Here is a 46506-nt window from a genome sequence, read left to right on the forward strand (position 1 = left end):
GAGGAAATCCCTAGCCAGGTTGAATTGCGTCGCTTTTTGTCAACTCGGCTACCTGTATACATGGTGCCTACTTTTTTTGTATTTTTGGACACCCTACCATTAAATCCCAATGGTAAAATAGACCGTCGCGCCTTGCCTGCACCGGATACATTTCCTCTTGAGATGTCAACTAACTTTGTTCCACCTCAGAATTCGACAGAAGAAGTCTTAGCTAGCATCTGGGCGAAAGTTTTGCGTCTAGAACAAGTAGGCATCCACGACAATTTTTTTGAATTGGGAGGTCATTCACTGCTGGCCACTCAAGTGATGTCTAGGGTTCGCCAAGTCTTTCGGATAGAAATACCGTTGCAACTTTTATTTGAGAATCCCACGATCGCTAGTTTAGCTGAAGCGATGCCTACGGCAACCCGTTCGCCTAGCGTCTCCGACACGAGAAGCGGGAACGCCCAAAACCAGACTCCAGAAGATGATCCCCAAAATCAGACTATTCCCCAAATAGCCAACCGGGAGTCAGCCCCTTTATCCTTTGCCCAACAGCGAGTCTGGTTTTTGGAGCAGTTGGAACCCAACAGCCCAGCATATATCCTCTCGAATGCCCAGCGCTTAACGGGCAAGTTAAACGTGGGCATATTGCAACAGTCATTAGATGCGATCGTTGTCCATCACGAGGCACTGCGAACAAACTTTATCACATCACTTGATGGTAGCCCCATACAAGTAATTGGCACGCCTCGTCCCGTGGAACTCAGAATGATTAAGGTAAGACAGGAGCAAGTGGAATGTCTCCTAAATCAAGAGGCGCAACGCCCCTTCAACTTAGAATCTGACTTGATGCTGCGAGCTACTTTGCTCCAGGTAGACGAACAGGAGCATATACTCCTGTTGGTCATGCATCACATCGCCTCAGATGGCTGGTCAGTAGGCATTCTCTGGCAGCAGTTAGCAGCCGTTTATCAAGCCTTTTTTAGCGGTAAACCTTCCCCCCTGCCAAAATTGCCCATTCAGTATGCGGATTTTGCTGTGTGGCAGCAGCAATGGCTATCGGGTGAGGTACTTTCTAGCCAAATCAACTACTGGAAAACCCAGTTAGCAGGTGCTAATACTGTATTAGAATTACCAACGGACCGACCACGGCCACCAGTCCAAACTTACCAGGGAGCAGTGCAATCCCTGATGCTACCGCAGACTTTGAGTGCATCGCTAAAAGAACTCTCGTATCAGAAGGGTGTCACCCTATTCATGACATTGCTGGCGGCTTTTGGGACAATACTGCACCGCTACACTGGGCAAGAAGATATTCTCATCGGTTCTCCGATTGCTGGCCGTAACCGTTCTGAGATTGAAGGGTTAATCGGATTTTTTATTAACACCGTTGTTTTACGGACTGATTTTGTCGGCAACCCCAGTTTTAGTTCAGTGCTAAGTCGAGTTCGCCAGATGGCATTAGATGCTTATGCTCATCAAGATATGCCCTTCGAGAAACTGGTAGAAGAACTGCACCCAGAGCGAGATACCAGTCGCAACCCACTGTTTCAAGTGTGGTTTAATATGCTCAACTTAAGGGACATCCAACTGGAACTACCTGGAGTGGCTATAGAACCAGTCTTGATGCTAGAAACAGCTTCCAAGTTCGACTTAACCCTGTACGTTACGGAAGAAAACCAAGGAATCAAACTTGATTTAGTCTACAACACCGATCTGTTTACTTCAGAGCGGATGATGGAAATGCTTGATCAATTCCATCACTTGCTGTATCAAATTGTTGCTGCTCCAGAGAGCCAGATTAGTTTATATTCTCTGATAACACCAGAAGCGCAACATTTGCTGCCAGAGCCAAGGGCGGTTTTGCCAGAACCACGGTATGAATTGGCGACAACAATGTTTACCTCTTGGGTAAATCGCACCCCAGAACATTCGTCACTCCGTCAAGGATTTCGCACTTGGAATTATGGGGAATTGGGCAAAATAGCTCAAACCTTAGCACAGGTTTTATTATCTGGCGGAGTGGAGCGGGGAGATGTCGTAGCCGTGTTTGGGACACGAAGCTTTGGGCTGATTGCCAGTATGGTTGGCGTACTCTTAAGTGGCGGTGTGCTACTCACCCTCGATCCGAAACTTCCTAGCGATCGCCAGCGCCTCATGCTACAGGAAGCTAAAGCCAAATACATATTATATATTGATGGTCAGCGTCCAGAAGATGAAAAGATATGGGAGTCTTTAACTATCATCTGTGTAAACCCAGACACAGGAGAAACCATAAATTCATTCAAAAACAGCATTCAAGCAGTAAACCTGCCTGAAATCGCTGGTGACGATCCAGCTTATATTTTCTTTACTTCCGGCACTACTGGTGTACCTAAAGGAGTGCTGGGGTGTCACAAAGGGATGGCACATTTTCTTAACTGGCAACGGCAGACCTTTGAAATTAATCAGCAAGACCGCGTTGCCCAATTAACTGGTCTTTCCTTTGATGTCGTCCTCAGAGATATCTTCTTACCTTTGACTAGTGGTGCAACCCTATGTTTGCCAGAAGAAGGGGATAACCTAGAACCAACTAAAATTCTGCGTTACTTGGAAAATGAGCAAATTTCTGTACTTCACACAGTTCCTTCGCTGGCGCAATTATGGTTAGCCAATGTGCCGTCAGGAGTCTCATTACGTAACTTACGCTGGTTGTTCTTGGCTGGAGAACCTCTGAAGGAAACACTTGTGCTTCGGTGGCGGGATGCTTTTCCAGAATCAGGTGAAATTGTTAATCTCTATGGTCCGACAGAGACAACTTTGGCTAAGTGTTATTACCAAGTACCTATTGAGTGTACACCAGGGGTACAGCCAGTAGGATTGCCGCTTCCTCAAACCCAAGCACTAGTTTTAACACCGAATCAGCAACCGTGCGGCATCGGTGAACCGGGCGAGATTGTGATCCGAACTCCATTCCGCAGTTTGGGCTACATCAATGCCCAACAAGAAAACCGTTCTCGATTTGTCAAGAACCCTTTTCGGAATGATCCACAGGATTGGCTTTATTATACAGGCGATCGCGGCTGCTATCGTCCAGATGGCTCTCTAGAAATTCTCGGTCGCCGAGATCATCAAGTCAAGATCCGGGGGATACGCATTGAGCTAGGGGAAATTGAAACGGTGTTAGCCCAACACCCAGACGTACTCCAGACTGTAGTCATTGCCCGTGAAGATGTTTCCGGTGATCAACGTTTGATCGCTTACATTATACTGAATCAGGACTCAGCAACCCCGATTAGTGAAATCCGGCGCTTTCTCTCGAAAAAATTGCCACAGTACATGCTACCTTCGGCTTTTGTCTTGCTGGATACCATGCCCTTAACCCCCAACGGCAAAGTAGACCGGCGTGCCCTACCTGCACCAGACTTATCGAAGCTAGAGCTAGAAGCCACCTTTGTTGCTCCCCGCAATGAAGTTGAGCGCCAGCTAATACAGATTTGGGAACAAATTTTAGGTGTCCAGCCCATTGGTGTCAGAGACAACTTCTTTGAGCTAGGAGGACACTCGATATTAGCGGTAAAACTGTTTTGGCAAATTGAGAAGACATTTAGTAAAAATCTGCCTCTTGCGATTCTGTTCCAGTCAGGGACTGTAGAGGCTCTAGCCAAAATAATCTGCCAAGAAAAAGATATAGCAAGAAACTTGGCTTTAGTAAATAGCTTAGACCAATCAAAATCTAGCTGGTCATCCTTGGTAGAAATTCAACCCAACGGTTCCAAGCCACCTTTTTTCTGTATTCACGGACTAGGTGGAGAAGTGTTGTGTTTCCGTGAATTGGCACTGCATCTGGGTTCAGAGCAACCCTTCTATGGATTACAGCCACAAGGGCTAGATGGAAAACACCCTTTCCATACACGGGTTGAAGACATGGCAACTCACTACATTCAAGAAATTCAGACGCTTCAGCCCAATGGACCTTATTTTCTGGGAGGTTATTCTTTTGGAGGTGTAGTTGCTTTCGAGATGGCTCGGCAACTCCAAGAGCAAGGTGAACAAGTTGGTATTCTAGTTATGCTTGATAGTTGTCGTCGAGGTTATAGCTGGCGGGCGCCATTTCTCAAGCGAATTTTTTTGCATTTAAATAATATTGTTCAACAAGGCCCTAGCTACCTTTGGCAAAGGGCTATGAAATGGAGCTATTGGCGGAAGCAGCATCTCGAAAATAGATATAACCGTTACGTGGGAGAGGTACTTGATTTAACTGTAGCTGACAAGCACTTAAAAATTATAGATGCTAACACTGAAGCCACCAGTAAATATATCTTTTCACCTTATCTTGGTCAACTTATCCTCTTGCGGACAGAGGATCAAAATCGGGACGAAGCTATAGGTACACAATACGATCCTCAATTCGGCTGGGGCGACGTAGTGCCTGAAGGATTAGATATCCATTACCTTCCCGGCTCTCATCTTGACATACTTAAGGAACCTAACGTACAGGTGTTAGCCGAAACATTGAGAAATTGCTTAACTCAGGCGCAGTCTCCAAAAAATTAACGGTACGAGCTTCATCCGAAGGGCATCAACTCAGCACTGCTGGGGTTTTTTGCCATTTATTAGTACAGCATTTCCGAAATTCGTAGCTTTTTTCAACGCAGAGGAACGCTGAGGGAAGCGCAGAGGGGCGCTGAGTTTTGAATTCCGCCTTGCGGTACTGGTGTCACAGATTGAACAGAGGTAATTATTGTGGCACTGAAAGCTCGAACGACTGTCGTTTTTAGATTTTAAGTTAGTAAGCAATCCCCAATCTACTGATGCTATATAGACGATTTGGACGCACAGAATTACAGATGCCAGTGTTTTCCTGCGGTGGCATGAGATATCAGTTCAAATGGGAGGATGTTCCCAATAATGAAATTCCTGCTGATAACCAGGCGAATCTAGAAGCCACTATTAGAAGGGCGGTGGAAGTTGGGATTAATCATATTGAAACTGCTCGTGGTTATGGCACTTCCGAAATGCAATTGGGGAGAATATTGCCCAAGTTTGCCCGCGAAAAATTGATTGTTCAGACTAAAATCAACCCACAGGTAGATGCTAAAGAATTTCGGGAGACATTTGAACAATCATTAAAAAATCTCCAACTAGATTATGTTGACTTATTAGGGTTGCATGGCATCAATCATGTTGAGTCATTAGACTACAGCATCCGTCCTGGTGGCTGTTTAGAAGTAGCCCAGCAGTTGCAAGCTGAGGGAAAAGTTAGATTTATTGGCTTTTCTACACACGGATCAACAGATATAATTGTGCAGACAATTAATACCAATCAATTTGATTATGTGAATCTGCACTGGTACTACATTAATCAATGGAATTGGGCGGCAATTGAAGCAGCTAAATGCCACGATATGGGGGTGTTTATCATTAGCCCATCTGATAAAGGAGGTTTGTTATATAAACCACCACAAAAGTTAGTAAATCTTTGCGCCCCTTTGAGTCCAATGGTGTTTAATGATTTGTTTTGTTTGAGTCATCAAGAGGTGCATACCCTGAGTTTGGGAGCAGCAAAACCAGAAGATTTTGATGAACACCTGAAGACTTTAGAATTAGTAGATCATGCATCGTCAATTTTGCCACCAATTTTAGCAAGGTTGGAATCAGAAGCGATCGCTTCTTTAGGAGAAGATTGGGTAAAATCCTGGGAGACAAATCTACCAACCTTTGAGAAAACCCCAGGCGAGGTAAATATTCGGGTGATTTTGTGGCTGCGGAATCTAGCGATCGCCTACGATCTGGTAGACTACGCTAAAATGCGCTACAACTTGCTTGGCAATGGCAACCACTGGTTCCCTGGCAATAAAGCTGATCGACTAGATGAATTAGACTTGCGGCAATGTCTCGCCCGCAATCCCCACGCTGATAAAATCCCCCAACTCCTGGAACAAGCCCATCAGTTGTTGGCGGGTGCAGAGGTGAAACGATTGTCTCAGAGTTGAAGATTAGAAACTTAGTATATTTGATGATATACTAAGTGACTACATATCAATAGTTAGTTAATCAATTTGGCTAACAGAAATGAAATCTCTATTTTCGCAAAATTCAAAACAAATAGAATTACCTCTACAGTTAGTAACTTATCAAAATAAATTCGCTTTCATCGATCTATTTGCCGGTATTGGTGGATTTAGAATTGCTTTACAAAAACTAGGTGGTCAATGCTTGGGCTATTCTGAAATAGACAAACAAGCTATAAAAGTTTATCAACAAAATTTTATCAGCTACTTAAACAAAGATGAAATTGAATTAGGAGATATCACAAAAATTACTGAACTTCCCTCTCATCTTGACATAGTGGTTGGTGGTGTTCGGTGTCAACCTTGGTCAGTCGCAGGTCGTTTAAAGGGATTTGAAGATCCTAGAGGAAAGTTATGGTTTGATGTAATTAGACTAGTCAATAAAAATAAACCTAAAGGCTTTATATTTGAAAATGTCAGTGGATTAGCAAGCCCGAAAAATATAGATAATCTGGAACTAAAACTTTGAATATCACGAAAAAGATGATGTTGCCATAAAACAGTTTGGTAATGCTGTTCCTGTACCTGTTGTTGAGTATGTAGCTAAAGAATTGATAAGCATTCTTGATATTTAAACTAATTTTGGTAAAAAATATCATTAAATTCTGTGGCAAAGTTTTCTTGTCCTAGCTCAACGATTCAAAACCTCACCCCCAACCCCTCTCCTTAGTAAGTAGAGAGGAGATAAAGCTTATTCCTTATTGGCGTGAGGTTAAGCTGTACCTCAGTTGCTTAAGAAACGCTATATAAATCCGATATGAATATATTTAGCTAGCAGGGTGCATTACGGTTTTAACATAACGCACCAAGTTAGATTGAACACAGAGCATGTGAAATAATAAACAATAATCATCAATGCCCAATGCCCAATACTAGTCAGATTCTTTCGTATCTGCTGATTTACTTGGCTTCGGTATGACTAGCACCTTATCAACGCGGTTCCCATCCATATCCATTACTTCAATTCGCATACTTTGCCATTCAAAATAATCTGCTGCGGCAGGAATACGACCTAGATGGGTGATCACAAAACCGCCTAAAGTTTGATAACTGCCGCGTTCCTCAGATTGCCACTCTTCCATACCGAAAAGTTCCAAAAACTCCTCTACGGGCAACATCCCATCCAAAAGCCAGGAACCATCTTCGCGTTGCACAGCTTGGGGTTGATCTTGCCCATCTGTGGAAGGAACATCACCCACGATTTCGCTCATGATGTCGTTGAGAGTGACTAATCCTTGAATCACGCCGTATTCATCGACTACCAGCGCCATGTGAGTGATAGTTTGCTTGAACAATTCCAAAACTTTCAAGCCACGGGTGCTTTCTGGCACAAATACGGGCTGTCGCAATCCTATGGTCAAGTCTAGCGGTTCTCCTCGGAAACTCCTGGCTAATAAGTCGGTGACAGGGATAACACCCAGCACATTGTCAAGTCCCCCCTGACAAATTGGATACCGAGAATAGGCACTATCAACCATTTTTTGGCGATTTTCTTCGGCAGAGTCGTCTAAGTCTAGCCAGACGATATCGGGGCGGGGTGTCATTAAGTAGCTGACAGGGCGATCGCCTAAACGAAAGACTCGCTCCACCATATCCTGTTCAGCTTCCTCAAAGGTTCCCGCCTCGGTGCCTTGCTCAATTAAGATTTTAATTTCTTCTTCGGTGACTTGCGGCTCGGTAGAAGCTGTAATTCCCAGCACTCGCAAGATCAAATCTGTAGAAGCGCTTAAGAGAAAGACTACTGGAGAACCGATCGCTGCCAATGCTTGCATCGGAATAGCTACAATTGATGCAATCCTTTCTGGGTTGTTTAATGCCAGACGCTTCGGTACCAATTCACCAACAATGAGTGAAAAATAGGTAATCAGCAAAACCACTATTCCGAAGGAGAGCGGGTCACTATAAGGTGCTAACAAGGGGACGCGTTTTACATAGATTGCCAACCGACTGGCAATTGTTGCTCCTCCAAAAGCACCAGTCAGGATACCGATCAGCGAAATACCCACTTGAACGGTTGACAGGAAATGATTTGGAGACTCAGCTAGTTTCAGTGCTACTTTTGCCTTGGCATCTCCTTGATTGGCAAGCTGTTGTAGCCTAACTTTCCGGGCTGAGACAATCGCCATCTCAGACATAGAAAACACACCGTTGGCAATAATTAGCACCAAAATGATTAAAATTTCAAAAGTGATGGAGGACATGTTTAAAATTGCCGCTTATCAGAGCGAACGTAGCTCAATCCCTAGTATCTAGTATTAAAGGTGCTTCGATAAATGCTTTGACTGTACACAAAGTAATAGTTATAGTTCTTAGGTCTATTAGTCGCTGGACATTATTTTTCCACCGGAGGAATAAGAAGACTGTTAACACTTTTAAAATGGTTGACATAAACTGCCTCAAGATTTTCTGACCCACAAAGACTCCCATCGCTAGTAGTACTTATGTCATTTTCTTCTATTGTGCGTGCCTTGGCGCGATCGCCGCTCACCACTGAATTTATTTCTAAGCTAAACCGACAACAAGAATTACGGTTAAATGGCATTCCCCGGCTGCCCAAGGCTCTGGTGGCTTCGGCTTTAGCGCGGGCTACTGGCAAGGATTTGTTCGTGATTTGCGCCACTCTGGAAGAAGCTGGACGCGTTTACGCACAACTGGAGGCAATGGGATGGCAAACAGTACATTTTTACCCCACCTCCGAGGCTTCTCCCTACGAACCTTTTGACCCGGAAACTGAGATGAGTTGGGGGCAAATGCAGGTATTGGCAGATTTGATCAAGATTCAAGAGTCAAGAGTCATTAGTCATTTGTCATTAGAAACAGACCAAGGACAAAGGACAAATGACATAGACGCTTCTGCGGCTTCCCGCAGGGTAGGACAAATAACAAATTTAGCAATTGTGGCTACTCAAGGGGCGCTGCAACCTCACTTGCCACCACCAGCAGCTTTTCAGGAATTCTGTCTTACCTTGAAGCGGGGGATGGAATTAGACTTGAATGCTTTCAGTGAGAAAATAACTATTCTGGGATACGAACGGGTGCCTCTGGTGGAAACGGAAGGACAGTGGAGCCGACGGGGGGATATTGTTGATGTGTTCCCGGTTTCATCTGAGTTTCCAGTCCGGCTAGAATGGTTTGGGGATGAAATCGAGCAAATGCGGGAATTTGACCCAGCAACCCAACGTTCCGCCCTCGATAAAGTTGACCAGTTAATTCTTACCCCCACTAGCTTTGCTCCCGTGGTGATAGCGGCACTGAAGAATAGTTCTGAGTTAGGAGTTAGGAGTTATGAGTTAAATTCTGACTCGGAACTCAGCACTGAGAATTCATCACTTTTGGAGGGTAGTCGTCGGTTTTTGGGCTTGGCTTTCGAGCAACCAGCATCTCTGCTAGACTACTTATCAGAAAATACCCTGATTGCGATTGATGAGCCAGAACAGTGTCATGCTCATAGCGATCGCTGGGTAGAAAATGCGGAAGAACAATGGAGAATGGGGCATGGGGAAGAATCTACTCCCCTAACATTACCTAAGATTCATCGGTCGTTTGATGAGTGTTTGACTGATATTGCCAAATTTAAAACACTATATTTATCGGAACTGTCAGAGGAAAATAGTGGGATCAATCTGGCCAGCCGACCTGTTCCAGTCATGCCACACCAGTTTGGTAAACTAGCTGAGACTATACGCCAAGAACGCGATCGCAATTTCTCGATCTGGCTGCTTTCTGCTCAACCTTCGCGTTCCGTCTCGCTTTTACAAGAACATGATTGTCCGGCTCAATTTATCCCGAATCCCCGCGACTACCTAGCGATCGATAAGCTGCAAATCAACCATATTCCCATAGCCTTAAAATATTCTGGTCTTGCAGAACTAGAAGGTTTTATCCTGCCTACGTACCGTTTGGTAATCGTTACAGATCGAGAATTTTTTGGGCAACATTCCTTGGCGACTCCCGGCTATATCCGCAAGCGCCACAAAGCTACTTCTAAACAAGTTGATCCCAATAAGCTGCGTCCAGGCGATTATGTAGTTCACAGAAATCATGGTGTTGGCAAATTTGTCAAGCTGGAAAGCTTGACGATTAATCACGAAACCCGTGATTATTTAGCGGTGCAGTATGGTGACGGGTTACTAAGAGTCGCAGCCGATCAAGTCGGTGCTTTATCTCGGTTTCGCGCCGGAGGTGATAAAGCGCCGGAACTCAACCGGATGACTGGGAAAGCTTGGGAAAATACGAAGAATAAAGTCCGCAAAGCGATCAGAAAATTGGCGGTGGACTTGTTGAAACTGTATGCAGCGCGATCGCAACAACAAGGTTTTAGCTTTCCAGGTGATATGCCTTGGCAGGAGGAATTAGAAGATTCTTTTCCTTATCAACCCACAACGGATCAGCTCAAAGCTGTTCAAGATGTGAAACGAGACATGGAAAGCGATCGCCCAATGGATCGTTTAATTTGTGGCGATGTCGGTTTCGGGAAAACGGAAGTGGCGATTCGTGCTATTTTCAAAGCAGTCATCGCCGGGAAACAAGTGGCACTCCTTGCGCCAACGACTATTTTAACACAGCAGCATTACCATACACTCAAAGAACGTTTTGCACCTTACCCCGTAAATGTCGGTTTACTCAACCGTTTTCGTTCGGCTGAAGAACGCCGCGATATTCAAAAGCGATTAGCAACTGGTGAATTAGATGTAGTAATTGGTACACACCAACTTTTAGGTAAAGGTGTGACATTCCGGGATTTAGGACTGTTGGTGGTGGATGAAGAACAAAGATTTGGAGTAAACCAGAAAGAGAAAATTAAAAGCCTGAAAACTCAGGTGGACGTGCTTACTCTCTCCGCCACTCCCATTCCCCGGACTTTGTATATGTCCTTGTCGGGAATTCGGGAAATGAGTTTGATTACCACGCCACCTCCAACCAGACGTCCAATTAAAACCCATCTATCACCGATAAATTCTGAAAGTATCCGCAGTGCAATTCGTCAAGAATTAGACAGAGGTGGACAAGTATTTTATGTAGTTCCACGAGTGGATGGAATTGAAGAGACAACAGCAAATTTACGAGAAGTGATTCCGGGGGCTAGGTTTGCGATCGCTCACGGTCAAATGGATGAAAGCGAGTTAGAATCAACTATGCTCACCTTTAATAATGGCGACGCAGACATCCTCGTTTGTACGACAATTATTGAATCTGGCTTAGATATTCCGCGAGTAAATACCATTTTGATTGAAGATGCTCATCGCTTTGGATTGGCACAACTGTATCAATTACGCGGTCGTGTGGGACGTGCAGGTATCCAAGCTCATGCTTGGTTATTTTATCCGAAGCAACGGATGTTATCTGATGCGGCACGGCAACGTTTACGAGCAATTCAGGAATTTACTCAGCTCGGTTCTGGGTATCAGCTAGCGATGCGCGATATGGAAATCAGAGGCGTGGGTAACTTGCTAGGTGCAGAACAATCCGGTCAAATGGATGCCATCGGTTTTGATTTATATATGGAAATGCTGGAAGAAGCAATTCGGGAAATCCGAGGACAAGAAATTCCGCAAGTGGAGGATACCCAGATTGATCTCAACCTCACGGCATTTATCCCAGCAGATTACATTACCGATTTGGATCAAAAAATGAGTGCATACCGGGCGGTGGCGACAGCGAAATCTAAATCAGAATTAAAGCAGATTGCAGCCGAGTGGAGCGATCGCTATGGTAATTTACCGGTGCCTGCAAATCAACTTTTGCGAGTCATGGAACTCAAACAGCTAGCCAAAAAAATCGGATTTAGCCGGATTAAACCAGAACAAAAGCAGCACATCGTTTTAGAAACGCCGATGGAGGAACCAGCTTGGAATTTATTGGCGGCGAATTTACCAGAAAATCTCAAGGCGCGCTTTGTGTATTCTCCTGGGAAAGTTACGGTGCGCGGGTTAGGAGTTTTTAAGGCAGATCAACAATTGCAGAGTTTGATTGATGCTTTTGGGAGAATGCAGGGAGCGATTCCAGAGGCGGCCGTTGTTTGATCGGTAGAAAAAGATTAGTCATCAAGTGAAAATCTATGTCAGAATTACTTAGAAGAATTACAGTTAATCCCAAACAATGTGGTGGTCGTCCATGCATTCGAGGCATGAGAATTCGGGTATCAGATGTACTGGACTTGTTTGCATCTGGACTTAGTGCTGAACAAATCTTGGAAGAAATGCCCGATCTTGAGTCCGATGATCTCAAAGCATCGCTTTTATACGCCTCGCGTAAGCTTAATCATCCAGTGTTAGTAGCATGATGATCTGGGTAGATGCAAATTTATCACCTATGATCGCAACTTGGATTACTAGCACTTTTGGGATAACAGCATTATCTTTACGCGATGTTGGGCTGAGAGATGCTGAAGACCTTGAGATTTTTGAAGTAGCCAAAGCTAGAGGAGTTATCTTTATAACCAAGGATAGTGACTTTGTTGACTTGGTTGATCGTCTTGGATCACCACCACAAATTATCTGGTTGACGTGCGGGAATACATCAAATACTCGGTTGCAAGAGATATTGAGTGCTACTTTGCTAGAAGCATTAGAGCTTTTGCGAACAGGTGAAGCGTTAGTCGAAATCACCGGTAACTAGGAATTTTACTGAGTCAATGTAGTTTTACTTACCTACTCTTTTTGCTCAAGTTTCTATCAATTTAGAACCAAACCTACACAGGATAACCAGAGTGAATATTAATCTTGATTTGCCACCAGAGCTAGAAAACGAGCTTTTTACTGAAGCTTCTGAGTTAAACCTTCCTGTTTCTGAATACATTCTTCGGATTCTTTCTGTGAGACAGGTTTTAGCAAATCCTCCCAAGACAGGAGCCGAACTTGTTGCTTATTGGCAGAGTGAAGGCGTGATAAACTCACCACCTGATATTACAGATAGTCAAGCATACGCTCGCAAGTTACGCCATGAAGTTGAAACTCGTGAGCAAACAAGTATGGTTGTTAGCATATTCTCACAAACTAGCTCAACAGGTTTATGAAAATCAGAGCAATCATTCATCCAGCAGAAGAAGGCGGCTATTGGGCAGAAGTTCCCGCGCTTCCCGGTTGTATTACCGAAGGAGACACCATAGAAGAGGTGATGGCTAATTTAAAGGACGCTATTGAAGGTTGGCTTGAAGTTGCCAACAGTCGTAATGCAATTGAGTCAACAGATCAAGTTGTCGAAATTGCTGTATGAAATCGATTTCTGGCAAACAACTTTGTAAGATTGTGGAACAAAAAGGTTGGGTTTTGCAAAGAATTACTGGCAGCCATCATATTTATGAAAACCCTGAAGTACAAAAAATCCTGTCAATTCTTGTTCACCGCAATCAAGATTTGAAAGTTGGAACCTTGAAAGCCTTGATGAAAATAGCCCAGCTATCTGAAGAAGATTTACTTTAATTTCAAATTACTGCTCGGATTCATCTAGTAACTTGCTTGGTTCACCGGGGTAGAAATCATAGTCCACAATCTCTGCCAAACTGTAGGGACACTCTACCGGAAAAGTCCGCTTGGGCAAATCTGTTTCTCCAACAGCTAATTCGACACTTTTAAGGTAGGCTTTGCGAAGTGCTTCTTCAAGGTAGGGCTTTAGGCTAGGATTGTCTTCAAGCAGTTCAGCAATATCTAAGCGTTGAATCCGAAGTGTTGCTAACCAGCTACGGCTACGGCGTCCTGACTGGTATTCCCATTTTAGTAAATGTCCAATCAACACACTCAGACGGTTTCGCAATTCTTGACGTTGCTGTTTACCCAAAGATTGAATCTCCTCAATCAGATTTTTTAGATCAATCTGACTCCACTGCTCATTGCGAAGTAAAGTTACTTGTTCCTGTGTCCAAGCGTAAAAATCAGTTTCGTAGAGGCTTGGTGAAGGCATTGCTATCTTTGGGTTTGTTTTAGGTACACGCATTAGGTTAATTCAACCTCAACGTCTTTGCCTTTATTGTAGAACTGTCTGAAATTGAGGTGATCAATAAGACGATAAAGGTGTTTGCACAATCTGGGTTTGTTGTGTAACTCAAACAGTTAGCAAAAAAACTCGGATTTAGCCGTATTAAACCATAAAACAAGCAGCATGTCGTTTTAGAAATACCAAGCGTAACAGCTTATTGGTTTAGATTGAGGCGATCGCGCTTTTCTTCCACGGTAAGTGATCTCACTTACACCGTTATTCCCGCAGATTACATACCCGATTTGGATCAAAATTTTATTTTACCTACGTTAGATAGCTTGAGAATTTTGGGAATACTGATCAAATAACTCAGTTGTCTAAACCGCAGAAAGGTTGCAGGAGATTATGAATCAATCATGGTATCCAGCTCACACATTCAATGGTGACTCTAGTTGGTTCGGTGGTGTGCGCTCCCTATCCATAAATCCAAGCCGCCAAATTATTGCTTGTGGCAGCGATGACAATACAATTAGATTATGGGATCTCAATAATGGTCAACTTTTGACCCATCCGTTTGAACATACAAAATCTGTTCGCTCCATTACCTTTACTCCCAAAGGAAATGGTTTGATTAGCGGTGGCGATGATGCCACCATTAGAGTTTGGGATTTGAGAACATCTCAGGAATTATTAACTTTTACCACTCACTCTCAACCCGTGACGGCAGTCGCTGTGGTTCCAATTTATGACTTTATTGTAAGTGGAAGTGATGACAATACAGTTAAAATTTTTAGTTTGAAAGAAAGGAAGGAGATTCAAACCCTTCGAGGACATTCAAGTTACGTGCAGTCTGTTTCTGTTAGTCCTGATGGTTTATTGATTGCGAGTGGTGGTTGCGATCATAAAGTCAAGATTTGGAGAACTAATATGCATGATGAGATTTTCTCATTTTCAACCCATTCAAAAGATGTACGTGTAGTTGTATTCAGCCCTGATGGAAAAATTCTTGCAAGCAGTGATGATGATGGGGATATTATTCTGTGGGATATGCAAACTGGATTATCTAAATGCTATATTCAAGGGCATTCAAGTAGTGTACGTAGTCTAAGTTTCAGTTCTAATGGTCAGTTTCTCGTAAGCGGTGGCGATGATGGCTACGTTAAGATTTGGAATCTGACAACAGGTACTCTAGATTCCTCTTTCCCTGCTCACTCAGCAGGAGTGAGCTCAGTCGCTTTTTGTTTTAATAATCAGGTACTTGTAAGTAGTAGCTGGGATAAGACAGTCAAATTTTGGGTTCTTGAAAGCGCAATTCCTAAACCTTCAAAAGTTGGTTTTTTTGAAGGACTTTTTGGAAAAAAGCAGCCTGAAGTTGGTCTGGTTCCATCGTTGCCAAACTTTATCCTTCAACAAGTTCAAGTAAATAGTCAAAAGCTAAATCAATCTACGTTTAGCTCCGTTGGTGCTAACTTTGAAACTGAGCCTTATAGCTTTTGTTGGGAAACATCTCAGCCTCCAATCAAGAATCCCCAGTTAGGTTTGGAGGATTGGGAGCGATTGTTGAGAGACTGGAAACGCCAAGAAGAAGAGCGCAAGAAAGAGCAACGTGCAAAAGAGAGACTTCGCCTGCGAGAGCAACGTTTGAGATTAGAGAAACAGAAAGAAGAACGTCTCAACAGAGAGCAGCAACTACAGGCAGACAAACTAAGACAAGAACAGCGGCAGCAAGAGGAAAAAATCAAACAAGTAAATCAATTTGGTGCACTGATTGAATTACTTAATGCATCACTTACGCAGCAAGAGGAAAAACCCAAACAAGTAAATCAACACCGAACTACTAATAATTATCGGGATAACAGTACATCCAACCAGCAACGGACTACGACTAACTTCTGGGGCAGTAATTCATCAAGTAACTCAAGTGGAAAAGTCTATGTTCAAGGTTATCGTCGTAAGGATGGAACCCATGTTGAAGGATATTGGCGCAACAAATAACTCTATTATTGACTAACCAACGTGATCTACCCTAGCTGGCAATATACAGCCGTTGAATTCGTCAGACGACAGGATGAGAGTGCAAGTAGAGATAATTTATAAAGCAATCCGAATTGAAACGTGAGAAAATACTGAGATTAAAAGTAACTATTTTAAACCCTTTCAGCGATTTTGTCTCTCACGAATGATTTAGGATTGCTATAATATGACTTTCGTAACGATTAACAGCTATGACTGAGCTACTTGAACAAGCGATCGCCAAACTCAAAAATTTACCTGCCAATGAACAAGATGCGATCGCATACCCAATTTGGATCAAAAAATGAGCGTTTACTGTGCAGCAACGGCAGTGAAATCTAAACAGGACTTACGCCAATCTGCGTTAATTCGAGCGATCGCCTTTTTTCTAAATGCAACAAGCGATCGCTTAAATTTAGAAGAGTGGATTAATGAACACACCGAACCAGAAGAACCAGCAGATTGAGAAGCCGTCCTTAGAATATTATTTAAATCTTCAGTACCCTGTAATACTTTACCCCGACCCAGAGGGGGGATATGTAGCTCAAATTAAAGATTTACCTGGATGTCTTACCCAAGGCGAAACCCTTGAAGAGACAGTAGCAAATCTCAATGAGGCGCGGGAATTGTGGATTGAGACAGCTTATGAAGTCGGCGATAATATTCCCTTACCAAGTAGTAATGATAGCTATAGCGGTAAACTATTACTACGGATGCCAAAATCTTTACATCGACGTCTAGCTGAGACTTCTGAACGGGAAGGCGTTAGTCTCAACCAGTATATTGTGTCTTTGCTGAGTGCGGTGGCATAATTAAAAGCAAAGCAATCTTAGTAAATTTCCAGATATTTTATAAATAGTCAAAAAATACTTCAGGTACTAATCTTAATTCCCTAGATTTTAAGCGAGAGATATCTATCCATAACGCTCTATGTTTATGAGTTTGTGATTCGGAAAAAACTAAACTTTCCAGTTGATAAAATTTGTAATCAGCAAAGTCACATTGATAAAGCTGAATAATTTCATGACCTTGCCTACCATTAAATGTAAACAGGTTCTCTATACAACCCAAATAGCGAATATTCATTAAGTCTGCCTGAATTTCCTCTTGAAACTCCCGTTCTAAGGCGACGCGGCTGGTTTCGCCAAATTCAACACCACCACCCAAAGCACGATAAAATGTTTCTTGCTTGACGGGATCGTAGCCTTCAGAAAGAAATATGCGATCGCCATGCCGAATTAGCCCCAAGGCTATTACCCGAATTTCGCCTGCTTTATTCATTTTTATAACTAATTATCGTAAATAGACTGAGGACGACTTTCGCTATCCTCAACAGACCAATCTGAATTTTCGCCACCGATGTATAATTCTTCAATGGTGACATATTCCTCACTTAGCTGTGTGAGGGCGTTGATTAAAATATCCAGAGCGATCGCATCACTAGTTCCTAAGTCAAACCAACAACGCCCCCACTGTCCCTCATATTCAAACTCACCGATGTTGTGCATCAGTGCTAGCAGGCTTTTGTCATACCCTTGTCCATCATAATTCATGTAGCTGATATCGAGTCCAGTGTCCTGCACCTGAAGATTCTCTGCATTAAATGCACCCAATTTACCCAGATAAAACCAGGAATTGAAAACTTCTTCTACAAACTGCTTTTCACGCGCAGAAGGATTTGTGCTGAATTTCAGCCAAATCCACATATCAAAAGGATTAATTTCGCGGAACTGAATCTCCATTTTGGTCTAATATCTCAATTACTCTTCTGAAAATAAGCATATCAAAGTAAGGAGTAGGGAGTGGGGAGAAATCAATTCAAAATTCAAAATTCAAGAACTCCTGTCTCCCATGCCCAATGCCCAATTCCCAATGCCCAATGCCCAATTATCTAGGATTGTTCAGACTAACAGCATTTTTGCGTTCATGCTCAATTTGTTTGACTAAATCGCCTGGGAGTTGGGATTTTTTAGTCAATGCTTTGTCAAAATTAGCGATCGCTTCCTGGATCATCTGCTGGCTTTTTTCTTTTTGCCCCAGTTCTTTCAGGATTTGGGCTTTGAGATAATAAATTTCTGGATTATCGGATGTGGTTTTGAGCGCTCGGTTGACATACTCTAGTGCCTGTGAATACCTTTTTAAATCGCGGTAAGCAAGAGCAATACCCCGATCTACTAGATACCCAGGAGCAGCATTTTGTTCTAACCCTGCAATTGCCTGATCTGGGCTAGCAAAAGGCAAATTAACCGCCAATAATAAATCCATATAACCTTTGATTAAATTCAGTTCTGGATCGTTGGCAGAAATTGCTTCGGCTTTGTCTAAATATTCATAAACTTGCCGCAACCGACTAAAGGCTTGCGGCACACCGTTGACTGTACCCTCACGGGTGATAACTACTGCACCCTCTAAAAAATGACCAACAGCAGTGTATAAATTACCACGCAATGGATCGCTAGGAATCAGTTTTTGTCCAGTTTCTAGAGTTTTCTGACTGTAGGTGTCTAGTTTAGCCCAATCCTTATTTCCGTATGCTAAAGATGCCATCATGGCATAAGCTAGAGGTTCATTTGGCTCTTTGGATATTGCTTGTTGCAGATAACGCTCTCCTGCTGGATAGTTGCCCTGTTGGAAAATCGCTTTAAAAGCTGCTTCTGTTTGATCGCCAATTTGATGAGGTTCGCGATTGCGAAACGGATCGCCAGCCAGGGAGGGATTTACCCACAAATTAAGTGCGATTGCCCAAGGGGCAACGCCAAAGGCGATCGCAGCGCCAAAAGCAGTCTGAGCAAGGGTAGTAAGTCTAGCAGACACTACTAATCGAGGCGAAGAAAACCTTTTAGTCATTTTAACCCTCAGAATAATTGCGGTTGAAATAGTTGTATGTGTTACTTAGAATGCAAAAATAGTTAATTTTAACTTGCCTCTGCTTCAACCAAAATTTTCTTATATAAAAGTTGACTTTGGTAATTTTTCCATGTTCCTAGGCAAGTTAAAGCCATTGTTTAAGAGTGAGTCTGCCACAATGGAGGAAAAGTGGATGATTCTTGCTGCTAAATTAAGGTGTTAATCCAGGTAATGCGCTATGAATTTTTCCAGAATTTTTCAGATACTCTCAGTGTAGCTAATCAGTAATTTGCTGACTTTTTGGTAATCTTAACAAATGCTCTATCTCCGAAATGTAAATTATCACCCCGCAGCGTGCCCAACAGCGATTCTCAAATCGATCAACTTGGAATTAGCACCGCAGCAGCTAGGTCTGATTATTGGCCCCAGTGGTTCAGGAAAAAGTACTTTATTAGAAATTTTGTCGGGACTAGCCGAACCCACTACCGGCGCACTCTTCTGGCGGGAACAAGAACTGATAGCCGAACAGCTACAACAATTGGCTGGGTTAGTATTTCAGTTTCCAGAGCGGCACTTTTGCGGTGGTTCGATTTTAGAAGAATTGCGTTTAGGACATCCTGAGTTAGGGTCAGAACGAGTTAGACAGGCATTGACTGAGGTGGGATTAGAGCATTTATCGCTTTCTGCTGCTCCCCATGCTTTGAGTGGTGGTCAGCAACGACGTTTAGCTTTGGCAGTGCAATTGATTCGCCAGCCAAATTTACTATTATTGGATGAACCCACAGCTGGGTTAGATTGGTCAATGCGTCGGCAACTGGTAAATTTATTAGCGAAACTGAAACAAGATTGGACGCTGTTAGTAGTGACACACGATGCTGGGGATCTGTTAGCGATCGCAGACCGTTGCTGGACACTCAACCACGGTGAACTAGAATCAGTAGACCCAAAGACACTAGAAGCCAAAATTAAAGAACCTCTACCAGCAGTATGAAAGGGGGACTGGGGAGTGGGGGAAGAAAGAATAACTAATGACTAATGACTAATGACTAACTTATTGCCTGAGATGGCAGAAATCTGGCAGCAAACTCTCAATTGGCAACCAACCGTCCAACAGCAGGCACAATTCCAGAGACTTTATGAATTAATTCTAGAAGGTAATCGCCAACTAAATTTAACTCGGATCACTGACCCCCAAGAGTTTTGGGAAAAACATCTCTGGGATTCTCTGCGAGGAATTGCGCCACAGGGGCAATTTATCCCATCTCTTCAAAAAGCCGCATCTATGATTGATATTGGCACGGGTGCAGGCTTTCCGGGTGTTCCAGTGACAATTATTGCACCTAATTGTAAAATTACTCTGATGGATTCAACCCGGAAAAAAATTACTTTTATCGACAATATATTAACTGAACTTGCCCTGACCAATGCCAAAACTCTTGTTGGTAGGGCTGAAGAAATCGGTCAGCACCCCCAGCACCGACAAGCTTACGATATTGCCTTGATCCGCGCTGTTGGCACAGCTTCTGTTTGTGCAGAATATGCCCTACCATTACTCAAACAAAGTGGTTTAGCCATAATTTATCGTGGTAATTGGACAGAGGAAGAAACCACAGTTTTGCAAAATACTGTTAACCAGCTAGGTGGCGTAATTGAATTAATTGAAAAATTTACCACTCCTCTAAGTGATAGCATCCGTCATTGCCTTTATGTGCGTAAGGTAGCAAACACACCAGCTAATTTTCCTCGTACTACAGGTGTACCTTCTCAAAAACCGCTTTGAGGAGGGAGTGTGAGAAAAAGGGCGTTGCTGAGTGAAAGTATGAATTGCCACTTCCGAGTTCAAAGGTGGAATGGTGAGGCTTTTAAGTGGAGCGATAGCTCCGACGGGCTACGCTTGGGCCTTTTTAGCTCGACAATTGGTGTTAAAAGGTGCAAGCTTCAAGTTCAGAACCTCAATGATCAGGCTTTTAAGTGGAGTGTAGACGCACAAAAGCTTGTGATTACCAACATCTTTATAAGGAAGATGCCGAAAACCCCGGAAGAATAAGCACGTAGTGCCGCATTTTGTGCTTCAGACCGGGGATGAAGGCTCGGTGCAGGATTTATCCTGCCTTGGCAGTCTCTTGATATAGTCGCGCAAAATCTCTGCCGCCGAAATTTGCTTTGATAGTGCATATTGATTTAATTTTTCCCACTCGTCATAGCTCAGTCTAAGTTGGTAAACTTTAGGTCTTTTTCTTGTTGACATGGTGATGGCTTTGCACTACCATTAATCATAACAGGAAAGGTAATCAACCTGTATAAAAACCCAACTGCCTAACGGCAATCTGTACCTTGACAATTCAATCTATGCGGTTCTACTGCATTGTTCTAGTTTCCTCCTAGCAGTAGGTAAAAGATTCATCGGAGCTAGACGACTCAGAATTTTGAGACGATTTGTTTCAATTAAACAGGACTTGCAGTAATGCAACTACCGAGGGGCACTCGGAAAGTTAACGCTTGGGGAGAGTCCCACCTCTGGGCTAGGTAACGCAAGGAACCTAGTTTAAGTGGTCTCGATGAACCAAGAATCCCCGTCTCTTTAGAGCGAGGAGTGTCAAGTTTTCTGCTGAGATAAATCCATCAAATTTGCCAGCTTGTAAACAACCCGCGCCCCAACATTACCATCCCACTCCCCATCACCAACTTCGCAGATATCAAAGCCAATAATTTTTCTCCCACTATTGACCAATTCTCGGAACAGACAAAATGTTTGCTCTAATTCCAACCCACCGGGAACAGGAGTACCTGTACTCGGACAGAGTTTTGGATCTAGACCATCTGCATCAAAGCTAATGTAAACATATTCAGGTAAATGACTGATAATTTCTCGGCACAAATCAATCCAAGTTGTTCCAGAGTAAAGCTTTTGCTTAATGGCTGGGTCGTAATAAGCAATAATGCGATCGCTAGATTGGTCAATGATTTGTACTTCATCATGACTAATATCACGCAAAGCCACTTGCACTAGCTTGGAAATTTGCGGTATTTTCATCGCATTAAACATAATAGACGCATGGGAAAACTCAAATCCCTCATAGGCATCGCGTAAATCTGCGTGGGCATCAATGTGCAAAATGCCATAGTTTGGGTAGTTAGCCGCTAATGCTTGGAAATAACCTAACGGAGAACTGTGATCTCCTCCAATGACTGCAACTCGCTTACCCTTGTTAATTGCTTGTTGACAATTTTCAAACAGCCATTGATTCACCTGTTGACAAGCCTGATTAATTTCTGTCAGCACAGGTGTTAAATCTGGTGTATCTGAGAGTTGTTTACCTTGGGCTAATCGCTGAATAATTTTTGCTGCCAAGGCGCGGTAGTATGTGTTCTTCTCTACAATATCTTGGGGAATTTCCACCATGAAAATTCCCTGCTTCCAACCATCAGGGTTATCAAAATCGAACAACTCCAGTTGAGTCGAAGCATCGAGAATTCGCTGTGGACCATTAGCAGTGCCAGCACCATAGGAAACGGTGACTTCCCACGGCACACCAAAGACAATCAGGTTTGCAGACTCATAATCGCAGGGCAAACCTAAGAGATTGCCATTTATTTCACCTACGCCGCTAGGATTGTAGTCTTGTAGTTGATTACTCATTGATTATCTTCTGGATTTACGTGAATAGACAGCACGCGGACATCTGCATTGTAATCAAAATTTTTCACAGACGGTAAACTACAATGCCTCTATTATTTGGTCGAAATTGCGGCGATACACCTGTTGGGTGTATTCTTGCAACTCTTTGTCTGACGGGTAGGGCGATTGTTTTAATGTTGCCTGTTGGACATATGCCATCAATGGGCGGCGAAGACACTCATATTTCTCGAAGGCTTTGGCTATAGCTTGCGAATCATCCCAGTTATTATCCTCAGCAATTTTAGCGATGAGTGTTGTAACTACTAATGCATCTTCAAATCCTTGATTAGCTCCTTGACCGATGAAGGGAGGCATTCCATGTGCGGCATCGCCAACTAATACGATTCGCCCTACACTCCAGGGTGGTGGAATTTTGGCAGGATCAGCTTCAGTATTGAGACCAGTTGAGTTAGAAACTTGTAGAGAATCAGAAATGGTAGCGTGGTGAATATAGTATGGACGCTGCTGCATCTTGGCAGGAGGAGATATACTTACTAATTGCTTGAGCGTATCAGGAAAGCCTGCCTTTTCCAACTTTTGCAAAGCTAAGTCAATTAAAGAACTTTCAGACTTTCCTTGCAACGAATCTAAAGCCAAAGCAAGATTTATTATGTATCCTAGTTCACCAGTTTCTCTGTGAAATAAAATTATCCTAATGTTATTTATACAAACAGAATTTCCCGATATTTCATCATTAGTGATTGTTACAATTGTTGAGTCTTGAAAAAAATCTTCTTCTAATTTCGTCAACAGTTCCTTTGCTATCTCAGTTATTTCCATACAAAATATAGCTGCAAACCCAGAGTATTCAGGTCGGGCAAAATCATGGTATTGAGTATCTGTGTAAAGCAGCCTCCGAACTGTAGAATTAATCCCGTCTGCTGCAACAATTAGTTTAGCTCTAATCGATTTTGTTGCTAATTCTTGGGAGGCAACATCTGAGTTTAGGGGCTGCGTTTGATTATCTTTCTGACCATCTGTCCAATAGGCATAGGGGTTGGACTCTATCCGTGTGTCAGCTACACAATCTATGCGGACACAACCTTTTTCCGGCTCATTTACAAAATTAATACAACGGTGATTAGCTTTAACTCGGTCTTGGGGAAGTAGCTCTCTAAGGGTTGTCTGCAAATTGTACCAAGAAATTGACACTCGACCCTCGCCATAATCTTTAAACCAGTCATCGAAACTGTCGCAAGCTGTGGAGGTGTTACTGTGTCAACTCTTAGAAAATATATTGAAAATCAACAGAACCCGGAAGATTAATCTAACAGTTCGTTTCCTCCATATCCTCTTCCCTGATTTCGCTTACGCTCAATATTTGGTCAGAGGACTGTCGTCAACTCACGCGCAATTCATCTCACGCTCCCCTTCGGGTGAGACGTGAGGCTTCTTGCTGTTTAAGCTAAATGGTAAACACATCCAAGGCAAGCTGATGAGTAAGGTTGTAAACCTGCTGTTCCAGGAATTGTGTAAAATAATTCCCGTAGCCTGATGCTACAAACCCTTCATGCAAATGAGGGGTTTTCAAATCTGATAAACTTTCAATTAGCCTGAAGTGGAAAAATTAACTGCAACGAATTAACGATGACAGACGCTAAAAACGTAATCGATGGAAACCTAGAGGTTTGCTGTATTTCTCCCATGACTGGGTTTTACCGCGACGGTTTTTGTCGCACAGGTGGTCAGGATTTCGGGTCGCACGTTGTATGTGCCCAAGTGACATCAGAATTCCTGGAGTTTACCAAATCGCGTGGAAACGACCTCAGCACACCTGTTCCTGATTTTAACTTTCCTGGACTCAAGCCTGGCGATCGCTGGTGTTTGTGTGCTTCTCGCTGGCAAGAAGCTCTCCATGCTGGCGTTGCTTGTCCCGTCATCCTCTCTGCAACCCATGCTAGAGCTTTGGAAGTGGTTTCCCTAGACGAATTGAAAAAACATGGACTAACTTCTTCTTGATTGGGCATTGGGCATTGGGCAAACAGGGCAATTCAATTTTGGATTTTGGATTTCAAATTTTGGATTAAATTTCAATCTAAAATCCAAAATCTAAAATCTAAAATTCTTGTTCCCCCACTCCCCAATTCCAAATCAACTCACTGGAACTTCCAGAGGTAGTTTTAATACATTGGCAACCATAGCAATCAATTTAGTGGGGTCAATTGGCTTAGATAAATGCTGCTGAAACCCTGCTCTTAGGGTTTCTAAGCGGTCTTCCTCTCGCGTGTATGCTGTTAAAGCGATCGCTGGGATACCTCCGCCTTTTTCTGGTTCTAAAGAGCGCAGTTTCCGAATCAGTGTATAACCATCTTGCTCTGACATGCCGATGTCGCTAATCAGGATATCTGGTTTTGCTTGTTCAACTACTGCTAGCGCTTCATCAACTGATGCTACCGCAATGGCGATCGCTCCATACTCCTCAAACATAAAACTGAGAAAGTTACGGGTATCTGCTTCATCATCTACAACTAAAACTCTTAATCCAGTCAGGGGCATCGATGCCACAAGGAAGGAAATTTCTTCTCTATTCTCCCTGCTAACCCTATTGTCTTGTAGCAGTGGTAGTCTCACAGTAAAGGTTGCTCCTTCTCCAGTGCCTAAACTTTCGGCAAAAATTGTACCCTTGTGCAGTTCCACTAGATGACGGACGATCGCTAGTCCTAGTCCTAGTCCATTGTGCGATCGCGTTGTCGTGCTGTCTGCTTGCCGGAAACGCTCAAATACTTTGGGTAAAAACTCCGAACTAATACCAATGCCCGTATCCATAACTTTAATTTGGGCGTATTTGTGAGTTGTTTGTTGTCCTTCACCACAGACTACTGACAGATTCACTTCTACCCTGCCACCTTTAGGGGTAAACTTAATGGCATTAGTTAGTAGGTTCCAAACAACTTGCTGTAACCGGGCTGGATCGCCATAAACTGACTCTACCGAAGTATCCAGGACAGTATTTAACTTAATATCTTTTGGCTCTGCTAGGGGACGCACTGCTTCTAAGGCTGCCTCCATGACTGTGATCAGATTCACAGCAGCTACATTTAACCGCAGCTGACCCCGGATAATCCGGGATACATCTAAGATATCCTCAATTAGTTGCATCTGAGATATAGCGTTGCGTTCGATCGCTTCTAAGGCGCGGGAAGTGGCTTTTTCGTCAAGTTTCTTAGAGCGGAGGATTTTTGACCAGCCCAGCATCGAGGTTAGGGGGGTGCGGAGTTCATGGGAGAGAACGGCGAGAAACTCATCTTTCATCCGATTTGCTGCTTCTGCTTCAGCCCTTGCCGTCTGTTCTCGAATCACTTGAGCGCGAACTTCTTCTGCTTGTTTGCGTTCAGTAATATCTTCGAGGGTGCCGACATATCCTAGCAATTCTCCTTGACCGGAAAGCATTGGTGATGAGCGAACCTGAACCCAACGGATGCTACCGTGAGTAGTTTGAAAGCGAAATTCTTCAGAGTAGTCGCTACCTTCACGAATGTAGTCAGACCAACTGATAACTGCTCGTTCTCTATCTTCTGGATGAACAGATTCTAGCCATCTTTTTTCTAAACTTTCTGCCGCTTTCAAATCACAAATGGCCTGATAGCGGGGATTAGTATATCTACAGCCTCCTTCAGTATCAATTTCAAAAATGCCAACGGGTGAACAGGTACTTAGCGATCGCAATCGTTCTTCACTTTGCCTGAGTGAACCATTCACAGCTACCAGTTGCGCGGCTTGTTGCTTGACGGCTTCTGTTTTCTTAAATAGTTCTACGAATACTGTGACTTTAGAAGTCAAGATATTCGGGTTTAATGGTTTGAGCAGATAATCAACTGCACCCAAGGCATAGCCTTTAAACAGCATTTGGTCGCTGGTGCTAAAGGCGGTGAGAAAGATAATTGGAGTGTGACGCGATCGCCCCCGATTGCGAATCAACGTAGCAGTTTCAAAGCCATCCATCCCTGGCATTTGCACATCCAGCAAAATCACCGCAAAGTCTTGATGTAGCAGACATCTCAAAGCTTCTTCCCCAGAAGTAGCTCTCACGAGATTTTCCCCTAATTTTTCTAGGATTGCCTCTAGTGCCAGCAAATTTTCTAGCTTATCATCTACTAGGAGGATGTTTACTTTGGGTTCCATCTGCATGGGTTTATTTCCGTGATGAGTGACAAAGCTTGACCATTTGGGAAGCAATGTTTGAGAGTGTCAAAATCCAGTCTACTGCAACAGCAGAGATTGCTGCCTCTGGCATAACGTCGCTCTGGGCTGTGGCAGGTTCCTGTACAATAGTCAGTCCTCCCCGTGCTTTTATTTTCTTAAGACCTTGCGTACCATCTTGATTTGCTCCTGTCAATATTACACCAATAACTTGCTCACCATAGACATCGGCCGCTGATTCAAATAGTACATCAATAGATGGTCTGGCATAGGAAACAGGCTGATCAGTCGAAAGAGCAAAGTGATCTAGTTCAACCAGCAAGTGATAATCTGCTGGAGCTATGTAGATATGTCCTGGTAGTATTTCGTCTTTGTCTTCTACTTCTCGAATTTTCAACAAACTGGATTCTTGTAATAACTCCTTGAGTGTGCTATTTGACTCCTTGTGACGGTGTTGCACGATCGCGATCGGTACGAGGAAATCTGCTGGTAAGTTCCCCAGGATAATTTTCAATGCTGATAATCCGCCCAAAGAAGTACCAATTACCACAATTTTAAACGACACTTGTTTAGCCCTCACACCTGTAGAATGTGGGTTTGAACGCGCCCTAACTAAATCGGAGATTATAGTTGGGGATTCTTGCGCTAACAAGTCCGAAGACTTCTGAGCGTTTCCAGAGTAATTGGCGTTCTCAATGTCTCGTTGGAACTTTTGACGTACGTTCACTCTAGAAAATTGTTTATCCCCCATAATCAGACAATACCAGTACCTAGCACCAATACAGCCTTTTTCAGGTCAATGAGGTACAGAGGTAGGGGCACAACATTGTTCATTGGTGTCAACTTAACGTGAAAGCCTTTCTAGAAGCAGCTTTTAGATTGTCTCGTTAAGAGTCTCAGACTGGGAATGCCGTTCTAGAGGCTCCGCCTCCCTTCCTGGCGGCAGAGCCGCCAGGAACAGCATTTCCAGCCTTCTTGCTAGAAACGAGGTTTTACCCTTAAGTTGACACCAATGAACATTGTTGTGCCCTTACAATAATCTGTACAGAGGCGCTTGTTGCAATCTGCTGTATCTTGATTCCCTTCTATACCAACTACTGAATGAAGATTATATAATTTTGTCCGTTGCATTACAAATAAATATTTTATCATTGTGAGCTACTTTACAAATAAATATTATATTTAGAATTTTTAAAATTTTAATTAATGCCAGAATCGATACATTTTGAAAATGCTTTTTTGCTAAATAATTAACTTTTGAAATTTAGATTATTATTGTTTTGACAATTCATAAAAATTTACTTAAACTAAAAGATAGGTTAGGCAAATCAACAAACGACAGCAATTTTTTTAGCTCCATCAAAAATTGCTGTTGCAGACTATGGGCATGAGGAAATTAATCTCAATCAAAATTATTCACTGTAGCCAAGCTCACTAGATTTAGCTGCAAAAAGCTAAGAGATGATTAAGCGTATTGCACCGCGCACATATTGAACATATTCCGGTCAATTATAGATGGATACTTGTGGTGATATTAGTGAGTATGCATCAATCATTGAAGTTTAACTAGCGATTCTAGATTTTGGATTAGGGTCTTCTGGTTTATATCTCGTCAGAGACGGAATAAATCTAAAATCCAAAATTGATTGACCAAAGTGCGGTAAATATGTCCAGGAGAAGACAATGCTTGAGTATTTAACATCTTTGAACGACCACAATTTACCCTATCCAGATACGATTCATCCCATCGTTGTCCACTTCGTAATTGCGATGGTATTGTTTTCGTTTTTCTGCGATGTAGTTGGCTATTTTACTGGTAAAGCCAGTCTTTTTGAGGTGAGTTGGTGGAATATGTTAGTTGCCACGATCGCTATTTTCGTCGCAATCATTTTTGGTCAGCTTGAAGCGGGTTTAGCACAACCTTATAGCCTAGCTAAATCGGTGCTGAATTTGCATACGCTGATTGGTTGGTCACTTTCGGGAATCATCACGGCGATTACAGCTTGGCGCTATGTAATTCGTGCCCGCAACCCGCAAAAAATACCAATTTATTATTTGGGAGCCGGACTAGTTTTAACCCTGATAGTTGGCTTGCAGGTATATCTCGGAGATAAACTTGTTTGGGTATATGGATTGCATACCGTGCCAGTTGTGGAAGCAGTAAAGGATGGTGTGTTGCGATGAACTCAGAATTGATTGACCAATTGACAGGCTCTCTAGGCGCAAACGGATTACCTTACACCATTCCCGTTCATCCCAACTTAGTCCATTTGACACTAGGTTTATTCATCATTGGGATAACGTTTGATATCGTTGGTGTTCTGTTCCCTTTTGAAAAATGGGTCTTTAAATTTTTAGCAATTACTGTGGAACGTGACAACTTATTTAATGTTGGCTGGTACAACATGTTAGCTGCCAGCATCATCACATTTTTCACGGTGGCAGCAGGCTTTTATGAAATGCTGTTGGCAACACCACCAGCTGATATGAAAAGTGCCTGGGGATTGCAGGCAATGGAAACTATGCTTTGGCATGGTGTAGGTGGTGTGTTCTTATTAGCGTTGATTGTTAGCATGACCATCTGGAGAGCATGGCAACGCTTTGTTTGGGGCAAACAAGAATATAAACAGACAGATAGAGAAGTGCAATGGATCTATCTGTTTGCAGGCATAGCAATCATGTTCATTATGTACGTCCACGGCACACTAGGGGCGCAAATGGCAACCGAATTTGGCATACACAATACAGCAGATAATTTGCTGCGATCGGGCCAAAACCTCAACACAACACTCAAATAAGTCAATTGTCCTTTGACTAATGACCAATGACCAATGACAAATGACAAATGACCATGAAAATCCAGAAGATTTTAAATATTTTGACGCTGCTTACAGGCGCGATCGCAGTGACTGCTATTAGTCTCTGGATCGGCAAGCAGGCTTACTCCTGGCTTCCCCCCCAAGCAGCAGCCGAATCCCTACTAATTGATGATTTGATTAGCTTCTTAGTAACCCTGGGTGCCTTCATCTTCTTGGGAGTAACAAGTACTCTGATGTATTCTGTGATCTTCCATCGGGCAGTCAAAGATGACTTCACCGACGGACCCCCAATTGATGGGAATGTCACCTTAGAAGTTGTCTGGACAGCAATCCCAATTCTGTTAGTGTTTTGGATTGCGGGCTACAGCTACCAAGTTTACGAACAAATGGGGATTCAAGGCCCATCGGAATTAGTTCACTTGCATAATCCATTGGCAATGCAATCGGCTTATGCAGAACCAGAAAAAGCCTTAGCAGAACCCGTTGAAAAAATCGACGTCCTAGCTAAACAATGGGCGTGGGTTTTTCATTACCCAGAGAGAGATGTCACCAGTACCGAATTGCATTTACCGAGCGATCGCCGGATACGTTTAGCACTAAAATCACAGGATGTTTTGCACGGCTTTTATATACCTGCATTTCGCCTCAAGCAGGATATTATTCCCAACCATGCGATCGACTTTGAATTTACTCCTATCCGCCCCGGACAATACCGATTGACCGATTCCCAATATAGCGGTACATACTTTGCGACGATGCAAGCGAATGTAGTCGTCGAATCTCCTGAAGATTATCAACAGTGGCTAGCCCAAGCTGCAACCCAAAAGCCATCCCTAGCAAATAATCAGGCAGCTTCTGAGTATGCCCAAAGATCGAATCAATCAGTCCAAACTGGTTGGATTACAGTTCCACCTGCTGCACCTCCTCTAGTCAATTCTCCTGGTTGAAAGGAAAGTAACCGATGACTAATATTCCGATTGAAGGCATTTTCCCCAGTGAGAAGCCCAAGCACGAATCTCCCGGTAACTGGAAAGAATACTTCAGCTTTAGTACTGACCATAAAGTTATTGGTATCCAGTATCTCGTTACCTCATTCTTCTTCTTTCTTGTCGGCGGAATGTTTGCGATGGTGATGCGGGGAGAACTGCTAACACCCGAATCAGATTTAGTCGATCGCACCGTCTACAACGGGATGTTCACCATGCACGGCACCGTGATGCTGTTTTTGTGGACATTTCCCTCACTGGTTGGTTTTGCTAATTATCTAGTGCCATTAATGATTGGGGCGCGAGATATGGCATTTCCCCGCCTGAATGCCGTTGCCTTTTGGATGGTGCCAGTAGTCGGAATTCTGATGATGGGTAGCTTCTTTGTGCCTGGTGGCCCAGCCCAAGCCGGTTGGTGGTCTTACCCGCCAGTTAGTCTCCAAAATCCTACAGGTAACTTAATAAATGGTCAAGTTATCTGGATCTTAGCGGTGGCAATATCCGGCGTATCCTCAATTATGGGGGCAGTGAACTTTGTCACCACAATTGTGAAGATGCGGGCACCAGGAATGGGCTTCTTTCGGATGCCCTTGTTTGTCTGGGCAGTATTTAGCGCCCAAATCATCCAACTATTGGGACTACCTGCACTGACAGCTGGTGCAGTGATGCTGCTACTCGACCTCACAGTTGGCACCGCCTTTTTTGACCCTAGCAAGGGCGGGAATCCAGTTATGTTCCAGCATTACTTCTGGTTCTACTCCCACCCCGCCGTTTACGTGATTATTTTGCCCATCTTCGGGATTTTCTCAGAAATCTTCCCGGTTTATTCACGTAAACCTCTATTTGGTTACAAAGTAGTCGCTATTTCATCCATCTTGATTGCAGGAGTGAGCGGCATTGTTTGGGTACACCACATGTACGTCAGTGGTACATCAGGCTGGATGCGGTTGGTTTTCATGATGACAACAATGTGTGTATCTGTACCGACGGGAATTAAAGTATTTGCTTGGGTAGCAACTATTTGGGGCGGTAAATTGCGGCTAAATACACCGATGCTATTTGCTCTGGGTGGATTAGTCATGTTTGTCTTTGCAGGCATCACAGGCATCATGCTTTCCTCCGTCCCAGTCGATGTCCACGTTAACAATACCTATTTTGTGGTGGGACACTTCCACTACGTCCTTTACGGCACCGTGACGATGGGCTTATTTGCTGCCATCTATCACTGGTTCCCCAAAATGACCGGGCGGATGTACTCCGAAAGCTGGGGTAAAATCCACTTCTGGTTAGCCTTCATCGGCACCAACCTTAACTTTTTGCCCATGCACCCCTTAGGATTGCAAGGAATGTTACGTCGAGTTGCTTCCTACGCTCCAGAGTATCAATTCTGGAATATCATCGCTAGCCTCGGCGGATTTCTTTTAGGAATCTCCACCTTGCCCTTCATATTCAACATGGTGATTTCTTGGATGCAAGGCGAGAAAGCACCTGCTAATCCTTGGCGGGCAATTGGACTAGAGTGGTTAGTTTCTTCACCCCCCCCAGTAGAAAACTTTGAAGAAATTCCCATCATCATCTCCGAACCCTACGGCTACGGCAAATCAGAACCCTTAACAGCCAACCTCCCCGAATAACCTAAAGGGAAGACGCAAAAACCCTCCGCGCCCCTCTGCGCTTCCCTTTGCGTTCCTTTGCGTTTCAAATTCCCCTCAAGCTAAAACCAAAATGGACAGTTATATCAATTCCCCTGAATTGCACCAGCCAAGCGCAGAACACAGCCACGACGAAGAAGGCAACAAAATGTTTGGCTTCATTGTCTTCCTACTGTCCGAAAGCGTTATCTTTTTAAGTTTTTTCGCCGGATATGCCATCTACAAAACAACAACTCCTAACTGGCTACCAGCTGGTGTTTCAGGATTAGAAGTAAAAGATCCGGCAATCAACACAGTCATTCTAGTTTCCAGTAGCTTTGTGATTTACTTAGCAGAAAAAGCCCTTCAACGCCATGATTTGAAAGGCTTTCGCCTGTATCTCTTGGGAACGATCGCAATGGGAAGTTACTTTTTAGTGGGACAAGCGATTGAATGGAGTCACCTGGAGTTTGGTTTCACCTCCGGGACATTCGGTGGCACATTTTACTTGTTAACGGGCTTCCACGGTTTGCACGTTCTCACTGGCATTTTGTTACAATTGATAATTTTGGTACGTTCTTTCATTCCTAGCAACTACGATACAGGTCACTTCGGCGTCAATGCAACTTCGTTGTTTTGGCACTTCGTCGATGTCATCTGGATTATTTTGTTTATCCTCATCTACGTCTGGCAGTAAATAAGAACGAGGGAGTAATTTCTCCCTCTACTGATTTCTCTTTAGACTAAATAACTCGTATTTGGTACGATCGCAAAAAAAGCATACTCATACCAAGCAGTCCAGATGAAACTGCGAATCCATCGCTGACGCTTTTCGGGACTCAATTCATATTCAAACGCCCCACGAGATACATCAATGGAAGATAGATGAGAGTTGCAGCCGCAGCCGTGTTGATAAGTAAAACCGTATTTAGAAGCAATACTTTGCACCTTCATCTGGATAGCAAACACCTTACCTGCATGGAGTATGGCATCCCAAGCGCGTTTGTGTTCAATATCGCGCTGATCAAATCGTAAGGCGCGTTCTTCAAAAACATAATCGCGGTAAATTGGTGCTAAATGCACATGATAGAAGCTGGCAGGTAGTTCATAACCAAACTCATTAAACAAATCTATACCAATGCGAGCCACTTTTACTTCATCAGCATACTCTGTCCCTTTTGACTCCACATCATGGAGAATTTCTGCAAAATTCGGATAGCTATGTTTGAGAAAGTCTTGCCCAAAAAACTCCAGAGTTTCCCATGCCAGTTGGGTAAATAGCTGGGAGAATGAAGGTATCAAGTGAGCTAGTTGGGGGCGATCGCTAAACAAGTCAACATCACCATGTTCTAATTTGTATAAGAACAACTGCGCCATCTCAACATAGCTTTGGGGATGGGAAAGTCCGACACTCGTGGTTCCTCTAGCAATGTCTTGCCATGTAGAAGGTAGTTGAGAAACGTGAACCGCATTTTCTCCAGCAATGACTGCAACAGGAGGACATTCGAGAAGTTGCATCGACAATCTCCTTTAAGACTTTATGTGTAATTTACCTTAAGCGATCGCTGTATCTATCTTCTGAACACAATTAAAAATGTTTGACGGACTGTCTTTTGACAAAATTGCAACTTTATCTCCCTTCTCCTTACTAAGGAGAGGGGTTGGGGGTGAAGTTTTGATATTCGGAAATGCTATATTCGCCAGGGCTAGTAATAAATTAGACTTTTAAAACATTCTCTAAGTACCTGCAATTTTCTTATATATTTTCTCACCTTTGATTATCTCTTCATAGTGCTGCTCATAAGGGGTGAACCTGATAGATTCTTGTCGTCCTAAACCCAAGATACCAAAGGTGCAAAGGCTATTATAAAACAGTTCATGTACCCGCTTTTGAAGTACCTGATTGAAATATATAAGGACGTTACGACAAAGGATGACATTAAACTCATTAAAAGAACTGTCAGTTGCTAAATTATGCTGGGCAAAAACAACATTTTCTCTTAGAGATGCTCGAAAAATCGCGTTATCATAAGCTGCTGTATAATATTCTGAGAAAGACTTCTTACCGCCTGCTTTCAGATAAAGGTGAGTATATTCCTGCATCAGTTTCAGGGAGAAAATACCACTTTTGGCATTTTGTAATACCTTCTCGTTCGTATCAGTGGCATATATGCGGCAACGATGGTAAAGTCCTTCTTCTTGCAGTAAAATTGCCATTGAGTAAACTTCTTCACCGGTAGAGCATCCAGCGTGCCAGATGCGAATAAATGGATAGGTTTGTAAGAAGGGGATAACTTGATTTCTGAAGGTATTATAAAAGCTGGGATCACGAAACATTGATGTTACATTCACCGTCAGAGCAAGCAAAAATCGTTCCAAATAGGCACGGTTGTGGAGTAACCGCTCTTGCAATGCCGAAACATTTGCTAACCCCTCTAACTGCATGAAGCTCTGAATGCGGCGCTTGAGTGAGGAAAGAGCATAATCACGAAAATCATAACCGTAGTACTGATACAGTCCTTCCAAGAGCAGATGTATTTCGATGTCCTCCAAGGTCGGTTTGGGCAAAGGCATAATATTTATAATTTATAATTGATAATTCATAATTATTACGCCAAGGATGAATGGGCTTTTTAAAATAATGATACTGGACTTTAGGTAATTTCCATAAATCAATTTAGTTGGTCTTTAGCATGAATTACTGATTATAAATTAATGATTATTTGCTGATACAATAATCCCAGATTGGTCATAAACAAAAAATTAGAAAAAGGAACCACGTCTTTCTATAATTAAGTAAATTACGCGCAGCAAATGTACTATAAGAATAAATAGAGAAGATGTTTACAAACAATTTAAGATTGCTGTAAAACCCAAGTACATTTTACACCTAAAATAGCTTGCTGAATCAATTAAATTTGAGCACGTTGCTACTTATGGGTTTGAGTTTAACCAAGTGGCTATTAGTCCTAAAATAGCGATCGCTGTTATTGAAATCCCAGCTAGCCATCTAACCTGTGAGCGGAGATTTTTAATCTCTTGGCTCATACTTTCTCTCTGTGGTATGGAATATGGTTCCAGTTGTACAACTTCAATAGCTACTTGTTGGGGTGTATTTTGGGGATTTTTAAAAGAAACCTGCGTGTGTATCCAATTAGTAATCAGTTGGGGACAGTTCTTTTTAAACCAATTTAAAGCCAAGGTTCTAAAAACTGGTTTGGACATTCTAGCAATTAATTTCATCACCCTATTTAAGGGTTTCAAGCGAAGCTTTTGATTGATTAGATTGACTGAACCAACATCATAAAGACAATCCAGAATTAGTTTCACAGTGGCTTCTTCACTGTTAATCAAGTTTTGCAGTAAAAGCAGAACATCATGCATCCGCTCTGCTTCCATATACTTTTCTGCCAAGTTTTCTGGAGGACTTACTGAAGGACTTACGGTTGTATTTAGGGTGTTTTGTCTTACTATCGTCATATTGGTAACATAGCATCCATAATCATGTAAATATACCTATCTACCGAGAGAAAGATTTTTTATCTAGAGAGAGAACCTAAAAGCCAAAATTTGTTTGTGAGATACATGACTATATCGTGTCTGGAAAAAGGTTATTTGTCTAGTTCCGATAAATCTTTTATTTACTTTTGGGAAAATAAAATTTTTATTGAGATGCTAATACCTCAATTTGTGCAACTACTCGTTCTAATTCCTCAATGATTACAGTGGTTCCAGTCTTGCTGAAGGCATCCACAAGCGCCCGATAATACCAAAGAGTACCTTCTTTACGCCCCTGAAAACGTTCCCAAACTGATTCGCCCAAAACGCGATAATCTTTGAGAATAGATTGGGCGTTGTAAAGTTTATCTGCTGATGATACGAGCAGTACTGATGGGGAAGCAGTAGGAATATGAGCAATATATGCCTCCTTGCGCTGTTGCCAAGGGGGTTTGGGAGTTGTATCAGCGTCAGTACAACCATCTACAATTGCTGTTACATTGTCACCAAAGCGGCGACGAATTTCTTCTCGTGTTGTAGCGCCACCTTGATCTTCGATCGCATCGTGTAAGAGGGCTGCGATCGCTTCATCTTCATTTGCGCCGTATTCTAAAGCAATACTGGCGACACCTAATAAATGGGCAACGTAGGGAACACCTGAACCTTTACGAACTTGGTTGGCGTGCAGTTGAGTAGCGTAGATCAGGGCTGCGGTAAAACGTTCTGTAAGCATTGTATAAAATGAGTTAATAGAACTCCACCTAATCAAAGGTTTGTGTCAATTTTATAACAAACCGCTCCAAGCTTCGAGGTTGCAAAGGATCACAGGGGTACACAGCTAAAATTGAAATATCTATTAGGATGGTTAATTGATAGTAAAAATCAGCAAGCTTTAGTTTATCGCCGGGATGGTTCAATTACTCAATACCCGGCTACAGCAATATTAAGCAGTGAAGATATTGTACCTGGGTTTACGTTGCCTTTGACAAAATTATTGTAAAAGCGATGCTTACGACTGGCTACGTCTACCCACTTTATAAATATTTTATCTAACGATGTGCCAAACCAAAATTCAATTCTAAAGTATGCTGCAAGCTTTTCTTATTAAACAGATTCTCGCAAAATTTCATAAACAAATAGTATAACTACTAAATTCTATACATTCCCTCTTTCTTTTGAGTGATATCTGAGCAGAAGCCGTTTTGGATCTACGCATTAGAAACTCTGCATATAAAAGCAAAACTTTTAATTATAAATAATAGAATTCTACTTTTAGATAGACAGTATTTAAATCTATATTCCATCGCCAGATAGATAAAATTCTGATGCTAATTTATTAAATTTACTCAAGGATATAGTATTTAAAGTAGGAGTTAATTTGATAATGGCAGACAGTCCTGGATTAGGAGAGCAGGCGCTCAATAAAGCAGCAGAAATGGGATTATCTAGCCAATTAGATGAAGTAGAAAATTTAGATGTAAACATCAAAACAGACCCACTGAAACTAGTTCAGGGACAGGTGGATGCAGTGACGATCCAAGGTGAAGGTTTGGTTATGCAGAAAGACCTCCGCATGGAGGAATTGAAAATAGAAATGACTAATGTTGCCATTAATCCTCTGAGTGTAGCTTTTGGCAAAATTGAACTCACTAAACCTACTGATGCTAATGCCCAGGTTGTGTTAACCGAAGCTGATATTAATCGCGCCTTCAACTCAGAATATGTGCGATCGCAACTGCAAAGTCAAAAAATCCATATTAACGGAAAACTGACGACTATTGAGCCTCAACATATAGAGTTTCGACTACCAGGTGATGGGAAAGTAGCACTAAATGCCACCATAAAAATAGTAGAAACAGGCGAAAATCAGCAAGTTGCTTTTTCCGCAGTCCCCTCGATCAGCGCTAATGGAAAAACTGTTACTCTAGAAAATGTCGAGTATGGTGAAAGTGAGGAAATATCGCCAGAGTTGACAAAAGCTTTGATAAATGAAACTAGCGAAATTTTAAATTTGAGTAACTTTGATTTAGAAGGAATGAGCTTGCAAGTTAACCAACTAAAAGTAGAAGTAGGCAAACTAACCCTACAAACTGAAGCTCATGTTGAACAAATTCCTTCTGGTTAAAAATAGGACACTAATAAATTCAGGATACTAATAATGGAAACTACAGAAACAAACCAAACAAGTTCAACACCTTTCCCAAATATTCCACCAGTTATTGAAAGTAATGATAGTGAGTATCTTGATAGCGGCGTACCCAGTACAGTTGCGATCGCAGGACATCCCCTACACCCTCTGAGTGTGATCTTTCCCATCGCCTTTTTAGCCGCCGCCTTAGGAAGTGATATCGGCTACTGGTTAACTCATGATTTCTTTTGGGCTAGGGCTTCGCTATGGTTAATCGGACTCGGATTAGCTGGAGGACTCCTAGCAGCAGCGATCGGCCTCAGCGACTTTTTCAAAATTGAACGAGTTCGCAAGCGCACCGCCGGTTGGGCGCATTTGATACTTAACGTTTCTCTACTAGTTTTATCACTCGTCAACTTTCTCCTGCGTTTGGGCAACGCTGAATCCCGAATAGTACCTTGGGGACTGTTACTATCGCTCATTGTGGGTACACTAGTTAGCCTTTCCGGTTGGTTCGGTGCCGAACTCTCTTATCGCCACAAAATCGGTGTAGTGGGTGCTGGTAGCAGAAGATATCCATAACCAAATAATTCGTAATTCGTAATTAACATTCAATATTACGAATTATTGAGAAACCAGTATGCAGAGGCTAAAATTTTGCTTAGTCTCAAACTTTCAGAAAATGCGCCGAAACCGTAACCAAGCAATATTTATTATTCTTTCTCTGCTCATCGTTGTACCGATGGGCTTTTTGTTTAAGTACTACACTGGACCTGCCCATCATTGGTTTAATGACTACGGATCTGCTATATTTTACGAAATATTTTGGTGTCTATTCGCATTTTGCTTTTTCAGAAGTCCGGCAGCAGTAATCCAAATTCCTATATGGGTTTTTGTCATCACTTGTATACTAGAATTCTTGCAACTTTGGCATCCGCCCCTATTAGAGGAGATTCGCGCCACCTTGATAGGTAAATTGTTACTTGGTACTACCTTTGTTTGGTGGGATTTTCCTCATTATGTATTGGGTTCTATTTTAGGTTGGTTGTGGCTGCGACAATTACACGGAATAGGTTATGCAAAAAAAAGTCAAGGTTAAACCTAATTCAAAACAGCAAAAGATTGAAGAACAACCTGATGGCAGTCTGACTGTGTATCTAAAATCACCCCCAGTTGATGGTAAGGCGAATGAAGAGTTAATTAAACTAATAGCAGAGAAATTTAATGTTACCAAATCTCAGATCAGAATTAAGTCAGGTTTGTCCTCTCGACAAAAGCTAATAGAAATTGATACAGATATCTAGTACAAAACGGTGTATATAAACCACCCATTTCAAATCAATACTTCTGTCTCACGATCCCTCTCCAATATATCGGAGAGGGATTGAGGGTGAGGTAAGCCAAGGACATAAATTGTATCTTATTTAATTCTTATTCCTTACACTAAGCCTGTCGAACTGCTCTTTCATCATGAAACGCTTACGCTGTATTCATTTTTAATTAGGAATTAGGAATTGTTTAAGCTTGTGTAATACTGATATATCTGGGTTGAGCTTTGACTTTTTCTATCCAAGCTTGGATAGCAGGAAATTGTGTTAAATTGAACCCACCTTCATCAGATACATGAGTGTAAGCGAACAAGGCGATATCCGCAATCGTGTAACGCTCTCCCACAAAAAAACTGTGAGAACTTAAATGTTTTTCCATCAAGTTAAGTGCTGCATAACCTAGTTCACGTTTTTGCTTGATAGCTTCACTATATTCTTCAGTTTTACCTAAAATAGAAATCCAAAATCTTAATGTAGCAATAAAAGGTTCATGGCTATACTGTTCAAAACATAACCATTGCAGCACCTGCGCTCGTAAAAATCGGTCATAGGGTAAAAATTCTGTGCATTCACTCAGATACACCAATATGGCATTTGATTCTGCCAAGAATTTCCCTGGCTTAATTTCCAGAACGGGTATCTTACCGTTAGGATTTTTACTTAAAAATTCTGGTGTTCGAGTCTCGCCTTTCAAGATGTTAAGCTCTACCCTCTCAAAAGGTATACCCAGTTGTGTCAATAAAAGACGTATCTTATAACCATTGCCAGAAGGTAAAAAATCATACAAACGCAGTAGTTCCATGCTAAAATACAATTAAGATGATGTCGATAATTGAAGGTTCAAAATACAATATCTTACCAAAAGATTTTCCCAAAACCGGATAATTATTTTGATATTTGGCTTCTGAGTTCTAGATAAAATCATTCAAGAAAATAAAAAAAGTATTATTTATTTCTAAATAGAGATGTTTAACTTAAGTAGGTGGTTGAGAATAAAAGTATGTGTGGAAGATTTACTCTAAACCAGTCGGCAGCAAGTTTAGCTCAACTTTTCCGTATTGAGTCAGTTCCAGATTTAGCAGCAGAATATAACATTGCACCTACGCAAATGGTGGCAACAGTGTTACAAAATCCCGAAAGCCAAAAGCGTGAATTTAAGCAGTTGTATTGGGGCTTAATTCCGTCATGGGCGAAAGATGCAGGAATGGGGGCAAAGCTGATTAACGCTAGGGCAGAAACTGTTGCCGAAAAACCCGCTTTTCGTTCGGCTTTTAAGCATAGACGCTGTTTAGTGCTAGCTGATGGCTTTTATGAGTGGCAACGGCAACAAGGCAAAAAGCAGCCGTTTTATTTTCGCCTTCAAGATGGGCAACCCTTCGGCTTTGCAGGTTTGTGGGAGAAATGGCGATCGCCTGAAGAAGAAGAAATAATCTCTTGTACAATTTTGACAACGGCAGCTAACGAATTACTCCAACCTATCCACGAGCGGATGCCAGTGATTCTAGAGCCAGAAGATTACGATTTATGGCTAGATTCCCAAATGCAAACGCCCCAAATCCTACAGCAGCTATTGCGTCCCTATCCCGCCTTAGCAATGACTGCCTATACAGTTAGCACCTTGGTAAACAACTCTCGGCATAATAGTCCGCAATGCATAATACCCCTCAGCGAGAATAATGCACCCGTAAATCAGTTAAATTAGCTATTGAGTGGGGAGTGGGGGAGATGAGGGAGATAAGGGAGATAGGGTGAACCCATGCCCAATCCCCAATGCCCAATCCCCAATGCCCCAATACCCAATACCCAGAAAGAAATATGCCAAGAACGCAAAAAAACGATAATTTTATTGACAAATCCTTTACAGTGATGGCGGATATCATCTTGAAGATTCTGCCAACCAACAAAAAAGCTAAAGAAGCGTTTGTTTATTATCGAGATGGTATGTCAGCCCAAGCAGAAGGGGAATATGCTGAAGCATTAGAATACTATGAAGAAGCTCTAACACTAGAGGAAGATACCAACGATCGCGGCTATATTCATTACAATATGGGGCTAATCTTTGCCAGCAATGGCGACCACAAAAAGGCTTTAGAACTATATCATCAGGCAATTGAGTTAAACCCGCGTATGCCCCAAGCCTTGAACAACATCGCCGTGATTTATCACTACCAAGGCGAAAAGGAGAAAGAAGCTGGAGATAACGAGGCTGGCGAAGCACTGTTTGATCAAGCCGCAGACTATTGGATTCGAGCGATTCGCATGGCTCCCAATAACTACATCGAAGCCCAAAACTGGCTGAAAACCACTAAGCGATCGCAAATTGACGTATTCTTTTAGTCATTAGTCATTAGTTCTTTGTCATTTACTAAGAACTAATGACCAATGACCAATGACCAATGACAAATTATGATTGACCAAGAACAAGTTCACAAAGTAGCTAATCTTGCCCGTTTAGAATTGACTCCAGAAGAAGAGGAACAATTCACTACTCAGTTGGGAAGTATTCTGGATTATATTGAACAGTTGAATGAACTTGATGTCAGTAATGTAGCCCCAACAACACGGGCAATTGATGTCAGCAACATCACACGAAAGGATGAATTACAACCCTATCCTGACCGGGAAAGTATTCTCAACAGTGCGCCTGAACAGGAAGGCGAATTTTTTAAAGTACCAAAAATCCTCAATGCTGAATAGTCGAAAGCTATTGACTAACGGCAAATATTTATGCCGATCTATTTGTATAATAAGTGCTGCGTTAAAGTGTTCTACTTAACGCACTCTATTAGGTTGAATATTTTTTAATTGGAAGTCCCATATTGAAACTTTACTGTAGATAAAAATCCAGATAATTTTAATTATAAATATTATAAGTCACACATACACAAGTATGATATAGAAAAAGGAGTATAAGTTAATTCTATGTCGGCTGTCGGCAAAAAATTTACAGCGTTTTTCAGGAAAATGAGGTACACAGGTAGGGGCACAACAATATTCATTGGTGTCAACTTAGCGTCAAAACCTGCCTAGAACCAGCTTTTAGATTGTCTCGTTCCCAGTCTCTGACTGGGAATGCCGTTCTAGAAGCTCCGCCTCTTGAAAAGCGGCAGAGCCACCAGGAGCAACATTTCTAGCCAGAGGCTGGAAACGAGATTTGGAAAGACTTTTAGCTGAAGTTGACACGTATGAACAATGTTGTGCCCTTACAATAATATCTTTGAGTTGTACTGAGTTTTTTCACGCAATCAAATATGAGTCCTATAGCTTAAAAACAACTACCAGTGCTGCGGAGTTCTTCTCCTAAGAGAAGTTACTGAATTTCGGTTTCACATTCGGCTAGAGCGCCCAACATTAAAGCACGGTGAGAGATAGATTTATTTATCCGCAGATACCCAGATGCTACCCCGTAAAGAGAGCCAAAATGGGGTTACTGAATAATTAACTTGTGAGAAAGGTCTTCGTGAGTTTCTACGGTTATAACAGAAGCCGACATTAGGATACACTGGCTTTTGAATACACCGGAAGTTCAGCAGCAATAAACAAAGTTCCTGCTGGTGATTTCCTGCCTAGTATCCTATCCCTTTTTGCTGTATGAAACTTACTCCAATCTACAGGAAGTCTCCCTCAAGAAGGTTTCTTAGCATCTACAACGACTTCCACTGTTTTGAGGCTATAGCCTTAGAATATTTACAAGCTTTACTTAGGAATTAGCTCTTTCTAGAAAAAGTATCGTTTTTCCTGTCTAAGATGAGATTCTACCTGTTTATATCCGCATTTGTGTAGCTTAACAAATTAGCGGATTCATTAATATTAAGCCTGTTTTACTATTTAGTTTCTTACCCTGACCTATTAGACAGCTAGAGTGTTCATTTCACTTTGTTCAATAGCTATTAGCCCTTATCGCTCCCATGCTGACCCATCACCGCAAGCCCGTGTGCTTATCACTTATTTCCACTGACCTACCAATTTGGTCTGTTGTCGAAACTGCCGGGACATTGTATCAAAAAGACACTGACCGGTTCCATTTGCTGTTAACTGCACCGCCCCTAATTAGCTGCGAAGTAGAGAGTGTCCTAAGTCCAGAGGACACACTTCCCCAAAGTAAGAGCAAAGCTTACGCTCCTAGCAGTCCCAGAATTTTGTGGCTGGAGATTTCCCCTTACCGAGTAATTATGACTATGCAAGGTAACGCCCAAGTGAGTTACCGTCACTTTTGGGAACAGGGCGTTTATGGCATTAGTCGCTATTGGTTGCCAACTGAGTCGTTGCAACCTAACAATCCTATTCGTTTACGAAATTTTACTAGTAGCCTAACTCTCAACGGACATCCCTTGCCAGAACATTTGCGTCTGGAATATGAATTGTGGGCAGAAAAAGTCCAACTAGGATGCTACATACTTAATTTGGAAATTAAACACTGATAGTTGTGGGGAGTAAGGAGTAGGGGAGCAAGAATTTTAGATTTTAGATTTTGGATTAAAGAATTGAAATTTAATTCAAAATTTAAAATCCAAAACCCAAAATTGAATTGCCCCATGCCTAATCCCTTTCAACCAAAATAACTAGGTTGGTTTCCAGGTTTCCATTTAATATTGCAACCAACACTCGGCTTTTGCTCACTCGTAACAGGTTTACCCGCTAGCACTGCTTCAATGGCTGCGCGTAAATCTGCGCCAGTTACAGGTTTACCATTACTGGGGCGGCTATCATCTAATTGTCCCCGATAAACAAGTTGGCGTTGGTCATTAAATACAAAAAAATCTGGTGTGCAAGCTGCTGTGTAAGCTTTTGCCGTTTCCTGGCTCTCGTCGTAGCATAAGGTAAAATTAAACCCTTCTTCTGTGGCAAATGCTTGTAACGAGTCTGGCGCATCATCTGGATAATTGTTTGCATCATTAGCACTAATGGCAACGATCGCTAAATCACTTGTAAAATAATCTTTTCCTAACTGCGCTAATTCTTTTTGGACGTGTTTTACAAATGGGCAATGCCGACAAATGAACATTACCAACAGCGCTTTTTTATCTGCAAAGGTGGAAAGCGAAGTTGCCTTTCCAGATACCACTTCTGGTAGATGAAAATCTGGTGCTTTTGTGCCTAGTGGCAACATAGTAGAAGCAGTTAAAGCCATAGTTCACCCTATATTTTTACGCTGATAACGGCTTTTGCCATCAGTATATTTTTACTCTAGCACTAAGTTTTCCATAAATTAAGAGACGGTAAATTTACCGTCTCTTACTTTTGTTGAGAGTTATGTTACAGAAATTAGTTTTTACAGACTTGCCAAAACACCAAAGATGCCGTGTCCTGTGAATACTTCTAATGCTATCAGAGAGACAAAACCAATCATTGCTAAACGACCGTTGAACAGTTCTGCAAAAGGAGTGAAGCCAGTGCGATCGCCTTGCTCATCTATGTAAACCCTTGGCTCGATCGCAAAGTTGTTCAGTTTGCCTTGGTCGTCAATTATAGCAGTGTTTGTACGCATGGTTTTTTCCCTGTCTTCTCTGTTATGTAAATAACTGTAACAAAAATATTAATATTTGTAAAGCATGAATAGCGATTGGGTTGTAGAGGAAGCACTGGTGGGAGGCATAAACCTAGCTGTAGCTGGGAAAAGAGCGATTGTAACATTTATGAGAAATTCAACTAACTTGTAAACAGATCGCTTGTAGTATCTTCTGCATCTCAAATCAATCCCAAGAATGAACTTTTCAAACATTAATTGTGATTGCATGTTATACTAGTGAGTTGTTTTGACTTTAATCAACGATGACAAAAACGGGTCGGGCAACCCAATTCGAGTACACAGCACTGTACAAGCCCAACCAGCTAATCTATGGACATGGGCAGACGGCAGTGATTACAGGGTGGACGGTGAAGCAGGCGATCGCTAAACACCTGCAACCAGAAGATTATGCTGTAATTGGGCAACTATACTCGCCCACAAGGGGGATAAATTTACTAATTCGCAATTTACTGTATAATCCCCACGTCCGCTATTTAGTTGTCCTCAACGCTACGAAGGAAGACAAGAATGCAGGCGGATGTGAGTGCCTGCTGGACTTTTTCCACAATGGTTTTGAAGAAGGTTTGAGTGACACTGGACGGCGTTGTTGGATAATTCGCCCTACTATTCGTTCTACTATTCTTAGTTATATTGATATTGATATTGATATTAATGACCTAGAAAAATTACGAAAGTCCATAGACTGGAAAGAAGCCAAATTAATTACTGATGCAGTTAATGAAGTTAAGTCCTATGCCGAACGAGACGTGATTGAGCCGTGGGGAAAGCCCTTAAAGTTTGATATGTCAACTGTTGAATCAACTGTTTTACCAGGGCCACGTTACGGACACCGAATAGAAGGTAAGACCATAGCTGAAACTTGGGTAAAAATTATCCATCGCATTAGGACGACTGGCACAATTCGTCCTACGCTTCATGATGGACAATGGCAAGAACTAATTGACTTGATGGCAATTGTTACAGAGGAGCCTGACGATTTCTATTTTCCAGAACCAAATTACTTGCCATTTGATCGCTCTTTTATTAAACCTTATACCTCGGACATTTTAGATGATGTTTCTCACAGTGAAGAAGGAGTCAAGTATACATATGGTCAACGTCTGCGGTCAGGGTTTTATAAAATTGACCAAATTAAAGAAGTAATTAAAAAACTTTTAGATAACATTGATTCCGCTAGGGTAGTAATGTCTCTGTGGGATGTGGCTAACGATCTTCAAGGAAACGATAATCCACCTTGCCTTAATCACATTTGGATACGAGTTGTTGATCAGGAACTATCTTTAACAGCAACTTTCCGCAGTAACGATATGTTTTCAGCATGGCCAACTAATGCTATGGGGTTAAGAGCTTTGCAAAAACATATTTTTGATGCAGTTTCTAGACAATCAACGCATCAACTAAAAATGGGGCCATTAATTACTATTAGCCAAAGTGCCCATATTTATGATGATTGTTTTGAAAACGCTGACAAGCTGATTCAACATCAGTACTCCAAAATTTTTCAGCAAAAAGATTACGCTGATCCTTCAGGAAACTTTCTGATCAGTATACAGGATAGTACAATTCTGGTAGAACACACAACGCCTGGATCTGGAGAAGTAGTTAATTGTTACTCAGGTAAATCTGCAAGTCTACTTTCTCGTCAAATAGCAGCTGATTGTCCGGGTTTGCAAGTTGAACATGCAATGTATTTGGGGACAGAGTTACAGAAAGCGGAAGTTGTTTTGTCAATGAGCCAAGGCTTAGTCTATGAACAAGACAAGCCGCTCAAAACCTATTTGATTCCAAAGTAGATTTTAACTACCTTTATTCAAGGTAATTATGTACATTAATCTTCGCTATTAAAAATATTTGTAATAATTACTAAGAGGGTGTTTGAAAAGTTTTGATGGGTAAAATTTTATGCTAATCGTCTTACCATGATCCGGATCATGGCAAGGTAGATAAACATCTCCGAT

At 42.2% G+C, this 46506-nt stretch carries 47 protein-coding genes and 1 pseudogene (1 of these 48 running past the window's edge); 32 read left to right on the forward strand and 16 right to left on the reverse strand.

Annotation, left to right across the window (positions count from 1 at the left end; genetic code table 11):
- The 4 genes from V7K31_RS31480 to V7K31_RS32035 all read left to right on the forward strand — a co-directional run.
- Positions 1-4518, forward strand: partial view of an amino acid adenylation domain-containing protein gene (locus V7K31_RS31480; RefSeq protein WP_335100443.1) — the 3' portion only. Its footprint begins 1575 nt before the window's first position; 4518 of the gene's 6093 nt are visible here — the last part of the coding sequence; its start codon lies beyond the left edge, outside the window; its stop codon occupies positions 4516-4518.
- Between the two features lie 257 nt (positions 4519-4775).
- Positions 4776-5957 (forward strand): aldo/keto reductase, encoded by a 1182-nt coding sequence (locus tag V7K31_RS31485; RefSeq protein ID WP_335100445.1) that lies wholly within the window; start codon positions 4776-4778, stop codon positions 5955-5957.
- A gap of 79 nt (positions 5958-6036) precedes the next feature.
- Positions 6037-6504: a DNA (cytosine-5-)-methyltransferase gene (dcm, locus tag V7K31_RS31490; RefSeq protein ID WP_335100447.1), complete on the forward strand. Its 468-nt coding sequence runs from the start codon at positions 6037-6039 to the stop codon at positions 6502-6504.
- 25 nt (positions 6505-6529) lie between these two features.
- Entirely contained in the window at positions 6530-6610 is an 81-nt protein-coding gene (locus tag V7K31_RS32035; protein ID WP_442941427.1) for a hypothetical protein, read from the forward strand.
- A gap of 297 nt (positions 6611-6907) precedes the next feature.
- Here the strand turns inward: V7K31_RS32035 and V7K31_RS31495 are convergent, their stop codons facing one another.
- Positions 6908-8236 (reverse strand): hemolysin family protein, encoded by a 1329-nt coding sequence (locus tag V7K31_RS31495; protein ID WP_335100449.1) that lies wholly within the window; start codon positions 8234-8236, stop codon positions 6908-6910.
- A gap of 240 nt (positions 8237-8476) precedes the next feature.
- Between V7K31_RS31495 and mfd the strand changes: the two genes are divergently transcribed.
- The 6 genes from mfd to V7K31_RS31525 all read left to right on the forward strand — a co-directional run bounded on the left by mfd (position 8477) and on the right by V7K31_RS31525 (position 13456).
- The gene (mfd, locus tag V7K31_RS31500; protein WP_335100451.1) at positions 8477-12058 is read left to right on the forward strand and encodes a transcription-repair coupling factor; all 3582 of its coding nucleotides are present in this window, start codon (positions 8477-8479) and stop codon (positions 12056-12058) included.
- 35 nt (positions 12059-12093) lie between these two features.
- Complete coding sequence (locus tag V7K31_RS31505) at positions 12094-12318, forward strand: DUF433 domain-containing protein (RefSeq protein ID WP_335100453.1); 225 nt, start codon at positions 12094-12096, stop codon at positions 12316-12318.
- A complete protein-coding gene (locus V7K31_RS31510) occupies positions 12315-12653 on the forward strand; it encodes a DUF5615 family PIN-like protein (protein WP_335100455.1) in 339 nt (112 codons plus the stop codon). The genes V7K31_RS31505 and V7K31_RS31510 overlap by 4 nt, the downstream gene beginning before the upstream one ends.
- Before the next feature lie 91 nt (positions 12654-12744).
- Complete coding sequence (locus tag V7K31_RS31515) at positions 12745-13050, forward strand: hypothetical protein (protein ID WP_335100457.1); 306 nt, start codon at positions 12745-12747, stop codon at positions 13048-13050.
- On the forward strand, positions 13047-13250 hold the full coding sequence (locus V7K31_RS31520) for a type II toxin-antitoxin system HicB family antitoxin (protein WP_104908349.1): 204 nt from the start codon (positions 13047-13049) through the stop codon (positions 13248-13250). The genes V7K31_RS31515 and V7K31_RS31520 overlap by 4 nt, the downstream gene beginning before the upstream one ends.
- A complete protein-coding gene (locus tag V7K31_RS31525; RefSeq protein ID WP_335100459.1) occupies positions 13247-13456 on the forward strand; it encodes a type II toxin-antitoxin system HicA family toxin in 210 nt (69 codons plus the stop codon). Before V7K31_RS31520 ends, V7K31_RS31525 begins: the two co-directional genes overlap by 4 nt.
- Positions 13457-13463: 7 nt before the next feature.
- Here V7K31_RS31525 and V7K31_RS31530 read toward each other — a convergent pair whose 3' ends face one another.
- Complete coding sequence (locus tag V7K31_RS31530; protein WP_335100461.1) at positions 13464-13934, reverse strand: DUF29 domain-containing protein; 471 nt, start codon at positions 13932-13934, stop codon at positions 13464-13466.
- Between the two features lie 420 nt (positions 13935-14354).
- On the opposite strand from V7K31_RS31530, the gene V7K31_RS31535 reads away from it, so the two are divergent.
- From V7K31_RS31535 to V7K31_RS31545, 3 genes are all read left to right on the forward strand, one after another.
- On the forward strand, positions 14355-15944 hold the full coding sequence (locus V7K31_RS31535; protein WP_335100463.1) for a hypothetical protein: 1590 nt from the start codon (positions 14355-14357) through the stop codon (positions 15942-15944).
- A gap of 322 nt (positions 15945-16266) precedes the next feature.
- The gene (locus tag V7K31_RS31540; RefSeq protein WP_335100465.1) at positions 16267-16428 is read left to right on the forward strand and encodes a hypothetical protein; all 162 of its coding nucleotides are present in this window, start codon (positions 16267-16269) and stop codon (positions 16426-16428) included.
- A complete protein-coding gene (locus tag V7K31_RS31545; RefSeq protein ID WP_335100467.1) occupies positions 16394-16774 on the forward strand; it encodes a type II toxin-antitoxin system HicB family antitoxin in 381 nt (126 codons plus the stop codon). The genes V7K31_RS31540 and V7K31_RS31545 overlap by 35 nt, the downstream gene beginning before the upstream one ends.
- 37 nt (positions 16775-16811) lie before the next feature.
- On the opposite strand, the gene V7K31_RS31550 is transcribed toward V7K31_RS31545, so the two are convergent.
- The 3 genes from V7K31_RS31550 to V7K31_RS31560 all read right to left on the reverse strand — a co-directional run bounded on the left by V7K31_RS31550 (position 16812) and on the right by V7K31_RS31560 (position 18809).
- Positions 16812-17243: an NUDIX hydrolase gene (locus tag V7K31_RS31550; RefSeq protein WP_335100469.1), complete on the reverse strand. Its 432-nt coding sequence runs from the start codon at positions 17241-17243 to the stop codon at positions 16812-16814.
- 8 nt (positions 17244-17251) lie between these two features.
- Positions 17252-17704: a DUF3531 family protein gene (locus V7K31_RS31555; protein ID WP_335100471.1), complete on the reverse strand. Its 453-nt coding sequence runs from the start codon at positions 17702-17704 to the stop codon at positions 17252-17254.
- 145 nt (positions 17705-17849) lie between these two features.
- On the reverse strand, positions 17850-18809 hold the full coding sequence (locus V7K31_RS31560; protein WP_335100473.1) for a Sll0314/Alr1548 family TPR repeat-containing protein: 960 nt from the start codon (positions 18807-18809) through the stop codon (positions 17850-17852).
- A gap of 316 nt (positions 18810-19125) precedes the next feature.
- On the opposite strand from V7K31_RS31560, the gene V7K31_RS31565 reads away from it, so the two are divergent.
- Together V7K31_RS31565 and rsmG are read left to right on the forward strand one after the other, a co-directional pair.
- Positions 19126-19800 carry an ABC transporter ATP-binding protein gene (locus V7K31_RS31565; protein WP_335100475.1) on the forward strand — a complete coding sequence of 225 codons (675 nt, stop codon included), beginning with the start codon at positions 19126-19128 and terminating at the stop codon, positions 19798-19800.
- Between the two features lie 51 nt (positions 19801-19851).
- The gene (rsmG, locus tag V7K31_RS31570) at positions 19852-20589 is read left to right on the forward strand and encodes a 16S rRNA (guanine(527)-N(7))-methyltransferase RsmG (RefSeq protein ID WP_335100477.1); all 738 of its coding nucleotides are present in this window, start codon (positions 19852-19854) and stop codon (positions 20587-20589) included.
- An 816-nt stretch (positions 20590-21405) separates the two neighbouring features.
- Here the strand turns inward: rsmG and speB are convergent.
- Positions 21406-22449, reverse strand: coding sequence for an agmatinase SpeB (gene speB / locus V7K31_RS31575; RefSeq protein ID WP_335100479.1), 1044 nt, complete (start codon positions 22447-22449; stop codon positions 21406-21408).
- Between the two features lie 78 nt (positions 22450-22527).
- Positions 22528-23640 (reverse strand): FAD-dependent monooxygenase, encoded by a 1113-nt coding sequence (locus tag V7K31_RS31580; protein WP_335100481.1) that lies wholly within the window; start codon positions 23638-23640, stop codon positions 22528-22530.
- 39 nt (positions 23641-23679) lie between these two features.
- Between V7K31_RS31580 and V7K31_RS32040 the strand changes: the two are divergent.
- Together V7K31_RS32040 and V7K31_RS31585 are read left to right on the forward strand one after the other, a co-directional pair.
- A pseudogene (locus tag V7K31_RS32040) lies at positions 23680-23754 on the forward strand (IS200/IS605 family transposase); the annotation flags it as partial.
- Positions 23755-24075: 321 nt separating this feature from the next.
- Positions 24076-24447, forward strand: a complete 372-nt coding sequence (locus tag V7K31_RS31585; RefSeq protein ID WP_335100483.1) for a DUF2237 family protein — start codon at positions 24076-24078, stop codon at positions 24445-24447.
- A gap of 132 nt (positions 24448-24579) precedes the next feature.
- On the opposite strand, the gene V7K31_RS31590 is transcribed toward V7K31_RS31585, so the two are convergent.
- Entirely contained in the window at positions 24580-26616 is a 2037-nt protein-coding gene (locus tag V7K31_RS31590) for a hybrid sensor histidine kinase/response regulator (RefSeq protein ID WP_335100485.1), read from the reverse strand.
- Positions 26617-26620: 4 nt separating this feature from the next.
- Positions 26621-27193, reverse strand: coding sequence for a chemotaxis protein CheB (locus tag V7K31_RS31595; RefSeq protein ID WP_335100487.1), 573 nt, complete (start codon positions 27191-27193; stop codon positions 26621-26623).
- A gap of 1118 nt (positions 27194-28311) precedes the next feature.
- Here V7K31_RS31595 and V7K31_RS31600 point away from each other — a divergent pair.
- From V7K31_RS31600 to V7K31_RS31620, 5 genes are all read left to right on the forward strand, one after another.
- Entirely contained in the window at positions 28312-28812 is a 501-nt protein-coding gene (locus V7K31_RS31600; protein ID WP_335100489.1) for a DUF2231 domain-containing protein, read from the forward strand.
- A complete protein-coding gene (locus tag V7K31_RS31605; RefSeq protein WP_335100491.1) occupies positions 28809-29426 on the forward strand; it encodes a DUF2231 domain-containing protein in 618 nt (205 codons plus the stop codon). The genes V7K31_RS31600 and V7K31_RS31605 overlap by 4 nt, the downstream gene beginning before the upstream one ends.
- Positions 29427-29479: 53 nt before the next feature.
- A complete protein-coding gene (locus tag V7K31_RS31610; RefSeq protein WP_335100581.1) occupies positions 29480-30394 on the forward strand; it encodes a cytochrome c oxidase subunit II in 915 nt (304 codons plus the stop codon).
- Positions 30395-30408: 14 nt separating this feature from the next.
- Positions 30409-32067, forward strand: a complete 1659-nt coding sequence (gene ctaD / locus V7K31_RS31615; protein ID WP_335100493.1) for a cytochrome c oxidase subunit I — start codon at positions 30409-30411, stop codon at positions 32065-32067.
- A 91-nt stretch (positions 32068-32158) separates the two neighbouring features.
- Positions 32159-32761 (forward strand): cytochrome c oxidase subunit 3, encoded by a 603-nt coding sequence (locus V7K31_RS31620; RefSeq protein ID WP_335100495.1) that lies wholly within the window; start codon positions 32159-32161, stop codon positions 32759-32761.
- Between the two features lie 41 nt (positions 32762-32802).
- Here the strand turns inward: V7K31_RS31620 and V7K31_RS31625 are convergent, their stop codons facing one another.
- From V7K31_RS31625 to V7K31_RS31640, 4 genes are all read right to left on the reverse strand, one after another.
- Positions 32803-33582 (reverse strand): hypothetical protein, encoded by a 780-nt coding sequence (locus tag V7K31_RS31625; protein ID WP_335100497.1) that lies wholly within the window; start codon positions 33580-33582, stop codon positions 32803-32805.
- Between the two features lie 219 nt (positions 33583-33801).
- Entirely contained in the window at positions 33802-34638 is an 837-nt protein-coding gene (locus V7K31_RS31630) for a CheR family methyltransferase (RefSeq protein ID WP_335100499.1), read from the reverse strand.
- A gap of 360 nt (positions 34639-34998) precedes the next feature.
- Positions 34999-35544 (reverse strand): hypothetical protein, encoded by a 546-nt coding sequence (locus V7K31_RS31635; protein WP_335100501.1) that lies wholly within the window; start codon positions 35542-35544, stop codon positions 34999-35001.
- Between the two features lie 184 nt (positions 35545-35728).
- A complete protein-coding gene (locus V7K31_RS31640; protein ID WP_335100504.1) occupies positions 35729-36295 on the reverse strand; it encodes an HD domain-containing protein in 567 nt (188 codons plus the stop codon).
- A 111-nt stretch (positions 36296-36406) separates the two neighbouring features.
- Here V7K31_RS31640 and V7K31_RS31645 point away from each other — a divergent pair, with 111 nt between their 5' ends.
- The 5 genes from V7K31_RS31645 (at position 36407) to V7K31_RS31665 (ending at position 38994) form a co-directional block, all read left to right on the forward strand.
- Positions 36407-36562, forward strand: coding sequence for a hypothetical protein (locus tag V7K31_RS31645; protein ID WP_335100506.1), 156 nt, complete (start codon positions 36407-36409; stop codon positions 36560-36562).
- 384 nt (positions 36563-36946) lie between these two features.
- The gene (locus V7K31_RS31650; RefSeq protein WP_335100508.1) at positions 36947-37687 is read left to right on the forward strand and encodes an LmeA family phospholipid-binding protein; all 741 of its coding nucleotides are present in this window, start codon (positions 36947-36949) and stop codon (positions 37685-37687) included.
- Between the two features lie 33 nt (positions 37688-37720).
- Positions 37721-38272, forward strand: coding sequence for a DUF2231 domain-containing protein (locus tag V7K31_RS31655; protein WP_335100510.1), 552 nt, complete (start codon positions 37721-37723; stop codon positions 38270-38272).
- A 100-nt stretch (positions 38273-38372) separates the two neighbouring features.
- Entirely contained in the window at positions 38373-38789 is a 417-nt protein-coding gene (locus tag V7K31_RS31660) for a ribosomal maturation YjgA family protein (RefSeq protein WP_335100512.1), read from the forward strand.
- Positions 38767-38994 (forward strand): DUF167 domain-containing protein, encoded by a 228-nt coding sequence (locus V7K31_RS31665; protein WP_335100514.1) that lies wholly within the window; start codon positions 38767-38769, stop codon positions 38992-38994. Before V7K31_RS31660 ends, V7K31_RS31665 begins: the two co-directional genes overlap by 23 nt.
- Positions 38995-39208: 214 nt before the next feature.
- Here the strand turns inward: V7K31_RS31665 and V7K31_RS31670 are convergent, their stop codons facing one another.
- On the reverse strand, positions 39209-39820 hold the full coding sequence (locus V7K31_RS31670; protein ID WP_335100516.1) for a glutathione S-transferase family protein: 612 nt from the start codon (positions 39818-39820) through the stop codon (positions 39209-39211).
- A gap of 198 nt (positions 39821-40018) precedes the next feature.
- Between V7K31_RS31670 and V7K31_RS31675 the strand changes: the two genes are divergently transcribed.
- The 4 genes from V7K31_RS31675 to V7K31_RS31695 all read left to right on the forward strand — a co-directional run bounded on the left by V7K31_RS31675 (position 40019) and on the right by V7K31_RS31695 (position 43439).
- The gene (locus V7K31_RS31675) at positions 40019-40720 is read left to right on the forward strand and encodes an SOS response-associated peptidase (protein ID WP_335100518.1); all 702 of its coding nucleotides are present in this window, start codon (positions 40019-40021) and stop codon (positions 40718-40720) included.
- 113 nt (positions 40721-40833) lie between these two features.
- Positions 40834-41355: a photosystem I assembly protein Ycf3 gene (locus V7K31_RS31680; protein ID WP_335100583.1), complete on the forward strand. Its 522-nt coding sequence runs from the start codon at positions 40834-40836 to the stop codon at positions 41353-41355.
- A gap of 69 nt (positions 41356-41424) precedes the next feature.
- Entirely contained in the window at positions 41425-41715 is a 291-nt protein-coding gene (gene gatC, locus V7K31_RS31685) for an Asp-tRNA(Asn)/Glu-tRNA(Gln) amidotransferase subunit GatC (RefSeq protein WP_335100519.1), read from the forward strand.
- 1211 nt (positions 41716-42926) lie between these two features.
- On the forward strand, positions 42927-43439 hold the full coding sequence (locus V7K31_RS31695; RefSeq protein WP_334824965.1) for a hypothetical protein: 513 nt from the start codon (positions 42927-42929) through the stop codon (positions 43437-43439).
- A gap of 128 nt (positions 43440-43567) precedes the next feature.
- Here V7K31_RS31695 and V7K31_RS31700 read toward each other — a convergent pair whose 3' ends face one another.
- Entirely contained in the window at positions 43568-44149 is a 582-nt protein-coding gene (locus V7K31_RS31700) for a thioredoxin family protein (protein WP_335100521.1), read from the reverse strand.
- A 141-nt stretch (positions 44150-44290) separates the two neighbouring features.
- Entirely contained in the window at positions 44291-44506 is a 216-nt protein-coding gene (locus tag V7K31_RS31705) for a high light inducible protein (RefSeq protein ID WP_335100523.1), read from the reverse strand.
- Positions 44507-44790: 284 nt separating this feature from the next.
- Here V7K31_RS31705 and V7K31_RS31710 point away from each other — a divergent pair, with 284 nt between their 5' ends.
- Entirely contained in the window at positions 44791-46341 is a 1551-nt protein-coding gene (locus V7K31_RS31710) for a thymidylate synthase (RefSeq protein ID WP_335100525.1), read from the forward strand.
- Positions 46342-46506 lie beyond the last annotated feature (165 nt).

This window comes from Nostoc sp. (assembly GCF_036917675.1).
Taxonomy (GTDB): Bacteria; Cyanobacteriota; Cyanobacteriia; order Cyanobacteriales; family Nostocaceae; genus Nostoc.

Coding starts and splice junctions, on each gene's coding strand:
- V7K31_RS31485 (WP_335100445.1), top strand. CDS start 4,776: ATGCTATATAGACGATTTGGACGCACAGAATTACAGATGCCAGTGTTT.
- dcm (WP_335100447.1), top strand. CDS start 6,037: ATGAAATCTCTATTTTCGCAAAATTCAAAACAAATAGAATTACCTCTA.
- V7K31_RS31495 (WP_335100449.1), bottom strand. CDS start 8,236: ATGTCCTCCATCACTTTTGAAATTTTAATCATTTTGGTGCTAATTATT.
- mfd (WP_335100451.1), top strand. CDS start 8,477: ATGTCATTTTCTTCTATTGTGCGTGCCTTGGCGCGATCGCCGCTCACC.
- V7K31_RS31505 (WP_335100453.1), top strand. CDS start 12,094: ATGTCAGAATTACTTAGAAGAATTACAGTTAATCCCAAACAATGTGGT.
- V7K31_RS31510 (WP_335100455.1), top strand. CDS start 12,315: ATGATGATCTGGGTAGATGCAAATTTATCACCTATGATCGCAACTTGG.
- V7K31_RS31520 (WP_104908349.1), top strand. CDS start 13,047: ATGAAAATCAGAGCAATCATTCATCCAGCAGAAGAAGGCGGCTATTGG.
- V7K31_RS31525 (WP_335100459.1), top strand. CDS start 13,247: ATGAAATCGATTTCTGGCAAACAACTTTGTAAGATTGTGGAACAAAAA.
- V7K31_RS31530 (WP_335100461.1), bottom strand. CDS start 13,934: ATGCCTTCACCAAGCCTCTACGAAACTGATTTTTACGCTTGGACACAG.
- V7K31_RS31535 (WP_335100463.1), top strand. CDS start 14,355: ATGAATCAATCATGGTATCCAGCTCACACATTCAATGGTGACTCTAGT.
- V7K31_RS31540 (WP_335100465.1), top strand. CDS start 16,267: ATGAGCGTTTACTGTGCAGCAACGGCAGTGAAATCTAAACAGGACTTA.
- V7K31_RS31545 (WP_335100467.1), top strand. CDS start 16,394: ATGAACACACCGAACCAGAAGAACCAGCAGATTGAGAAGCCGTCCTTA.
- V7K31_RS31550 (WP_335100469.1), bottom strand. CDS start 17,243: ATGAATAAAGCAGGCGAAATTCGGGTAATAGCCTTGGGGCTAATTCGG.
- V7K31_RS31555 (WP_335100471.1), bottom strand. CDS start 17,704: ATGGAGATTCAGTTCCGCGAAATTAATCCTTTTGATATGTGGATTTGG.
- V7K31_RS31560 (WP_335100473.1), bottom strand. CDS start 18,809: ATGACTAAAAGGTTTTCTTCGCCTCGATTAGTAGTGTCTGCTAGACTT.
- V7K31_RS31565 (WP_335100475.1), top strand. CDS start 19,126: ATGCTCTATCTCCGAAATGTAAATTATCACCCCGCAGCGTGCCCAACA.
- rsmG (WP_335100477.1), top strand. CDS start 19,852: ATGACTAACTTATTGCCTGAGATGGCAGAAATCTGGCAGCAAACTCTC.
- speB (WP_335100479.1), bottom strand. CDS start 22,449: ATGAGTAATCAACTACAAGACTACAATCCTAGCGGCGTAGGTGAAATA.
- V7K31_RS31585 (WP_335100483.1), top strand. CDS start 24,076: ATGACAGACGCTAAAAACGTAATCGATGGAAACCTAGAGGTTTGCTGT.
- V7K31_RS31590 (WP_335100485.1), bottom strand. CDS start 26,616: ATGCAGATGGAACCCAAAGTAAACATCCTCCTAGTAGATGATAAGCTA.
- V7K31_RS31600 (WP_335100489.1), top strand. CDS start 28,312: ATGCTTGAGTATTTAACATCTTTGAACGACCACAATTTACCCTATCCA.
- V7K31_RS31605 (WP_335100491.1), top strand. CDS start 28,809: ATGAACTCAGAATTGATTGACCAATTGACAGGCTCTCTAGGCGCAAAC.
- V7K31_RS31610 (WP_335100581.1), top strand. CDS start 29,480: ATGAAAATCCAGAAGATTTTAAATATTTTGACGCTGCTTACAGGCGCG.
- ctaD (WP_335100493.1), top strand. CDS start 30,409: ATGACTAATATTCCGATTGAAGGCATTTTCCCCAGTGAGAAGCCCAAG.
- V7K31_RS31620 (WP_335100495.1), top strand. CDS start 32,159: ATGGACAGTTATATCAATTCCCCTGAATTGCACCAGCCAAGCGCAGAA.
- V7K31_RS31625 (WP_335100497.1), bottom strand. CDS start 33,582: ATGCAACTTCTCGAATGTCCTCCTGTTGCAGTCATTGCTGGAGAAAAT.
- V7K31_RS31630 (WP_335100499.1), bottom strand. CDS start 34,638: ATGCCTTTGCCCAAACCGACCTTGGAGGACATCGAAATACATCTGCTC.
- V7K31_RS31635 (WP_335100501.1), bottom strand. CDS start 35,544: ATGACGATAGTAAGACAAAACACCCTAAATACAACCGTAAGTCCTTCA.
- V7K31_RS31640 (WP_335100504.1), bottom strand. CDS start 36,295: ATGCTTACAGAACGTTTTACCGCAGCCCTGATCTACGCTACTCAACTG.
- V7K31_RS31650 (WP_335100508.1), top strand. CDS start 36,947: ATGGCAGACAGTCCTGGATTAGGAGAGCAGGCGCTCAATAAAGCAGCA.
- V7K31_RS31655 (WP_335100510.1), top strand. CDS start 37,721: ATGGAAACTACAGAAACAAACCAAACAAGTTCAACACCTTTCCCAAAT.
- V7K31_RS31660 (WP_335100512.1), top strand. CDS start 38,373: ATGCGCCGAAACCGTAACCAAGCAATATTTATTATTCTTTCTCTGCTC.
- V7K31_RS31665 (WP_335100514.1), top strand. CDS start 38,767: ATGCAAAAAAAAGTCAAGGTTAAACCTAATTCAAAACAGCAAAAGATT.
- V7K31_RS31670 (WP_335100516.1), bottom strand. CDS start 39,820: ATGGAACTACTGCGTTTGTATGATTTTTTACCTTCTGGCAATGGTTAT.
- V7K31_RS31675 (WP_335100518.1), top strand. CDS start 40,019: ATGTGTGGAAGATTTACTCTAAACCAGTCGGCAGCAAGTTTAGCTCAA.
- V7K31_RS31680 (WP_335100583.1), top strand. CDS start 40,834: ATGCCAAGAACGCAAAAAAACGATAATTTTATTGACAAATCCTTTACA.
- gatC (WP_335100519.1), top strand. CDS start 41,425: ATGATTGACCAAGAACAAGTTCACAAAGTAGCTAATCTTGCCCGTTTA.
- V7K31_RS31695 (WP_334824965.1), top strand. CDS start 42,927: ATGCTGACCCATCACCGCAAGCCCGTGTGCTTATCACTTATTTCCACT.
- V7K31_RS31700 (WP_335100521.1), bottom strand. CDS start 44,149: ATGGCTTTAACTGCTTCTACTATGTTGCCACTAGGCACAAAAGCACCA.
- V7K31_RS31705 (WP_335100523.1), bottom strand. CDS start 44,506: ATGCGTACAAACACTGCTATAATTGACGACCAAGGCAAACTGAACAAC.
- V7K31_RS31710 (WP_335100525.1), top strand. CDS start 44,791: ATGACAAAAACGGGTCGGGCAACCCAATTCGAGTACACAGCACTGTAC.